Source organism: Actinoplanes sp. NPDC051513, assembly GCF_044454685.1.
In the GTDB taxonomy this organism is placed as follows: domain Bacteria; phylum Actinomycetota; class Actinomycetes; order Mycobacteriales; family Micromonosporaceae; genus Actinoplanes.
The window spans coordinates 1-55,363 of the sequence record NZ_JBITDW010000013.1; the positions used below are offsets into that span (position 1 = coordinate 1).

The 55,363-nt window shown below is 70.2% G+C and carries 57 protein-coding genes and 2 pseudogenes (1 of these 59 cut by a window edge); 30 read left to right on the top strand and 29 right to left on the bottom strand.

The window, feature by feature from the left end; genetic code table 11:
- On the bottom strand, positions 1 to 479 hold a 479-nt coding region (locus ACIA5D_RS32600), incomplete at its 3' end, for a TetR family transcriptional regulator (RefSeq protein WP_396034201.1).
- A gap of 445 nt (positions 480 to 924) precedes the next feature.
- On the opposite strand from ACIA5D_RS32600, the gene ACIA5D_RS32605 reads away from it, so the two are divergent.
- Positions 925 to 1,521, top strand: coding sequence for a DNA polymerase beta superfamily protein (locus ACIA5D_RS32605; RefSeq protein WP_396034202.1), 597 nt, complete (start codon positions 925 to 927; stop codon positions 1,519 to 1,521).
- A gap of 241 nt (positions 1,522 to 1,762) precedes the next feature.
- Here the strand turns inward: ACIA5D_RS32605 and ACIA5D_RS32610 are convergent, their stop codons facing one another.
- Positions 1,763 to 2,479, bottom strand: a complete 717-nt coding sequence (locus ACIA5D_RS32610; protein WP_396034203.1) for a DinB family protein — start codon at positions 2,477 to 2,479, stop codon at positions 1,763 to 1,765.
- Between the two features lie 144 nt (positions 2,480 to 2,623).
- On the bottom strand, positions 2,624 to 3,025 hold the full coding sequence (locus ACIA5D_RS32615; RefSeq protein ID WP_396034204.1) for an Imm10 family immunity protein: 402 nt from the start codon (positions 3,023 to 3,025) through the stop codon (positions 2,624 to 2,626).
- Positions 3,026 to 3,298: 273 nt separating this feature from the next.
- Between ACIA5D_RS32615 and ACIA5D_RS32620 the strand changes: the two genes are divergently transcribed.
- From ACIA5D_RS32620 to ACIA5D_RS32630, 3 genes are all read left to right on the top strand, one after another.
- On the top strand, positions 3,299 to 3,640 hold the full coding sequence (locus ACIA5D_RS32620) for an alpha/beta fold hydrolase (RefSeq protein ID WP_396034205.1): 342 nt from the start codon (positions 3,299 to 3,301) through the stop codon (positions 3,638 to 3,640).
- Between the two features lie 396 nt (positions 3,641 to 4,036).
- Entirely contained in the window at positions 4,037 to 6,235 is a 2,199-nt protein-coding gene (locus tag ACIA5D_RS32625) for an MMPL family transporter (protein WP_396034206.1), read from the top strand.
- 64 nt (positions 6,236 to 6,299) lie between these two features.
- The gene (locus ACIA5D_RS32630; RefSeq protein WP_396034207.1) at positions 6,300 to 6,521 is read left to right on the top strand and encodes a hypothetical protein; all 222 of its coding nucleotides are present in this window, start codon (positions 6,300 to 6,302) and stop codon (positions 6,519 to 6,521) included.
- Positions 6,522 to 6,580: 59 nt separating this feature from the next.
- Here the strand turns inward: ACIA5D_RS32630 and ACIA5D_RS32635 are convergent, their stop codons facing one another.
- Entirely contained in the window at positions 6,581 to 6,934 is a 354-nt protein-coding gene (locus ACIA5D_RS32635) for a DUF2255 family protein (RefSeq protein WP_396034208.1), read from the bottom strand.
- A 238-nt stretch (positions 6,935 to 7,172) separates the two neighbouring features.
- On the opposite strand from ACIA5D_RS32635, the gene ACIA5D_RS32640 reads away from it, so the two are divergent.
- Positions 7,173 to 7,937 carry a DUF899 family protein gene (locus ACIA5D_RS32640; RefSeq protein WP_396034209.1) on the top strand — a complete coding sequence of 255 codons (765 nt, stop codon included), beginning with the start codon at positions 7,173 to 7,175 and terminating at the stop codon, positions 7,935 to 7,937.
- Between the two features lie 178 nt (positions 7,938 to 8,115).
- Here ACIA5D_RS32640 and ACIA5D_RS32645 read toward each other — a convergent pair whose 3' ends face one another.
- Positions 8,116 to 9,177, bottom strand: a complete 1,062-nt coding sequence (locus ACIA5D_RS32645; RefSeq protein ID WP_396034210.1) for a cellulose binding domain-containing protein — start codon at positions 9,175 to 9,177, stop codon at positions 8,116 to 8,118.
- Between the two features lie 252 nt (positions 9,178 to 9,429).
- Positions 9,430 to 10,332: a LysR family transcriptional regulator gene (locus ACIA5D_RS32650; protein ID WP_396034211.1), complete on the bottom strand. Its 903-nt coding sequence runs from the start codon at positions 10,330 to 10,332 to the stop codon at positions 9,430 to 9,432.
- A gap of 154 nt (positions 10,333 to 10,486) precedes the next feature.
- On the opposite strand from ACIA5D_RS32650, the gene ACIA5D_RS32655 reads away from it, so the two are divergent.
- Positions 10,487 to 10,780, top strand: a complete 294-nt coding sequence (locus tag ACIA5D_RS32655; RefSeq protein ID WP_396034212.1) for a DUF1330 domain-containing protein — start codon at positions 10,487 to 10,489, stop codon at positions 10,778 to 10,780.
- 324 nt (positions 10,781 to 11,104) lie between these two features.
- On the opposite strand, the pseudogene ACIA5D_RS32660 reads toward ACIA5D_RS32655, so the two are convergent.
- The 3 genes and pseudogenes from ACIA5D_RS32660 to ACIA5D_RS32670 form a co-directional block, all read right to left on the bottom strand.
- Positions 11,105 to 11,728 (bottom strand): annotated as a pseudogene (locus tag ACIA5D_RS32660) (IS3 family transposase); the annotation flags it as partial.
- A 61-nt stretch (positions 11,729 to 11,789) separates the two neighbouring features.
- Entirely contained in the window at positions 11,790 to 12,044 is a 255-nt protein-coding gene (locus tag ACIA5D_RS32665) for a transposase (protein ID WP_396034213.1), read from the bottom strand.
- Between the two features lie 57 nt (positions 12,045 to 12,101).
- Positions 12,102 to 12,800: an HAD family hydrolase gene (locus tag ACIA5D_RS32670; protein ID WP_396034214.1), complete on the bottom strand. Its 699-nt coding sequence runs from the start codon at positions 12,798 to 12,800 to the stop codon at positions 12,102 to 12,104.
- Positions 12,801 to 12,979: 179 nt separating this feature from the next.
- Here ACIA5D_RS32670 and ACIA5D_RS32675 point away from each other — a divergent pair, with 179 nt between their 5' ends.
- Positions 12,980 to 13,804: an SAM-dependent methyltransferase gene (locus ACIA5D_RS32675; RefSeq protein WP_396034215.1), complete on the top strand. Its 825-nt coding sequence runs from the start codon at positions 12,980 to 12,982 to the stop codon at positions 13,802 to 13,804.
- A 319-nt stretch (positions 13,805 to 14,123) separates the two neighbouring features.
- Here the strand turns inward: ACIA5D_RS32675 and ACIA5D_RS32680 are convergent.
- Positions 14,124 to 14,297: pseudogene (locus tag ACIA5D_RS32680) on the bottom strand (SAM-dependent methyltransferase); the annotation flags it as partial.
- Positions 14,298 to 14,525: 228 nt separating this feature from the next.
- Here ACIA5D_RS32680 and ACIA5D_RS32685 point away from each other — a divergent pair.
- From ACIA5D_RS32685 to ACIA5D_RS32710, 6 genes are all read left to right on the top strand, one after another.
- Complete coding sequence (locus tag ACIA5D_RS32685; protein ID WP_396034216.1) at positions 14,526 to 14,843, top strand: hypothetical protein; 318 nt, start codon at positions 14,526 to 14,528, stop codon at positions 14,841 to 14,843.
- Positions 14,844 to 14,914: 71 nt separating this feature from the next.
- Complete coding sequence (locus ACIA5D_RS32690; protein WP_396034217.1) at positions 14,915 to 15,325, top strand: hypothetical protein; 411 nt, start codon at positions 14,915 to 14,917, stop codon at positions 15,323 to 15,325.
- Positions 15,326 to 15,388: 63 nt separating this feature from the next.
- Positions 15,389 to 15,979, top strand: coding sequence for a dihydrofolate reductase family protein (locus ACIA5D_RS32695; RefSeq protein ID WP_396034218.1), 591 nt, complete (start codon positions 15,389 to 15,391; stop codon positions 15,977 to 15,979).
- A 34-nt stretch (positions 15,980 to 16,013) separates the two neighbouring features.
- Positions 16,014 to 16,136 (top strand): hypothetical protein, encoded by a 123-nt coding sequence (locus tag ACIA5D_RS32700; RefSeq protein WP_396034219.1) that lies wholly within the window; start codon positions 16,014 to 16,016, stop codon positions 16,134 to 16,136.
- A gap of 101 nt (positions 16,137 to 16,237) precedes the next feature.
- Complete coding sequence (locus ACIA5D_RS32705) at positions 16,238 to 17,158, top strand: NAD-dependent epimerase/dehydratase family protein (protein ID WP_396034220.1); 921 nt, start codon at positions 16,238 to 16,240, stop codon at positions 17,156 to 17,158.
- A gap of 10 nt (positions 17,159 to 17,168) precedes the next feature.
- Positions 17,169 to 18,026 (top strand): RNA polymerase sigma-70 factor, encoded by an 858-nt coding sequence (locus ACIA5D_RS32710; protein WP_396034221.1) that lies wholly within the window; start codon positions 17,169 to 17,171, stop codon positions 18,024 to 18,026.
- Positions 18,027 to 18,356: 330 nt separating this feature from the next.
- Here ACIA5D_RS32710 and ACIA5D_RS32715 read toward each other — a convergent pair whose 3' ends face one another.
- The gene (locus tag ACIA5D_RS32715; RefSeq protein WP_396034222.1) at positions 18,357 to 18,545 is read right to left on the bottom strand and encodes a hypothetical protein; all 189 of its coding nucleotides are present in this window, start codon (positions 18,543 to 18,545) and stop codon (positions 18,357 to 18,359) included.
- Here ACIA5D_RS32715 and ACIA5D_RS32720 point away from each other — a divergent pair.
- From ACIA5D_RS32720 to ACIA5D_RS32740, 5 genes are all read left to right on the top strand, one after another.
- Positions 18,544 to 18,765: a hypothetical protein gene (locus ACIA5D_RS32720; RefSeq protein WP_396034223.1), complete on the top strand. Its 222-nt coding sequence runs from the start codon at positions 18,544 to 18,546 to the stop codon at positions 18,763 to 18,765. The two genes, ACIA5D_RS32715 and ACIA5D_RS32720, sit on opposite strands and share 2 nt — an antisense overlap.
- A 165-nt stretch (positions 18,766 to 18,930) precedes the next feature.
- Positions 18,931 to 20,472: a flavin monoamine oxidase family protein gene (locus ACIA5D_RS32725; RefSeq protein ID WP_396034224.1), complete on the top strand. Its 1,542-nt coding sequence runs from the start codon at positions 18,931 to 18,933 to the stop codon at positions 20,470 to 20,472.
- A 188-nt stretch (positions 20,473 to 20,660) separates the two neighbouring features.
- Positions 20,661 to 21,140: a GbsR/MarR family transcriptional regulator gene (locus ACIA5D_RS32730; RefSeq protein WP_396034225.1), complete on the top strand. Its 480-nt coding sequence runs from the start codon at positions 20,661 to 20,663 to the stop codon at positions 21,138 to 21,140.
- Positions 21,137 to 22,510: a phenylacetate--CoA ligase family protein gene (locus tag ACIA5D_RS32735; RefSeq protein ID WP_396034226.1), complete on the top strand. Its 1,374-nt coding sequence runs from the start codon at positions 21,137 to 21,139 to the stop codon at positions 22,508 to 22,510. The genes ACIA5D_RS32730 and ACIA5D_RS32735 overlap by 4 nt, the downstream gene beginning before the upstream one ends.
- Before the next feature lie 239 nt (positions 22,511 to 22,749).
- Positions 22,750 to 23,100, top strand: a complete 351-nt coding sequence (locus ACIA5D_RS32740; RefSeq protein WP_396034227.1) for a DoxX family protein — start codon at positions 22,750 to 22,752, stop codon at positions 23,098 to 23,100.
- Positions 23,101 to 23,596: 496 nt separating this feature from the next.
- Here the strand turns inward: ACIA5D_RS32740 and ACIA5D_RS32745 are convergent, their stop codons facing one another.
- From ACIA5D_RS32745 to ACIA5D_RS32765, 5 genes are all read right to left on the bottom strand, one after another.
- Positions 23,597 to 24,292, bottom strand: a complete 696-nt coding sequence (locus tag ACIA5D_RS32745; protein ID WP_396034228.1) for an alpha/beta fold hydrolase — start codon at positions 24,290 to 24,292, stop codon at positions 23,597 to 23,599.
- Positions 24,293 to 24,480: 188 nt separating this feature from the next.
- On the bottom strand, positions 24,481 to 24,894 hold the full coding sequence (locus ACIA5D_RS32750; protein WP_396034229.1) for a hypothetical protein: 414 nt from the start codon (positions 24,892 to 24,894) through the stop codon (positions 24,481 to 24,483).
- 264 nt (positions 24,895 to 25,158) lie between these two features.
- The gene (locus tag ACIA5D_RS32755) at positions 25,159 to 26,433 is read right to left on the bottom strand and encodes an alpha/beta fold hydrolase (RefSeq protein ID WP_396034230.1); all 1,275 of its coding nucleotides are present in this window, start codon (positions 26,431 to 26,433) and stop codon (positions 25,159 to 25,161) included.
- 396 nt (positions 26,434 to 26,829) lie between these two features.
- Positions 26,830 to 27,099 (bottom strand): SHOCT domain-containing protein, encoded by a 270-nt coding sequence (locus tag ACIA5D_RS32760; RefSeq protein ID WP_396034231.1) that lies wholly within the window; start codon positions 27,097 to 27,099, stop codon positions 26,830 to 26,832.
- Complete coding sequence (locus ACIA5D_RS32765) at positions 27,096 to 27,365, bottom strand: DUF2933 domain-containing protein (RefSeq protein WP_396034232.1); 270 nt, start codon at positions 27,363 to 27,365, stop codon at positions 27,096 to 27,098. Before ACIA5D_RS32765 ends, ACIA5D_RS32760 begins: the two co-directional genes overlap by 4 nt.
- Before the next feature lie 392 nt (positions 27,366 to 27,757).
- On the opposite strand from ACIA5D_RS32765, the gene ACIA5D_RS32770 reads away from it, so the two are divergent.
- The 5 genes from ACIA5D_RS32770 to ACIA5D_RS32790 all read left to right on the top strand — a co-directional run bounded on the left by ACIA5D_RS32770 (position 27,758) and on the right by ACIA5D_RS32790 (position 32,439).
- Complete coding sequence (locus ACIA5D_RS32770; RefSeq protein ID WP_396034233.1) at positions 27,758 to 27,967, top strand: heavy-metal-associated domain-containing protein; 210 nt, start codon at positions 27,758 to 27,760, stop codon at positions 27,965 to 27,967.
- A gap of 2 nt (positions 27,968 to 27,969) precedes the next feature.
- A complete protein-coding gene (locus ACIA5D_RS32775; protein ID WP_396034234.1) occupies positions 27,970 to 28,944 on the top strand; it encodes a hypothetical protein in 975 nt (324 codons plus the stop codon).
- A gap of 11 nt (positions 28,945 to 28,955) precedes the next feature.
- Positions 28,956 to 31,223: a heavy metal translocating P-type ATPase gene (locus ACIA5D_RS32780; RefSeq protein ID WP_396034235.1), complete on the top strand. Its 2,268-nt coding sequence runs from the start codon at positions 28,956 to 28,958 to the stop codon at positions 31,221 to 31,223.
- Positions 31,224 to 31,260: 37 nt separating this feature from the next.
- Complete coding sequence (locus ACIA5D_RS32785; RefSeq protein WP_396034236.1) at positions 31,261 to 31,686, top strand: DUF6153 family protein; 426 nt, start codon at positions 31,261 to 31,263, stop codon at positions 31,684 to 31,686.
- Between the two features lie 108 nt (positions 31,687 to 31,794).
- The gene (locus ACIA5D_RS32790; RefSeq protein ID WP_396034408.1) at positions 31,795 to 32,439 is read left to right on the top strand and encodes a DUF305 domain-containing protein; all 645 of its coding nucleotides are present in this window, start codon (positions 31,795 to 31,797) and stop codon (positions 32,437 to 32,439) included.
- Positions 32,440 to 32,505: 66 nt separating this feature from the next.
- Here the strand turns inward: ACIA5D_RS32790 and ACIA5D_RS32795 are convergent, their stop codons facing one another.
- Together ACIA5D_RS32795 and ACIA5D_RS32800 are read right to left on the bottom strand one after the other, a co-directional pair.
- A complete protein-coding gene (locus ACIA5D_RS32795; protein ID WP_396034237.1) occupies positions 32,506 to 33,054 on the bottom strand; it encodes a DUF4396 domain-containing protein in 549 nt (182 codons plus the stop codon).
- A gap of 134 nt (positions 33,055 to 33,188) precedes the next feature.
- On the bottom strand, positions 33,189 to 33,341 hold the full coding sequence (locus ACIA5D_RS32800) for a hypothetical protein (RefSeq protein WP_396034238.1): 153 nt from the start codon (positions 33,339 to 33,341) through the stop codon (positions 33,189 to 33,191).
- Positions 33,342 to 33,698: 357 nt separating this feature from the next.
- On the opposite strand from ACIA5D_RS32800, the gene ACIA5D_RS32805 reads away from it, so the two are divergent.
- On the top strand, positions 33,699 to 35,042 hold the full coding sequence (locus ACIA5D_RS32805) for an SGNH/GDSL hydrolase family protein (protein WP_396034239.1): 1,344 nt from the start codon (positions 33,699 to 33,701) through the stop codon (positions 35,040 to 35,042).
- Between the two features lie 132 nt (positions 35,043 to 35,174).
- On the opposite strand, the gene ACIA5D_RS32810 is transcribed toward ACIA5D_RS32805, so the two are convergent.
- Positions 35,175 to 35,573, bottom strand: coding sequence for a nuclear transport factor 2 family protein (locus ACIA5D_RS32810; protein WP_396034240.1), 399 nt, complete (start codon positions 35,571 to 35,573; stop codon positions 35,175 to 35,177).
- Between the two features lie 57 nt (positions 35,574 to 35,630).
- Between ACIA5D_RS32810 and ACIA5D_RS32815 the strand changes: the two genes are divergently transcribed.
- Entirely contained in the window at positions 35,631 to 36,182 is a 552-nt protein-coding gene (locus ACIA5D_RS32815) for a TetR/AcrR family transcriptional regulator (protein ID WP_396034241.1), read from the top strand.
- Between the two features lie 133 nt (positions 36,183 to 36,315).
- Here ACIA5D_RS32815 and ACIA5D_RS32820 read toward each other — a convergent pair whose 3' ends face one another.
- Together ACIA5D_RS32820 and ACIA5D_RS32825 are read right to left on the bottom strand one after the other, a co-directional pair.
- Complete coding sequence (locus ACIA5D_RS32820) at positions 36,316 to 37,251, bottom strand: M17 family metallopeptidase (protein WP_396034409.1); 936 nt, start codon at positions 37,249 to 37,251, stop codon at positions 36,316 to 36,318.
- The gene (locus ACIA5D_RS32825; protein ID WP_396034242.1) at positions 37,248 to 37,709 is read right to left on the bottom strand and encodes a hypothetical protein; all 462 of its coding nucleotides are present in this window, start codon (positions 37,707 to 37,709) and stop codon (positions 37,248 to 37,250) included. The genes ACIA5D_RS32820 and ACIA5D_RS32825 overlap by 4 nt, the downstream gene beginning before the upstream one ends.
- A gap of 172 nt (positions 37,710 to 37,881) precedes the next feature.
- Here ACIA5D_RS32825 and ACIA5D_RS32830 point away from each other — a divergent pair, with 172 nt between their 5' ends.
- Together ACIA5D_RS32830 and ACIA5D_RS32835 are read left to right on the top strand one after the other, a co-directional pair.
- Positions 37,882 to 39,927, top strand: coding sequence for a hydantoinase/oxoprolinase family protein (locus tag ACIA5D_RS32830; RefSeq protein ID WP_396034243.1), 2,046 nt, complete (start codon positions 37,882 to 37,884; stop codon positions 39,925 to 39,927).
- Positions 39,924 to 41,600 carry a hydantoinase B/oxoprolinase family protein gene (locus ACIA5D_RS32835; RefSeq protein ID WP_396034244.1) on the top strand — a complete coding sequence of 559 codons (1,677 nt, stop codon included), beginning with the start codon at positions 39,924 to 39,926 and terminating at the stop codon, positions 41,598 to 41,600. The genes ACIA5D_RS32830 and ACIA5D_RS32835 overlap by 4 nt, the downstream gene beginning before the upstream one ends.
- Here ACIA5D_RS32835 and ACIA5D_RS32840 read toward each other — a convergent pair.
- From ACIA5D_RS32840 to ACIA5D_RS32870, 7 genes are read right to left on the bottom strand one after another with little or no spacing between them, the layout of a single operon-like run.
- Positions 41,582 to 43,117, bottom strand: a complete 1,536-nt coding sequence (locus tag ACIA5D_RS32840) for a PucR family transcriptional regulator (RefSeq protein WP_396034245.1) — start codon at positions 43,115 to 43,117, stop codon at positions 41,582 to 41,584. The two genes, ACIA5D_RS32835 and ACIA5D_RS32840, sit on opposite strands and share 19 nt — an antisense overlap.
- Positions 43,114 to 44,223, bottom strand: a complete 1,110-nt coding sequence (locus ACIA5D_RS32845) for a DUF917 domain-containing protein (RefSeq protein WP_396034246.1) — start codon at positions 44,221 to 44,223, stop codon at positions 43,114 to 43,116. Before ACIA5D_RS32845 ends, ACIA5D_RS32840 begins: the two co-directional genes overlap by 4 nt.
- Entirely contained in the window at positions 44,220 to 45,518 is a 1,299-nt protein-coding gene (locus tag ACIA5D_RS32850; protein WP_396034248.1) for a hydantoinase/oxoprolinase N-terminal domain-containing protein, read from the bottom strand. Before ACIA5D_RS32850 ends, ACIA5D_RS32845 begins: the two co-directional genes overlap by 4 nt.
- Before the next feature lie 18 nt (positions 45,519 to 45,536).
- A complete protein-coding gene (locus ACIA5D_RS32855; protein ID WP_396034249.1) occupies positions 45,537 to 46,538 on the bottom strand; it encodes an ABC transporter permease in 1,002 nt (333 codons plus the stop codon).
- Positions 46,535 to 48,055 carry a sugar ABC transporter ATP-binding protein gene (locus tag ACIA5D_RS32860; protein ID WP_396034250.1) on the bottom strand — a complete coding sequence of 507 codons (1,521 nt, stop codon included), beginning with the start codon at positions 48,053 to 48,055 and terminating at the stop codon, positions 46,535 to 46,537. Before ACIA5D_RS32860 ends, ACIA5D_RS32855 begins: the two co-directional genes overlap by 4 nt.
- Before the next feature lie 54 nt (positions 48,056 to 48,109).
- Positions 48,110 to 49,129, bottom strand: a complete 1,020-nt coding sequence (locus ACIA5D_RS32865; protein ID WP_396034251.1) for a sugar ABC transporter substrate-binding protein — start codon at positions 49,127 to 49,129, stop codon at positions 48,110 to 48,112.
- A gap of 26 nt (positions 49,130 to 49,155) precedes the next feature.
- Entirely contained in the window at positions 49,156 to 49,467 is a 312-nt protein-coding gene (locus tag ACIA5D_RS32870; protein WP_396034252.1) for an antibiotic biosynthesis monooxygenase family protein, read from the bottom strand.
- Positions 49,468 to 49,824: 357 nt separating this feature from the next.
- On the opposite strand from ACIA5D_RS32870, the gene ACIA5D_RS32875 reads away from it, so the two are divergent.
- From ACIA5D_RS32875 to ACIA5D_RS32885, 3 genes are read left to right on the top strand one after another with little or no spacing between them, the layout of a single operon-like run.
- On the top strand, positions 49,825 to 51,855 hold the full coding sequence (locus ACIA5D_RS32875; protein ID WP_396034253.1) for a hydantoinase/oxoprolinase family protein: 2,031 nt from the start codon (positions 49,825 to 49,827) through the stop codon (positions 51,853 to 51,855).
- Entirely contained in the window at positions 51,852 to 53,549 is a 1,698-nt protein-coding gene (locus ACIA5D_RS32880) for a hydantoinase B/oxoprolinase family protein (RefSeq protein WP_396034254.1), read from the top strand. Before ACIA5D_RS32875 ends, ACIA5D_RS32880 begins: the two co-directional genes overlap by 4 nt.
- Positions 53,546 to 54,736, top strand: a complete 1,191-nt coding sequence (locus ACIA5D_RS32885) for an amidohydrolase family protein (RefSeq protein WP_396034255.1) — start codon at positions 53,546 to 53,548, stop codon at positions 54,734 to 54,736. The genes ACIA5D_RS32880 and ACIA5D_RS32885 overlap by 4 nt, the downstream gene beginning before the upstream one ends.
- Here ACIA5D_RS32885 and ACIA5D_RS32890 read toward each other — a convergent pair.
- Positions 54,733 to 55,363, bottom strand: the 3' portion of a protein-coding gene (locus ACIA5D_RS32890; RefSeq protein ID WP_396034256.1) for an LLM class flavin-dependent oxidoreductase. Its footprint extends 221 nt past the window's final position; 631 of the gene's 852 nt are visible here — the last part of the coding sequence; its start codon lies beyond the right edge, outside the window — the gene reads right to left on this strand; the stop codon is at positions 54,733 to 54,735. The genes ACIA5D_RS32885 and ACIA5D_RS32890 overlap by 4 nt on opposite strands.

The following is a 55,363-nucleotide window of genomic DNA, read 5'->3' on the forward strand; positions in this document are numbered from 1 at the left end:
TGGTACCGATCCACCGTCCAGTGGCGGTGGCGGACCAGCCGGTCGAACACCGCCGGCTCCATCAGCAGCCAGATGGTGTCCACGGCCTCCGGCAGAGTGAGCTCTTCACGCAGGTCCGCCTTGCCGGCCAAGCCGTCAACGATCCACCCGGCCGTGATCGCCCGCTGCCGGATCATCTGTTCGGTCAGCTCGGCGAGTTCGGCGTCTTTCGACGACCCTTCAAAGACAGCCATGACCAAACCGGCCGAGCGCGCCTGAGCAGCCCCGATCACCCTCGCCACGACCGAGAGGAACTCGTCGGCGCTGGTGGCCGCGATGGCCGCGTTGGTCCAGCTCCGGTCGAGCACCGGCAGCGCCTCGTCGTCACCGGCGATCGCCACGTCAATCGCCGCTTTGAGCAGCCGCGCCTTGGTACCGAACAACAGCTCCACCGTCGGCACGGACACGCCTGCCTCCGCCGCGATCGCACGGATGGTCACGCCCGCGTACCCACCCACAAACGCCGACCCCGCGGCCTCGAGGACTCGTCGCCGGGTGCGCCGCGCTGCCGCCTCCCGACGGCTCGACCGGTACGAGCGGGTCGTCTTTTCTTCGGTGAAGCCCACCCACACCACAATTAACTATGGTCAACCCATAGTCAATACCGCCCAGACACGAGAACTGCCGTTCGGCCTGACCGGCAAGGTTGCACCCGTAGACCCCTGTCCATGGCCGCCAATCCGACGAGACGATGGCACGCGACTACAAACAGGGGGTTCTACGCCGTGAGGTGACGTCCGGATCTGGCCCGCGATCAGGTCGCTACAGGACGTTACGACCCCCGGGTGATGCAGGTGTCCGGGCCGAGGGCGGGTGGCCGGTCCGTTGTCGGCGGCTGGGAAATGGCCGGGTGTGGCCTGTGCGGGTTCGGTAGCGTTGCCGCTCGTGATCGAGTTGGTGCAGGAGCACACGATCCTGGCGGTGGTGGTCGGATCGCGGGCGTACGGGTTGGACAGGCCCGGCTCTGATCATGACCGGCGGGGTGTCTACGCGGCGCCGACGCGCTCGTTCTGGCGCCTGGAGAAGCCGCCCACCCACCTGGATGGGCCGGCCGCCGAGCAGTTCTCGTGGGAGGTCGAGCGGCTCTGCGCTCTCGCCTTGCAGGCCAACCCGACGGTGTTGGAGGTGTTGTGGTCGCCGCTGGTCGAGAAGGTCACCGACGACGGCCGGCAACTGCTGTCGATCCGGCGGGCGTTCCTGTCGCGGCGGGTCGCCGACACCTACGGACGCTACGCCCAGGACCAGCTCGACCGGGTCGCCGCACGGCGGCAGCGGACCGGGCAGACCAACCACAAGCAGGCCATGCACATGATCCGGCTGCTGCACGCCGGGGCACACGTGCTACGCACCGGGGAGGTCCTGGTCGACGTGACGTCCCTGCACGATCGGCTGCTCGCCCCCTGCACGACCTCGTGGTCCGTACCCGCCTGGACTCCACCATCAACCACGCAGCGTAACGGCGCCGGAGAACCGCCTGCATAATGCCGAGATCCGCGCGTTCGGACACTCGCGATTCTCGGTGACGACTATGACTCACGGTGCCAGTGCTAGGTGATCACGGCGGCAGGTGCTCCGCGGTTCGATCGAAATCGCCGCCAGTCGTGACCTACCCGTCACGAGTTCAGTGGTGTCCAGATCGATGCGCAGAACCCGAGGGTATCCACATGACCGCGACTGTCACGAAGTACGGCAGCACAGGCTCAGAGTTCGCTCATGAACCCTGTTAAGAAGCCTGATGCGACAGTTTGTCCAGGTCACGCTTGCAGAACCGGTGGTGAGCCCATTCCTCGTTGAGCACAGTGCCGAGGCATTGCCGCACTGTCCGCCCCTTGGCGTAGGGGGGCCATCTGCCGTCGTCCGGGACCGGCGCCGTCTTCGCGAGCTGATCAGGCGTGACCTCGGCCAGCCATGTCTCGATCTCTGAAGCCTGCCGGACTCGTACGGCGAGCACCTCGTCGAGGCTCGGTTGGGCGGACGGGTCGAGCCCGTCCTCCTGGTCCATGACGAACGGTGGACCCAGTCCCATGGCCGTGAACGGCTCGGTGAGCCCGAGCACGCAGCGTCGGAACCAAGAGTCGTGCACGAAGACAAGGTGGCGCAGGGTTTCGACCATCGACCACTCGCCGTCGACGCCTTGATGTTCGCTGCTCTCGGGCATGGACCGAACTCGCTGGGTAGTCGTCGCCCAATCGTCCCGCAGTTGCCGCCAGGCCTCACGCAGGTCGTCCGGCTGATCTGAGCGGATCAGCAGCCGTACCGGGTGACGACGGTCGAGCTCCGCCTCGACGTACGACATCACCTCGACCCCGTTGACCACAAGATTGGTGACCAGGCCGTCGATCTCGGCGTCCTGCATGACCACGCCGACCATCCGCGCTCTACTCAGGTCGCATTCGCGGAATTCTGCGCCGGTGAGGTCCTCATCGTGGAAGCGTCGCATGCAGACAGGCTAGGTCGCACCGCACACGCCACGCCCGGATCTGGCGCGAAGCGCGCGCTACCCAGAGTCACGGGGTGCCTGTCTCCGCTCGTCCGCCTGTCGACCCAACTGGTGTTTGGGGCGTGCGTCAGTGCCAGGCAGGCGTTACAACCGCAATACCGCCGGCTGCGCGTCGGGCCGGCCATAGGTCAGGATGCGCCCCAGATACTCCCGGAGAATCTCAACGGACTGTGCATCCACCGCTAACTGAACCCGAATCTCGGCATCGTCCAGGCCAAGGTCGGCAAGCGCATCCGAGGCGATAATCACCTGCATACGATCGCCGTCGATAGTGAGTTCACGTACGCACCCGTACGCGGTGGCCTGGTTCTCGGTAACCACGCAGTGGGTGTCCATACCAAGTTCCGCATCCTGCTCGTCCGGAGGTTCATGGCCCGCCTGGAACAGCAGCGTACGTCCGGTGCCGTCGTCGCGCTCCGAGACACCGGCGACCAGGCAGTATTCATCATCGACACCGGCCAGGTGCGCGACAAACTCGATCGGCATGGCGCACTTCATACCACAGCCGGATTCCGCCGGAGCTTGATGTGGCGTTCCATTCGGCGGCCTTACTGTCATGCCGCCGATAGTGCGCGAGCCCCCGCCTGGCTCGCCTGCGCTGTGGCTGAGCCGCTCCAAAGACAAGGGTGGCGACGAACACACCGACGTCATCGAGCAAGGCCCGCCAGATCCGCGACGTGGCCGGGCCGAGATGCCAAGGCGGCCCAGCGGATCTGGACCCGCGCGTCACAATGCGGCGGGCCCGGTCGTCCTGCAGACATGACGCTCGCATTCACCCGCCGCGGCGCCGGGGCGCCGCTGATCCTGCAGCACGGCATCGGGTCCGCTCGCCAGGCGTGGGACCCCGTCCTCGACCGACTCGCCGAGCGATTCGACGTGTTCGCCGTGGACCTGCCCGGCCACGGCGAATCCCCGCCGCTGCCCTCGGACGTCGAACCACGGCCGGACGCCATCGCGGCCGCCATGGCCACCTTCCTCGACTCCCAGGGCGTGGCGACACCGCACGTGGCCGGCAACTCGCTGGGCGGATGGGTCGCCCTCGAACTCGCCGCCGTCCGCCCAGTCCGGTCGCTGACCCTGCTCTCCCCGGCCGGCCTGTAGCACGGCAGAACCCCGCTGTACAACGGGATCAGCCTGCGCACCACCCGATGGCTCGCCAGGCACCTCACCGCACCGGCATGCCGCCTCGTCCGCTACCGCGCCGGGCGGGTCCTCATTCTCGGCCAAACCCACGGGCAGCCGTCCCGGATTTCCGCAGCGTACGCCCGCACCGCCGTCCGGGCGATGGCCGACGCCCCGGTTTCGACGCGACCATGAAGGCCACCGAGCCGCGCTGCTACCCGGGAGCCCCGACCGGTGGCGTCGTCTCGTTGTGGTACCGGCGCAACCGCGGCTACCGCCACCGTCGTACGCGTCTGTGTCTGCCTGGACGACGACTTGCGGCGCGCGTTTCGCGACGGTTGAGCAGTCCCTGTCACCGGCTGCTCGGGAGATCCGATGGCTACCTTCCTGTACCGGCTCGGCCGGCTCAGTTATCGCCGGCGCAAGCTGGTCCTCGCGATCTGGCTCGCGATCCTCGGGTCGTTGGGCGTGGGCGCCGCCACGCTGTCCGGGCCGACCTCCGACGATTTCGCCATTCCCGGCACCGAGGCTCAGCAGGCCCAGGACCTGCTGAGTGAGCGCTTCGGCGAGTCACCGGCGGGTGGCGCGGAGGCCCGGGTGGTGTTCGCCGCGCCGTCCGGCGAGAAGCTCACCGATCCGGCGAACCGGGCCGCGGTCGACCGTACGGTCGCGGCCCTGCGTACCGGGCCGCAGGTGGCCGAGGTGAGCGATCCGCTGCGCGGCGCGATCAACGGCGAGAGCACCATCGGGTACGCCCGCGTGGCGTTCCGGGTGCCGGCCGCCGAGGTGACCGAGGCCGACCGGGAGGCGCTGCTGGCGGCCGCGCAGACCGGCCGCGACGCCGGGGTGACCGTGGAGGCCGGCGGCGATGCCCTGCAGCGGGAGCCGGAGCAGGGTCTCAGCGAGGTCATCGGCTTCGGCGTCGCCGCCGTCGTCCTGACCGTCACCTTCGGCTCGCTCGTCGCGGCCGGGATGCCGCTGCTCACCGCCTTCCTCGGGGTGGCCGCCACGATGGCCGGCATCCAGGTGGCGTCCGGTTTCTTCGACCTGAGCAGCAGCACGTCGACCCTTGCGCTGATGCTGGGCATCGCGGTCAGCATCGACTACGCGCTGTTCATCGTGTCCCGTTACCGGCACGAGTTGGCCGTGGGCCGGTCCGGCGCGGAGGCGGCCGGGCGCGCGGTCGGCACCGCCGGGTCGGCGGTCACCTTCGCCGGACTCACCGTCCTCGTCGCTCTGACCGCGTTGTCGGTGGTGAACATCCCGGTGCTCACCGAGATGGGCCTGGCCGCGGCCGGCGCGGTCGCGGTGGCTGTGCTCATCGCGCTGACCCTGCTGCCCGCGCTGGTCGGGTTCGCCGGCCGGCGGATCACCGGACGCGGCGGGCAGACCCGCGACATCGAGGCGGACGGCGGGCGGCCGGCACTGAGCCTGCGGTGGGCCCGGATGATCACCCGGCGTCCGTTGCTGACCGTGGTGACCGTGGTCGCCGCGCTGGGGGTGATCGCCGTGCCGGCGCTCGATCTGCGGCTGGGGCTGCCCGGCGACAACATGGCCGCGCCGGACACCACCGAGCGCAAGGCGTACGACCTGGTGACCGCCGGATTCGGCGCCGGGTACAACGGGCCGCTGCTGGTCGTCGTGGACGCGGCCGGCAGCTCGGACCCCCGGGCGGCGGCGGCCGCGGCGGCCGGCGCGATCGCCGCATTGCCCGGTGTGGTGTCGGTCAGCCCGCCCACCTTCAACCAGGCCGGCGACACCGCGATGCTGCAGGTCGTGCCGGCCACCGCGCCGGACAGCGCCGAGACCACCGACCTGGTGCACGCGATCCGCGACGCCGACGCGGGCCTGCGCGCGCGCACCGGCGCCGACCTGTCGGTGACCGGCACGACGGCGGTCACCATCGACATCGCCGCGAAGATGGGCGGTGCGCTGCTGCCGTACGTCTCAGTGATCGTTGTTTTGGCATTTCTGCTGCTCACCGTGCTGTTCCGATCGGTGCTGGTGCCGCTGAAGGCGATCACCGGGTTCCTGTTGTCGGTGGTGGCGACGTTCGGTGCGGTGGTGGCGGTCTTCCAATGGGGCTGGCTGGGCGGCCTGTTCGGGGTCGACCAGACCGGCCCGATCGTCAGCCTGCTACCGGTGATCCTGATCGGCATCGTGTTCGGCCTGGCGATGGACTACGAGGTCTTCCTGGTCAGCCGGATGCGTGAGGAGCACGTGCACGGCGCGCCGCCGGTCCGGGCGGTGATCGTCGGCTACGCGCACGGCGCCCGCGTGGTGACTGCCGCGGCGATCATCATGATCAGTGTCTTCGCCGGGTTCGTCCTGACCCCCGATCCGTTGATCAAGTCGATCGGTTTCGCGCTGGCCGCGGCGATCCTGCTCGACGCGTTCCTGGTGCGGATGACGATCGTGCCGGCGGTGATGGCGCTGCTGGGCCGGCGCGCGTGGGCGCTCCCCCGCTGGCTGGACCGACTGCTGCCCAATGTCGACGTGGAGGGCGAGCGGCTGCGCGATGCCGTGCCGGACGAACCACCGGCGATGCCGGAGCCGGTCGGGGCGAGCCGTTAGCCGCACGGGACGGGATTTCGGCGCCGGTCGGGGTAGGAATACCACGGCCGGCACCGGCTCGGCGATGCTCGGCTTCGTGCAATGGCCGGCCGCCGGGACGATCGCGGGGCTCGGTGGCGAGCACACCGCCGTACCGATGGCTCTGCTGATGATCACCGGAGCCGCGCTGTCCATGGCGGGCCTGCTCGTTCTGGCCCGGTCCACGCGGCAGATCCCCGCCGGCACCGCGACGGTCAACCAGGCGTGGGAGCGGGTGCTCGTCATCGACATCGAGACAGTGCGCTGACCCCGCGGTGCGGACGGTTGAGCAAGTTGCCCGCCTACGGCGACGCCCGGTAGGACGGCTCAAGCCGGATCGAGGCGCAGGGTGGTGCCGGTGGCCGGTGGCCGGATCATCGCCTCGGTGTAGGAGGAGCGGCCGTACTTGGCCTGGTAGGCCGCGTCGATGCCGGGCTCGTCGGCGGCGGTGAACCGGACCTGGTGTTCGTGGCCGCCGGCGATGATGCTCCCGGTGCCGTACCGGCGGGCGCGGCGGTACCAGAGGCCGTCCTCGCCCTTCCAGGAACGCACATAGAGGTTGCCGTCGACGGCGACGATCCAGATCGGCGTACGCACGTCGGGCCGGCCCGGTGCCGGGACGACGACGTCGATCTCGTTCGCGTCGGCCAACTCGCGGATGGTGGCGGGTGCCCAGGTCACGATGGATGCTCCTCGGTGGTCGGTGCGGTGGCGGCCCAGCCGGCCAGCCTGCGGAGTGCGTCCCCGGCCGGGGTGCCCGCCTGGGCGCTGGAGGCGGTCGGGGTGTCGCCGAACGACGGCAGTCCGGCCTGTTCGTGGGTGACCTTCGCACGTCAGCGAGGGCGTCGGTTTTCTTCCCGTCATGATGTCGAATCTGGGACGGCAGCTTCGACATATCGAGGACAGAAGGGAGTCAGTCATGACCACGAACGAGCTTTCCGGGCGGCCGCCGATCGTCGACCTGGACACCTGGCAGGCAGCCCGGGACGAGTTGCTGATCCGGGAGAAGGCGCACACCCGCGAGGGCGATGCGATCGCCGCGGCGCGTCGCCGGCTGCCCATGGTGGAGATCGACGGTGGCGTCGAGGTCGTCGGCCCGGACGGCCCGGTGCCGTTCCGGGAGCTGTTCCAGGGCCGCGATGAACTGCTGGTCTACCAGCACATGTGGTACGACGGCGCGCCGCACCAGGGGCAGTGCGAGGGCTGCACGGTGTCGGCCTGGCATCTGCGGGACGCGACCTACCTCAACGCGCGCGGGGTTTCATTCGCCGTGCTCACCCCTGGCCGGTGGGATGAGGTGGCCTCGTTCGTCGAGTTCATGGGCTACACCCAGCCGTGGTATTCGGTGCGCGACGCGCCGGAGCCGGTCGGCGGCGACATGGGCTATTTCAGTTGCTTCCTGCGCGACGGCGAGCGGGTGTTCCTCACCTACCGCACGACCGGCCGGGGCACCGAGCCGGCCAGCGGGTCGTTCGCCCTGCTCGACATGACGCCGTACGGGCGAGGCGAGGCTTGGCAGGTCAGCCCGCAGGGGTGGCCCAAGGGCGGGGAGCCATGCTGGTATTGGCGTGCGGACGCGAACGGCACGGCCACGTGGGGTCCGACGAGCCGCCCGGTGCCCCAGTGGACCCGTCCAGGAGCAACGCCGCAGACAACCCTCGGCCGAACCGGTGCACACCACTGACCCGGACAGATCCACCGCGTTCGACATCGACCCGGACGGCGGACTGGCCCACCGGCGGGTATTCGCCGAAGGGCCTCCGACCCGACGGCATCTGCCTCGACGCCGAAAGGCGCGGCTCCTCCGCTCCCGGTTGCGGTGCCGGGTCACGGCCGGCCGTGACCCGGTGGCGGGATCGTGGTCAGGCGGTGACGGTGACGGTGATCGACCACCGGATCTGGGGAGACGGGCACGGCGTGGGCTCGTGGTTGCATGCGGCGTCGGTCACCGTGGACACGCCGACCGTCCCGGGCGCGGCGGCGACGAAGCGGGCCACGAGGGGCTGGCCGGTCGGATAGCCGCCGGTGGTGTCGCGCTGCACGAGTATGCCCGCGACGGAAAGCTTCGCCGGCACGTAGTTGTCGGCCAGACTCACCACCAGGGTGTCGCCGACGCGGAGGCGTACCGTGCTCTGGTTGTCGGCAGTGGAAACGGTGACGGTACGGCCGGTGGCGGCGACGACGGTGACGTGCACGGTCCAGAGCCTGATCGGTACGGCGCACGGCGGCGTGGCGTGCAGGCAGGCGTAGTCCGACCGGGTGGTCACGTCGGTGGTTCCGGGCGCCGTCGCGCGGTAGAGCGCGGTGAGGGGTTGCCCGGTTGGATAACCGCCGCTTGCGGAAAGTTGTGTGAGGGCGGTGCCGCCAGCCGTCGGCGGCAGGTACTCGGCGCCGAGAGACACGCCCAGCGTCTGCCCGACGACCAGGGTGACGGCGCCCTGGCTGCTGGACTCGTCGACGGTGACATCCGGACCGCCCGGCGACGTCGAGGACGGCGGCGGCGAGGCGCCGTTGTCACAACTCATCGCGGGCGCCGGCCAGGTGCCGGAGAGCTGCATCCCGAACGTGGCCGACGCGCCCGGCGCGAGCACGCCGTTGTACGGGGCGTTGACCGCGGTTGCCGTGCCGCCCGAGGTGGTCACGGTGGCATTCCAGCCGGAGACCACCCGTTGCCCGGAGGCGAGTGCCCAGGCCACGGTCCACTTCGTGGTTGTGGCCGGGGAGGTGTTGGTGACCGTGACCGCGGCGATCTGACCGCCGGTCGCCCCGCTGCCCCACTGCGTCTCGATGCGCGCGGTCGCGTCGCACCCGCCGGGCGAGGCAATCGCGGGCGCGCCGACCGATGACGTCGCCAGAGCGGTGAGGACCACCGTGCCGCCGAGACCGGCTACCAGCGCCAGGATCGACTGTCGCCGACTCGCCATGACATCGCACCCCTTCCGGGTCCAGGACGGACCCCGGCACGCGTCGGCATCGACGGCGAGCGGTGATGCGAAGGGCCCGCCCGACTCAGGCGAACGTAGAACAGGCATGGACGTACGTCAATGAGTTGCGGATTTCCGCGATCGTGCGGATCCGGAGGGCGTGCTCGGGGGAGCCGCATCCGCGAAGTCCGCCGGGCGCAAGGTCTTCGGCCTCGCCACCGCAGGCGTCCGTATCGCTTGACCTCTTGCGCGTCAGTCCGGCAGCCAGTGCAGCTCGTGCGCCAGGGTTTTGGCGACGGCACGGATGCGGCGGTGTAGTGGCGACTGCTCGCGTGGGAGGACCAGGTGGATCGTCAGGCTGGGCGCGCCTCGCAGTGGTCGCCAGGTGAGACCGGCCGGTTGTGCCGTGGCCGCGGCTTCTCCGGCCGGGGCGAGGGTGACCCCGTCGTGCAGGTCGCGCTGAGACATGTCGAAAGAGACTGCAGGCGTGTGGAATCGGGGGTGTGGTCGGGTGTCTCGGAACAGTGCGGACAGCTGATCGTGAATCACGGGGTTGGCCGCACGGTCCGGGAGTCGCAGCGGATACGCGGCCGCGTCGGCGATCTCGATCTCCGATTGTTCGGCCAGCGGATGGTGCTGCGCCAGCTGGACCCCGATGCGCGCACGCCGCAGCAGGAACCGGCGCACGCCACGGCCCGGCTGTTCACCGCGCGTGATCCCGGCATCGATGCGGCCGTCGGCGACCGCGGGGCAGATCTCCGGTGTCGCCATCGGGACCGCGCCGACCTCGAGTCCGCTGTTGCCGCGAATCAGCCTGTCCACCAGGGCTGGTGCCGTCTCGGCCCCGGTGCTGAGGCTGTATCCGATGCGCAGCGTGCCCAGTTCACCGGCCGCCGCACTCCGGGCGGTGTCCCATGCCCGGTCCAGCGCCGCCAGCGCGGGCGGCGCGGACTCCGCCAAAGCCGCACCGGCCGTGGTCAATACGACGCTACGCGTGTTGCGGACCAGCAGGGCCGTACCGAGTTCCGCCTCCAATCGGCGCATCCGGGCGCTGAGTGCGGGCTGTGCGATACCGATCCGTGCGGCCGCGCGGGTGAAGTTCAACTCCTGCGCCAGCACCAGGAAGTACCGCAGGCTCACCGTATCCGGCGCCACGTGCCCTCCCTGCCGATTGATAACGATCCGTTCTGAGTCTATCCCGTACCGGTCTTTCCCTCGACCGCACATCAAGCCCTAACCTGCGCATGCCGGGATCGATCTGAGTGTCAAGTCGAAGTCGGCCGTGTCCGGCCGAACACAGGAGGTTTCCATGGCTAAGGGCTACTGGGTCAGTGTCTACCCCGCCATTTCCGACCCTCAGGGACTGACTGCCTACAACAAGCTGGCCCGTCTGGCTGTCCAGGCTGGGGACGGGCGCGTCCTGTCCCGTGGCGGTCGAGTCGTCGCCCACGAGGCCGGAATCACGCAAAAGGTGGTTCTGATCGAGTTCGACAGCTTTGAACAGGCCGCCGCGGCATACGAGAGCGAGGCATACCAGAAGGCGCTGGTGGCCTTCCCCGACGGCGTCGAACGCGACTTCCGCATCATCGAAGGCATCGACTGACCGGCGAGCCCAGCCATCGCTGAGCATCCGTCACCTGATACGCACACGGTGCTGAACGACGACTCACGAGACGAGTTCGAAGCCATGCCCCGCGTCCCAGTTCGTCGTCGACGTCCTCGACGACCTGATCCCTGTGGGTGCGGCTCAGACTCGGTGACCAGCGGGGAGTGTGCTTGGTGGCGTCGGGTCTACACCCGCCGCAAGTCCCCGACCGTCCCGTTCCCGTTCAGGGTTCGGTCGGTAGCCTCACCAAGTCGACCGACCGCCGGACTTCCGAGCGACTCGATCATGGCGCCCGATCCCTGGTGCATCAGCGCGTTTCCATCATGGCGTTGTCGTAGCAGTCACCGACCATGCCCATGGATCCGAGCAGACCCGATTTGCGGAGCCGCTGCCCGAAATCCCAGGACGTGTATTGCCGTGGTCGGAATGCAGAACAGTCTCCTGCCGGGTCGGCGGGCGGCGGGTGACGGCCATCGACAACGCGTCCAGGACCAGTTCGGTGCGGAGATGGTCGGCCATGCTGTAGCCGATGATCCGCCGGCTGTAGGCGTCCATGACCGCGGCGCAGTACAGCTTGCCCTCCTCGGTGGGGTGTTCGGTGATGTCGGTCAGCCACAACAGGTTCGGCGCGTCGACGTCGAACTGGCGGTTGACCAGGTCCGCGCACGGTTCCGCGTCCGGGTCCCGGACGGTGGTCCAGGACCGGCGCCGGTAGTACAGGCCCTGGATGCCGGCCTCGCGCATCAGCCGGGCCACGCGTTTCTCATTTACCTGCAGACCCATGCCGAGGGTCAGTTCGGCGTGCACCCGCGGGGATCCGTACGATTTCATCTTCGGGTCGGCATGAATTTTCTCGATCAGCCGCAGCAGCAGTTCGTTTTCCTGATCCCGCGCCGATACAGGCTGGTCCCGCCATTCGTAGTATCCGGACCTGGACACGCCTAATACCCGGCAGGAGACGTAACGTCGATGCCGTCCTCAGCAAGTTCTGAGACCAGCCGGAACGCTACTTTGGGAGGACGTTCTTCCGGGCGAAATACGCGGCCGCCCGTTTGAGGATCTCGTTCTCCACCTCGAGCTGGCGGTTACGGCGGCGCAGCTCGGCCAGCTCCTTCTTCTCGGCGCTGATCAGCCGGCCCGGACCGCCACCGGCGTCGTCGGTATCGGCCTGGGCCAGCCAGTTCCGCAGGCAGGACTCGCTGATCCCGAGATCCTTCGCCAGCACACCGACCGGTTTGTCCCCGGTCCGGGCCAACTGCACCGTGAGCTCGGCACGCGGTCAGGCCCGATGCGAGTGCATACCAGTTCCGACACCGGCTTAGCTAAATTCAGCAAGAACCTTCGCCACCACCCGCTGAAGTCCAACGGTCGTACCAGCCGCCGATTCCGTGCGGACCAGAAAGGCTGGGATGCCTACGGCCTCGGCACCCCGTATGTCGGCGACAGGATTGCCGCCAACCATCCACATGCGTGCCGGCCGGGCCATCGCTTGCATAGCGTGCTGAAAGATTCTTGGGTTCGGCTTCTCCCAACCAACCACGGCCGACGTGAAGATCGCGTGGACATGCTCACCGAGGTCGAGCTGATTCACGAGTCGGTCCAACTCAGGCACATGATTGCTCAACATGGCGTTGCGCCAGCCCGCATCAGCCACCGTCCGCAGGGCTGCCTGAGCTTCAGGGAAAACCGCCCACTTCTCGGCAGAGATGTAGCGGTGCCGAAACAGCCGAGAAGCTTGCCGAGCCCGCACCGAAGCCACGCCCGCGCCGCAGAGGGCTCTTATAAAGACGACCTGCAGCTCGGCCCACCACGCGTCTGCGTCGGTCAGATGTTCGTGACCCCGGTCATGCTGGTGCCAGGGAAGTCCTGGCCGGAGGAAGGGCAGTATGTCATCACGCCCAATATCCAGCCTTTGACCACCCGTTTCGATCAGGCACTCAAGCAGACAAGCACTCCACGTTCCAGAGCGCTGGGCCAAGGTGCCGTCGAAATCCCAGAAAACGACCGGCGTTGACACATGATGATCGTTACTACTCGACGACTGATTTGCAAGATCCAATCAATCCCAAAGCGCCGTACGTCACGTGCTCTCATGCCAGGCGAAGCTGAGGCCAGCGCGACGAGTCCCGCGTACTGAGGCGCTGACGCCCCGCTTGCGGGCTGCAAGGCCGGTCCGAAATGGACTAAAGTCGCGCCATGACGCAGCATTCGCGGTCTAGGGAAGAACTTCTCGCCGAGCTGGACACCACCGCGCCGCATTCGGCGCGGGTCTGGAACTACTGGCTTGGCGGCAAGGACAACTTTGCCGTGGACCGGCAGGTCGGCGAGCAGGTTATGCAGATGCTTCCCAGCATCGTCGAGCAGGCCCGTGCCGACCGGGCCTTCCTTGGCCGGGCCGTCACTCATCTCGCGGGAGAGCGGGGGATTCGGCAGTTCCTTGATATCGGAACCGGCCTGCCGTCCGCCGACAACACGCACGAGGTCGCTCAACGGGTGGCCCCGTCATCGCGGATCGCCTACGTCGACAACGACCCGCTGGTTCTGGTTCACGCCCGCGCGCTGCTGACCAGCGCCCCGGAGGGCATAACCGACTATATTCAGGCCGACCTGGAGGATCCGGAGACGATTCTGCGCGAGGCGGCCCGCACGCTGGACTTCAGTCAGCCGGTCGCGCTGATGCTGATGGGCGTGCTACATCATGTCGCCGACACCGGTGAGGCGTACGTGATGGTCGATCGGTTGAAAGGCGCCCTGGCGCCGGGCAGCTACCTGGTGATCAACCACGCCACGAACGCGGTCTACGGCGAGGCCAGCGATGAAGGTGTACGCCACTGGAACCAGTTCGGCAAGCCGAAGATCACACTACGATCACCGGACGAGATTGCCCGTTTCTTCGCCGGCTGGACGGTACTCGAGCCCGGCGTGGTGTCCTGCTCGCGGTGGCGGCCGGGCGCAGTCGACGAGACCAGCTCGGAGGTCGACGAATTCGGTGGCGTGGCCGTGCTGGGTGATTCCCGGTGACCGTTGCTCCAGCTCCCGGAGGCAACGGTGCAAAACCGTCGTCACGGTGGCAACCTCAGGGTAGTGCGAGGTCCTTGCGCTGGGGTGGGATGGGGACGGGTCCGGCTTGATCGCTGCGGACGTGCACTCGGTTTATCCCCGGAAAACCACCGTTCGCGACCAAAATCAGTGACAGTGGCGATCACCGCATGGCGACGACCACATCAACCCGAGTCGGGCCGTCGCAGGCGGTCGGATCTCGCTCTGCGCGCGTAGCGAAATAGGTATAGACAACTTGCAGGCATTGCATCGGGTCGAGGTTCTTTCTCACTCGGATGGTCTACTCATTTGCCGCATTGCGGGCGTCGCCGGAAAGCATGCGTTGCGGGGCGTCGAGGTGGTGGAGTACGGCGACCATCAGCAGCCCGACCGGCCGGTCGAAGTCGATCAGAGCACGCAGATCGCGGTTGTTCAGCACCTCGTCGGGTTCGCAGAAATCGGCTGTGATCACCGTGGTGTTCCTCCCGTCCGTACGTGGGGGACTACCAGCCTGATGTGCCGGTGAGCCAGCTGCTGCTCCTGCGCTTCCCCCGCTCCCTGCTGCCGCGGCGGTTCGGCTCGATGCTGCTGCTGGTTCTGACGTCCATCCTGGTCACCGCAGCATTCGCTGCGCTGACGCTGCCCGTCGCGGCAGAGCAGGTGTATGGGGCGCCGGCCCCCGCGTGGAGATGCCAGGGCGGCCGTGACCATCGACCCGGCCAAGCCGACCGCGGTGATCGTGCTCGGCCCGCAGGGCACCAACATCGCCGACTCCCTCCCGCCCTTTGAGGTGCTGGCAGCCACCGGCCGGTTCAACGTGCTGCTCGCCGCCACCACGCCCGGCCCGGCGCCACTGGCTGGCGGCGTCGACGTCGTTCCCCACACCACGTTCGAGCAGCTGGCCACTCTGGTCACGGGCGGACCTGACGTGGTGATCGTCCCGCAGCTCAAGGGTGACCGGGCGCGAATGAAGCCCGTGCTGGACTGGCTCCGCAAGGTGCACGCCGGCGGCCACCGCTGATGGTGTCCGTCTCCGCGGCCCTGCGTCCCTACACTAAGCTCTCCTACCTGGACCACAGCACCACGGTCACCATGGACGGGCATCCAATCCGGACCGCGCACGGACTCGCCCTCGTCCCGCACGGCAGCGTCACCGCCCCCGAACGGCACTTGGACCGGCTACTGGTCCCGGGTCACACCGCCGAGCAGGTAAACGCGATGCCGCTGCCGGCCGGGCTGGACACCACCGTTCTGCAACCCGACCGGGAAGCCTTCGCCTTCGACGGCTCCCTGCAGGACATCGCCCGCACCACCGACGTCGCCACCGCCCGATGGGTGGCCAAGTCGATGCAGTACTCGACCGGCGGTCTGGCCCTCGATGGCACTGCCTGGCCGTGGGGCCTGACCGCCCGGGCCGCAGCCATCGCCATCACGCCCATCCTCATCCTCATCGCCGGCCGACGCCTGTGGGCACGCCGCAAACTGCGACAACCCGTTGAATAGAAACCAAGCGTCAAGCGGGACCAGCCCTAACCACCAACCGACCCACCGCCCGAAGGAGCACGCATGTCCACCTCCACCTCCACCTCCACCTCCGTCCTCTACATGTCGGTTTCCCTGGACGGCTACGTCTCCACCCCCGACGACTACCTGGGCGGCGAGGACGGTGAACGACTGCACAAGTGGTTCGAACGGACCGATTACGCCGGAAAGCAGGCCGCGGCGGTCAAGGCCCTGGTCGCCGAGCTGGACGCCATCGGCGCGGTGCTGACCGGGCGGCGGACCGCCGAGCTGATGGACCACTGGGGCGGCGACCTGCACGGTGCCCCGATCTTCGTGCCCAGCCACCGCCCGCCCGGCCCCGCGGCCCGCTACGGGTACCCCAAGGTGACGTACGTGACCGACGGCATCGAGGCCGCCATGGCCCAGGCGAAGGCCGCAGCCGGCGACAAGAACGTCTACGTCCAAGGCGGGTACACCGGGCAGCAGGCACTGGCGGCCGGTGTCCTCGACCAAATCCAGGTGCACCTCGTCCCGGTGCTGCTCGGGGGCGGTCACCGGCTGTTCGACGTGCTGCCGCTCGAGATCGAGCTCAAGGTGGTCCGCGTCATCGACACCCCCGATGCCACCCACATCCGCTACCAGGTCACCCGGTGACCACCCAGCACGCCCGCCAACCCAGGAGCACCCCATGGACTACACCGGGCTCGTCAAGAAACTGCATCTGCCGCCCGGGTTCACCCCACCTCGTCATCTGGCCCACGACAACATCCGCGCCGAGGCGATCACCCGAGCACGAGTGCGAATTCCGTGAGGCCTCCTCGTTCACTTATGGGCGAGCCGACACTGCGGGATGACAGCAAGTGACCGGAGTCACATACAGGGATGTCACGTAACGGGAGGCTGCCTTGTTCCATGGCCATGACGGAGATGAAGAACCAGACCGTGATCGTGGCCGGGGCCAGTGGCGTTTTCGGCCGGCACATCCGGGAGGCACTGACCGGCGCCGGGCACACCGTGCTGGGCGTGGGCCGAGGCGAGGGCAACGAGATCCGCGCCGACCTGCTCGACCGGGACGGACTGCTGCGGGCGTTCGAGGGGATCAAGGCCGACGTCGTGGTGCACTCCGCGACCGCGTTGCGTAAGCCGCCGATGACACACAAGGGTATGTTCGGCACCGACGACCTGCGGGTCGCCGGTACCGCGAACCTGATCGAGGCGGCCGAGCTCGCGGGCGTACGGCGCTTCATCGGCGAGAACATCGCCATCGGCTACGGCTACCGTGACTTCGGTGACCGCGTCCTGACCGAGGCCGACGAGTTCGCGGCGCCGGTGACCGACCCGAACGTCAACCGGCACCTGGAGGGCATGCGGGAGAAGGAGCGCCTGGCCCAGGAGTCGGGCCTGGAGGCGATCTCACTGCGGTTCGGCCTCTTCTACGGTCCGGGAGGCACCGACACGTTGGTGCACATGCTGCGGAAGCGCCAGCTGCCGGCGTTCAACGACCACGGTCGCCTCTCGCCGTGGACGCACCTGGCGGACGCGGCCGCCGCCGTCGTCGCGGCCATCGATCGCGGCCGGCCCGGTGAGGCGTACAACGTCGTCGACGACCACCTGGGCTTCGGGCAGATGATCCGGGCGATCGCCGAGACCTTCGGCACGCCCAAGCCCTTCACCGTGCCCACATGGATGATGGGGTTCGCGTCTTACATGCACCTGATGCTGGGCGTCTCCATGCGGGTCTCGAGCGAGAAGGCCCGCCGTGAGCTCGGGTGGCAACCCGCGTACCCGACGGTGCTGGACGGGCTGCGCGCACAGGCCCGCGCCCACGTCTAGCCTGGTTTCCATGATCGATACCCAGGTCTTCGCTCAGCATCGGCGGCTGCTGTTCGACGTCGCGTACCGGATGACGGGCAGCGTCGCCGATGCCGAGGACATCCTGCAGGAGGCCTGGCTGCGGTGCCGCGACGTCGACGGCGACCAGATCGCCAACCCCCGGGCGTACCTGGTCAAGACCGTCACCAACCTCTCGCTCAACCAGCTCACCTCGGCCCGCGCCCGCCGCGAGGCCTATGTCGGGCCATGGCTGCCCGAGCCGGTGCTCACCTCGGCCGACGCTGGTCAGGAGGCCGAGATGGCCGAGTCGATCTCGATGGCAATGCTCGTCGTCCTGGAGACGCTCACCCCGGCCGAACGCGCGATCTTCCTGCTCCACGACGTTTTCGGCTACAACCACGCGGAGATCGCCACCATTCTGGACAAGTCCGAGGTCGCGGTGCGGCAGACCGCCGCCCGCGCGCGGGCGCATGTCGCGGCCCGCCGGCCTCGCTTCGACGTCGACCAAGGGGTACGCCGGGAAGCGGTGGACCGGTTCCGCCAAGCCTGTGCCGGGGGCGACCTCAACGCGATGATGGAACTCCTGGCGCCCGAGGTGATCTGCTGGTCCGACGGCGGCGGCAAGGTGACCGCGGCCCGCCGGCCGCTGGAAGGCGCCGGCAACGTCGCCCGCTGGCTGCTCGGGGTCTTCGCCAAGCCGGCGACACAGGGCACGCACCTCGTGATCACCGACATCAACGGCGGACCGGGCATCCTCGGCCTGGTCGACGGTCAACCAGCCGGGGCGATCTGCTTCGACTTCGACGGCGAGCGGATCACCGGCGTACGCATGCAGGGCAACCCGGACAAGCTCCGCGGCCTCATGTAGGGGAACGGCCAGGCCGCACAGCCGCGGCTTGGCTCATCCGCTTCAGTCCTGAGGCCGGGGCAAGTCGATCGACGAGAGTTGGGGCCGGGTCGGTCACCGACTCCATCTCGACGATCCGACCGTCGACCACCGTGCACGCCATGACCGAGCGCAGCCTGCCGTCGGGAGTCCATGACGCAACCCCGAGTGTTCCGTTCACCTGCACCCGGCGCGCCGTGCCACGCGCTCGGCCGGCCCGCTGGACCCGGGCCGCCACATCCGTGGACCCGCTCCGGACCACCAGTCCGCGGGCCGTATGGACCCGCCATGTCACGTCGGGGTCGAGCACGGTCAGATGGCGTCATGCTCGAGGACGCGTTGCATGCGGGTGATCGCGTCGCGCACGATCTGCCGCTCCTCCCTGGTCAGCTCGGCGCGGCGGTACTCCACGATCCAGGCGATCCTCGGTAGATCGTGGATCAACCACGGTGTGAGCCGCTCGTCATGTCCGGGCGACGAACGCTCTTGCTGGCTCGTCATGCATCTGAGTGTGGTCCGCATCGTGGCCGCGGTCCAGACGCGGCTGCGCTCGGAACGACATCGTCCGGGGTCGGCTCTACAGGAGCTGTCGCCCGAGATCGTGGTCGACCTGCGCGCGACCGGCATGCGGGTACGCCTCGACTCGGACGAGCACGCCGCGGCGGTGTCGTACTGCGAGGACGTGCCGTACCCAGGAGTCGTATACGCCTGCCGGCTGTGACGACTCGCTCATCGTCATTCCTCCGACTCGTCGTCCACTTCGAGGTAGCGAACCACTGAAACACCGGAGCAACACGAAGGGTCGCGTTCCGTAATGCATTGATCACAAGATGACGTGGTGACCGAGATCAATATGACCAGGCGTCGATTCCTTCAATCGGTCGGTGTGAGCGGGGGCGCAGGCGCGTTGTTCGCCACGATGGGGGCGCTCGGCCTCGCCCCGGCCTCGGCCGCACCGGCTCCGGCGTACCAGGCGCCGCGCCGGTCCGACCTCACCCTCACCGGCCGCGGAGCCGGGAAGGTGGTCGTCCTGGGCGGCGGCATCGCCGGCCTGGCCTCGGCGTACGAGCTGGGCAAGGCCGGCTATGACTGCACGATCCTGGAGGCGCGCCCGGTCACCGGCGGGCGCAACTTCACGGTACGGGGCGGCACCACCGCGACCGACCTCGACGGCAACACCCAGCGGGCCGCGTTCTCACCGGGCATCTACCTCAACGCCGGCCCGGCCCGTATCGCACAGTGGATGGTCACCCTCGACTACTGCCGCGAGCTCGGTGTGCCCGTCGAGGTCTTCACCAACCAGAACGCCGACGCGTACATCTACAACGAGTCGGCCGGGATCGCGCCCGTCCGGTACCGGACGGCGAAAGCCGACGTGTACGGCTACGTCGCCGAGTTGCTCGCCAAGGCGACCGACCAGGGCGCGCTCGACGCCCGGCTCACCACCGACGACAAGGAGCGCCTGCTGTCGTTCCTGCAGAGCTTCGGCGCGATCGGCGGGCGCACCGACGGCTGGGCATACCACGGCACCACTCGGCGCGGCTTCGCGAGCTATCCGGGCGCGGGCAACGACGCCGGCGCACCCCTGGACGGGCCGCCGTCCCTGGCGGACGTGTTCGCCAGCAACGTGGGCCGGTACTTCAGCTTCGAGTTCGGCTACGACCAAGCGATGCTCATGTTCCAGCCGGTCGGCGGCATGGACCGGATCCCGGCCGCGCTGACCCGGGCGATCGGGCCCGGGCGGGTGCGCCTGGGGGCCGAGGTCACGTCGGTCACCGATCGACCCGACGGCGTCGAGGTCGGCTACCGGCAGGGCGGCCGCGCCCGTACGGTGAAAGCGGACTTCTGCATCGCGGCGCTGCCGCCGCACCTCATGGCCCGCGTCCCGCACAACCTCGGCGCCGACGTCACGACCGCGCTCGCCGGCTTCCCGGTCACCGCCTCGGGCAAGATCGGCTTGGAGTACCGCCGCCGCTGGTGGGAGACGGATCTGCGCATCTACGGCGGCATCACCGAGACCGACCTGGACCTGGCGCACATCTGGTACCCGTCCTACGGCTTCCACCAGCCGCGCGGCCTCATCGTCGGCTACTACAACACCGGCGCCAACGCCCGGGCGTACGGCGCGCTGACCCCGCCGGAGCGTACCGAGCGCGCTATCGCCCAGGGCGTCAAGATCCACGGCGATGTCTACCGTACGGAGTTCGCGACCGCCTACTCACAGGCGTGGCACCGGGAGCCGTACCTCGAGGGCGCGTGGACGAGCCCGCCGTGGGGGACCGCCGGGTACAACCTGCTGTTGCAGCCGGCCGGCCATGTCTACTTCGCCGGCGACTGGCTGTCCCATGAGGTCGCCTGGCAGCACGGTGCGTTCGTCTCGGCCCGCTCGGTGGTGACCGCCCTGCACCGCCGCGTCCTCACCAGCTGACCGGCCACGGCCCGACCCTGTACCGCTCGAAAGCGGCAGCGGCATAGCCTGCAGCACCTCGGCCAGGAGGGTCTGTCGGCAGCGGGCCACGAGGTCGGATGGGTTGTCCCAGCTCCGGTGGCCTTCCGGCGCCCGCCCACGACCACCGACGCTTGACTCAAATTTTAGCCGCGACTAAAATATCGATCGTGACGGTGGATGAAGAACGGCTTCAGGGGTGGATCGCGGACATCACCAGTCATTTCGTGCGTCGCGGCTGGCCGCCGATCACGGCGCGGACGTTGGCTTGGCTCACCGTGTGCGATCCACCCGAGCAGTCGCCTGCCCAGATCTCCGAGGCCGTGCAGGCCAGCCGAGGATCGCTTACCAGCACGCTTCGGGTGCTGTCGACAGCGGGTCTGGTCCGATCCGTCACGCGGCCCGGCGACCGCTCCACCTACTACCGCGTGGCCGAGGACGCCTGGGCCAACTCCTGGCACGAACAGCTCGCCGGTTTGAAAGCCTTCGCCGACCTCGCCGGCGAAGGCGTGGAGATCCTCGGGGCCAGGTCCGCACGGGCGGCCCGTGTGCGCAACGCCTACGAGCTCTACCGCTTCCTCATCGAGGAGTCCGAACCCCTCTGGCGACGCTGGGAGGAGCGAACCAAAGCCCGAAAGGGACGACCATGAGCTTTCTGAGCCTCTGGAACGACGCCCGCAAGGCCGTTCGGCAAGGGCGTCCCGGCATCAAACGCCGGCAGCGACAGCGCCTGGCCGCAGCGGTCACCCAGGCGCGAACACATTCCCGCTTCTACCGCGAACTCTACGAAGGTCTGCCCGACCAGGTGAGTGAGCCTCACCTGCTGCCGATCACCGACAAACGGCAGCTCATGGCCCATTTCGACGACTGGGTGAGCGATCCGCGCGTCACGCTCGAGCAGGCCCGCGCGTTCGCCGACAACCCCAGCCTCGTGGGCGCCCCGTTCCTCGACACCTATCTGCTCACCACGACCTCCGGCACCAGCGGAGATGTCGCGATCTTCCTCCACGACCGGCACACGCTCGCGGTGGCCGCGGCGCTTTCGGTCCGCGCGGTCCTGAGCGGTGGCGGCATCACCCCGCGCATCCTGCTCAAGGCGCTCACCAAAGGCGGCCGCTCGGCCAAGATCGTCGGTACTGGCGGGCACTTCGCCGCGGTGGCCGCCGAGATGTCCCAGCAACGGACGCACCCGCGGCGGGAGAAGAAGGTCCGGCTGTTCTCGGTGCAGACACCCCTACCTCAGCTCGTCGCCCAGCTCAACGAGTTCCGACCGGCGCTGTTGGAGTGCTACGCCTCCACCGGGCTTCTGCTCGCCGCCGAGCGAGAGGCCCGTCGGCTGCACATCGACCCGACCCTGATCTCGCTGGGCGGCGAAGGGCTGCCGGAGGCCGAGTACGGCCGGATCTCCACCGCCTTCGGCGGCGCCAGGATCTTCAACCTGTACGCCTGCAACGAAGCCGTCGCCCTGTCCTTCGCCTGCCGAGAGGGCTGGCTGCACATCCACGAGGACTGGATCGTCTTCGAGCCGGTGAACGCCGACTACACCCCGACCCTCCCCGGGCAACTGTCCCACACGGTGCTTCTCAGCACCCTGTACAAGAGGGAGCAGCCGATCCTGCGCTACGACCTCGGCGACAGCGTCCTGCGCCGGCCCGATCCCTGCCCCTGCGGCAGCCCATTCATGGCCGTACGCCTGCAAGGCCGCTCCGCCGAGGCCCTGACCTTTACCACCGAAAAAGCGGAACGAGTGTCGATCGTTCCGCTGGCCTTGGCGACCACAGTGGAACGCACCACCGGCGTCGAGCTGTTCCAGCTCGTGCAGTCCACCCCGGACACCCTGCAGGTACGGCTGCGCGCCGCGGAAGGCGCCGATCCCCTGCGCGTCCGCGAAGCCGTCCACACCGACCTCGCCGAGCTCCTGTCCGAGCATCAACTGGCCCACGTCACCATCGAAGCCACCAATGAGCCACCCGCCCAAACCTCTGGCGGTAAATACCCTCAGATCATCCCCTACACCTGAATAAGCCAGGGGTGCAGGAAACTGAACCAGGCTCCGCGGTTGGGCGCCCGACGATGGCGGAACACGACTCGGCCGAGTCGAGCAGACGTGGTCGTGAACGACGGGCGACCGGCAATCGCGGCCCGTCGAAGTGGCCGCCGCCCTGGTCTTCCGCGTCACCGGCGGCCGCATCGTCCACGTCGACCTCATCGCGGGCCCCCGGCACCTCGCCCTACTGCATATCGAGGAGTTGACGCGAGATGTTCACGGTCTACGCCGCCGTCACCATCGCCACGATTCTGGCCAATTTCGCGGTCGTCGTCGCCGACCTCGCGAGAGCCGGGTTCGTCCTCGCCAACATGGCCGAAGTGGGGGTCCCGGCATCGGCCCTGCCGATGCTGGCCGTGCTCAAAGCCGCTGGTGCCGCCGGACTCCTCCTCGGCCTGCTCGGTATCGATGTCATCGGGATTGCCGCGGCGTCCGGACTTGTGGTCTTCTTCGTCGGCGCGGTCGTCGTCCACCTACGAGCCGGCGTCCTTCACAACATCGCGATTCCAGGCACCTTCCTCGTCTTGGCTCTCGCATCGTTGACACTGGGAATCACGCATTGACCTCTTCGGTCCTGAATGCCCTTATGGGACTGCATTCGTGGGCGTGCTGAGCGTAGATCCTGCGCGTCGTTGGAGGTTTGACGGTGGTTCAAGATCACATCGCCTAAAACATCCTAGGATCCTCGGCTGTCGCCGTTGATGTGCAGCCGCCACGCCATACATCTGGCGGCTGCGGAAAGGAGAGTCCCAGCGGTGAGGCGCCGGAACCGCCGCCTCGAACGCCTGCAAGAGAACCTCGGCGCCGCCGACGTGTCGCTGACCAGCGAAGACCTCGCCGAGATCGACACCGCACATCGAACAGAACGCACAACTCGACTTCGAGATCTCGGCGGCCGGCATGAAGACCCTCGACGCCATGCGCGACACCGACAAGCACGAGGACGCGATGGAATTCCGCTGGTCGTAAAAGCTCGAGGCGGCGCGCACCTGCGGCCTTGCATCAGTCGGTCATGACCGAACGCAGCCAGGCTGGTGTCCGGATGATCGCGACGTCTGTTCATAGCAGGCTGGTGAGGTCGCGGACGAAGCGGTCGGTGTCGGCCAGGTGAGCGAACCGGCCGGGTACGTGGTAGACCGCGAGCCGACCGTCATCGGGCTCTGCGCTGGGCGGCGGCTGGCTGTGGATGGCGAGGCGGGCGTGCTTGAAGGCCGCCGGTGGGGGCGCCGTTCGTACGGTGATGCACTGACTGTAGGCGCGCAAAAGATCCGGGTTGTCGGCGGCGTGGACCAGGTCACGGTAGTGAGCGGGCACGGTGGCGAGGCACATGCCGTGCACGTAGCTGTGGTGCTCGGACGGGATGTCGGTGTCGGCGTCGACCGTGACAACGGCGTGTACGGCGTACTGACTGGCGAACAGGGCGGCCAGTCCCGCGGTCGTGCCGTGGCCCACGACGATCGGCGCTTGCGGGACACCCACGTCGGCGATCAGGGCGGCGAGGTCGTCGACCAGCTCGTACGGGTCGTAGCGCAGGCGGGCGTCGGAACCGCCGTGGCCGGGCAGGTCTACGGCGATCACGGTGGCGTGCGGTCGCAGATCGGCGGCGACCGGCCACCAGCTGACCCGATCGAACAGCACCGCCGGTAGCAGCAGCACGGGACGGCCATGCCGTCCCCAGGTGTCGTAGGACCACACGCCGCCGGGCGCGGGCCACTCGTTGGTCGAGCGCAGCGGGGGCAGAGTGTGCCCGGTCACGACTGCAGCCCAATGAGAGAGACGAGAGTGCAACCGCCTGCGGGCAGGCAAGCATCGGTATTCATGGCAGGTCGTCTTTCGAACGCAGCAACAACAGGGGGCGAGGCTGCGCGTCGGCGCCGGCCGCCGGGGCGGTCGGGCGACACGTGCGAAGGCCCACCGCAGAACGCGGTGATGCCACGCCGTTGCTACGTTCGGCTGACGCCGATGGCGCTCAGCGTGAGCCCGGCGGGCTCCGGCTGCGTGGGACGGGGCGGAGCCTGAGGGCTGATCCGCCCGTGCGCGCGGACCACCGGAGGCGCCGAGACGCCGGTCGGGCTGGCGGCGACCGAGTGTGAACTCTCGACGTGACAGTCACCTGCCGCCGAGCTCGATGACCGGTGTCCGTCCGGCACCCGGTCGACGTTGTGTCGGCCGGTCACGGCCTGACCCACCGGGTCGAAGTTGTCGTCAGGCGCGATCGCCGCAGCGGCGTGCGTCGCCGTGTGGTGATCGGCGCAGTGACCGCCGGACCAGATGCCCAGGGCGGCCAGCGCCACCACGAGCAGCAGCCACGGCATCAACCGCCGACGCGCGGCGATGACAGGCTGCTGAGGGCGCACGCGGCCAGGCTACGTCACCACGCCGACCGGCAACACGACCGCCCCTCAGTTTGGGCGCCACCTCGGCCGCCCTGCTCCACGCGGGATGTTCGTGAGAACGAGCGCCACTTGTGGACGACGGCCGAAACGCTGATGAGGTCAGCGTCGATCACGAGACCACTCTCCGTGGGTGCGCGCCACGGAGGTGAGGGGCCTGATCAAAACGCGCTCCTGCCGATGTACGGATGGATAGTCCGCGGGACCTGCCGAACGCTCCGGCCTGTACTACGGGGCCAGCGGCGTCGCGTTCCGGATCGCTGCGACCACGTCGAGGATCGCCTGACTGGTCGCGGTCGAGTCCTTCTCGTCTGCGAGGAGCTCTTGATGGCTGGCGCCGTTGATGACTCGGTGCGCGCTATTGGTCGACATGGTGGCGAGGCGGACATGGCTGGCGATCAGGTCGGCGTCGCTTCCGGTTCCGGCGGTGAGCACCACCAACGGCTTGGCGCCGAAGTCGGTGAATGCTCCTGCTTCGACCGCGGAGGCGTTGGCTTGGGCGAACTCGTCGACGAAGCTGCGCAGGTTACTGCCGGTGGCAAGGTTGGCACGTGCTTCGGCCTCTGACTGCGGCGGCAGAGTACCGGCCTCGGTCGGCGCGTACAGGCGGGTCAGGCCAAGGCGAGCCGAGGTGGAAACCAGGGTGGCGACCCGTCCCATGGCGTAGTAGCGGTTCGGGTCGGCAGACCCCGGGGCAGGCGGTGTCTCGCGCGGTGCGGTGGTGTCCACGAGGACCATCCCGGCGACCTCATCCGGGTAGCGGGCGGCGTAGGTGAGCACGTACAGCCCACCGAATGAATGGCCCGCCAGCACGTACGGGCCCGGGACGTTCCCGCGTCGCAGCAGGGTATGGAGCTCGCCGGCGATCTGAGAGGCGTCCTCGGGCGTGCTGACTGCTTCGCTCTCCCCGCGACCCGGGCGGTCGTAGACGCAGACGCGAGTGTCGGCGGCGACCCTGGGCGCGATCCAGCCCATGTCCGAGGACATCGCGCCACCCCCGGGCTGCAGCACGACCGTGGGGCTGCCCGAGCCGGTGCAGTGAAGGTGGAGGGAGTGTCCACCAACGTCGATCGACTGGCCGGGCATGGCGGGCGGGGCATCGGTGGCTGCGCTGACCGTCTCGTACCCGCCGCCCACCGCGGCCACAGTCAGCATCCCGATCACCGGGTAGAGCAACCAGCCTCGGCTCCGGCTCCGCAGGTGCCGGCGTGCCTGCACCACCATCCACACGACGAGCGCCAATAAGGCGGGCGGCCATACCCAGCTCAGCACCGGGTCCACCGACGAGCCGAACACCAGCAGGAGCAAACCGCCGAGCCCCATGAACGCGGCCGGAACCGCGGCCCAAGCCTGAGGCTGGTCGGTCATCCGCGCCGACAGCACGGCCAACATCGCCCATCCCAGCCCGAACCCGCACAGGACGGCACCGGTGACGGCAGCCTCCTCAGCCGGAACGAACGGGGCCGCGACCAGGAGCAGCGCAGCGACGAGGCCGGTCGTCAACGAACCGAACACGACCCATCCGATGTGCCGCCGTGGCTCCGAGGCCGAGGGTGACGGGGTGCCTGACCCGTCCTCTGGAGTAACACTGGGCACGGGGATCGGGATGGTAGCCATCATGGACTCGATTCGCTGCACTGGCGTCGCGCGAGTACAGCCATCTGCACTTGTGGCACGTGCCGTCGTCTCGACAGTAGCCCCACTGCCTCGTCATTGGACCCGCGAAGTGGGCCCGAGATTCCTGGTGCGTCGGGCGTCCGTCAGGACCCGTCCGGGCGACGACGTAGGGCCTCATCGGCGACACCGCCGGCACGAGTCCTGTGCCTCGACGAGGGTCGCACCCACGAATACGGCCCGCGGCGGTCATCGACCGTCGCGGGCGGTTGTCACGGCCACGCCTTACCGTGGCGCCGGCGAGGGCGGGCCGTCGTCGAGAACCCTCAACCGGCGCATGTACTCCTCGTCGTCGATGTCGCCGCGGGCGTACCGGACGGCCAGCACCTGTTGGGGCGTCGGAGGGGTACCAGCCAGTTGGCCGGTGCGCTCGGGCCGATCGGGTCGGCGCACCAGCAGCACGACACCGGCGATCAGCAAGCCCCAGAACAACAGGTTGCCCAAACCCATGAAGGTCATCGCCCAGCCGCTCATGCCGCTGCCCCAAATCATCATCGCGGACCGCCTTCATCGCGCGGCCTGCCGCCGTCCGGAACGGACATCGTCGGGCGTGCGTGATCGGCACGCTGCCCGTCGCCGCCCACACCGTGTCCAGCGTGGTGTGTAGATCCGTGGCCGCCGTGCATGAACAGCATCATCAGCGGGCAGGCCAGTACGGCAGCACCGAACAGAAACGTCTGCGCCGGTACGCCGAACGCGACCAAGCCGACCACCAGAATCGCGAGGGCGATCGCATACAAAGCCCAAGGTTGGCGTTTCATCACTTCCCCCTCTTGCTCGGGTAGTCCATTCCACGATCGGCCGTGGACGGCAGGCTCGGTACGGCAGGACGACCCGACCTGCACAGGCCAAACGTCACTACCCCACCGGTATAGGCGGGCATCAGGGGAACAGTGCCGCGGAACCCATCACACGGTTCGATCCCCTATCGGGCCGCGCCGTTGCTCGGCTGGTGTCGCTGGCTGGGCGTGGCCCACGGCGTCCGGCCGCCGATCACCCCGGTCCCGGCCCTGGTCGACGTCTCTGACGAATCACTGACCATGACCCATGCCACAGGATGAGTCGGGCCCCATGCTAGGTACCCCTAGGGGGTATAGGTATAGTCAGCAGCGGACGGCACAGCCGCTTCTGTGCCCCGGGAAGGGAGATCGCCATGGCGACGACGAAGACCTACACCGTGACCGGCATGACCTGCTCGCACTGCGTCAGCTCCGTAACCTCGGAGATCAGCCAGATTTCCGGCGTCGCTGACGTACAGGTCGACTTGGCCGGCGGCGCCGTCACCGTCACCAGCGAGCAGCCCGTCGACGACGCGGCGGTGGCCGCGGCGGTCGACGAGGCCGGCTACGAACTCGTGAGGTAGTCATGCGTACACCCGTGAAGCTGGGTGGCTACGCGCTCGCGCTGGCGGCCGTGTTCACGGCCGCCCTCGGGCTCGGCCACGCAACCGGCAGTCCGCCAGCCGCGAAACCCACTGCGGCCGACAGCCACAACCAGCACAGCACCCCTACCGCGGAAGGTTCCACCACCGGCGCCGCCTCACCGGCGGGCTTGCAGATCACTCAGGACGGCTACCGGCTGAGCCCGATAACCGCCGACTTGACCGTCGGCGACCACGCGCAGCCCTTCCAATTCCGGCTCACCGGGCCCGACGGAGCGCCGGTCACCCACTACACCACCAGCCACGACAAGGATCTGCACCTGATCGTGGTGCGCCGCGACCTGTCCGGGTTCCAGCACCTGCACCCCAGCATGGCCGCCGACGGGACATGGTCGGTTCCGCTCGCCGTCGCCGCCGCCGGCCAGTACCGGGTCTTCGCCGACTTCCAGCCCGCCGGACGCGATCAATCGCTGACCTTGGGCGTGGACATGCCGGCGCCCGGCGACTACCGGCCCGTGCCGCTGCCCTCAGCAGCACGGACAGCCAACGTCGACGGCTACCGGGTTGGCCTGCACGGCGATCTGCTCGCCGGCGGGTCGTCACAGCTGACGCTGTCGATCAGCAAGGACGGGACGCCGGTCACGGATCTGCAGCCGTACCTCGGTGCCTACGGTCATCTGGTGGCGCTGCGCGACGGCGACCTCGCGTATCTGCACGTACACCCCGACGGGACACCCGGCGACGGCCGCACCCGACCCGGTCCCGAGATCGTCTTCCATGCCGACGTGCCCACCGCGGGCTCGTACCGGCTCTATCTGGACTTCCAGCACGGCGGGCGCGTTCACACCGCCGAGTTCACCGCCACCGCCGGCCCGGCGGCATCGGTACCTACCCCGCCGTCGCCGACGCAGCCGTCGCCGAGTCCGTCATCCGGGCACGGCGAGCACACCCACGGGTAAGGAGAGCAGTCATGGCACCCGTCGCCCGATCGTTGCCGACGGCTCCCAACCAGATCGAGCTGTCGATCGGCGGTATGACCTGCGCCTTCTGCGCCGCACGGATCGAGAAGAAACTCAACCGCATGCCGGGCGTCACCGCCACCGTCAACTACGCCACGGAGAGGGCCACCGTCACGTACCACAGCGACGTGACCGCGCAGGATCTGATCGCCACGGTCGAGAACACGGGCTACACCGCGGCTGTGCCCGTGCCGCCGACGCAGGACCATCCGGCGCAGCAGGTCGACGAGTTGGGTGAGCTGCGCGCCCGGCTGTGGACCTCGCTGGTGCTCAGCGTTCCGGTCGTGTTGCTGGCGATGGTGCCGGCCTGGCAGTTCACCTACTGGCAGTGGCTGTCGCTGACTCTGGCCGCGCCGGTCGTCGTTTACGGCGGGCTGCCGTTCCACAAGGCGGCGTGGACGAACCTGCGGCACGCCGCTGCGACCATGGACACGCTCATCTCCATGGGCACCCTCGCGGCCTTCGGCTGGTCGCTGTGGGCATTGTTCTTCGGCTCCGCCGGCATGCCCGGCATGACGCACCCGTTCAGTCTCGACATCGGCCGCACCGACGGCGCCGGCGCCATCTACCTCGAGGCGGCCGCGGGCGTCACCACATTCATCCTCGCCGGCCGCTACTTCGAAGCCCGGTCCAAGCGCCGGGCCGGCGCGGCGCTGCGTGCCTTGCTGGAGCTGGGCGCCAAGGACGTCGCCGTGGTACGCGACGGCATCGAACGACGCATTCCCGTGAGCGGGCTCGCCGTTGGTGACCGGTTCGTCGTGCGTCCCGGCGAGAAGATCGCCACCGACGGGGTCATCGAGGACGGTACGTCCGCGGTCGACACCAGCATGCTCACCGGCGAATCCGTGCCGTTCGAGGTCGGCGTCGGCGACGAGGTCGCCGGGGCCACGGTCAACGCCGGCGGCCGGCTGATCGTGCGGGCGACTCGCATCGGCGCGGACACTCAGCTGGCGCAGATGGGCAAGCTGGTGGAGCAGGCGCAGACCGGCAAGGCGGCCGTGCAGCGGCTCGCCGACCGGATCTCCGCAGTATTCGTCCCCATCGTGATCGCCCTGGCCGTCGCCACCCTGGGCTGGTGGGTGGGCACCGGATCCGGCTGGACCGCGGCTTTCACCGCCGCCGTGGCCGTCCTGATCATCGCTTGCCCGTGCGCCCTCGGGCTGGCCACCCCGACCGCGTTGCTCGTCGGCACCGGCCGCGGCGCTCAACTGGGCATTCTCATCAAGGGCCCGCAGGTCCTGGAATCCACCCGCCGGGTCGACACGGTGGTGCTCGACAAGACCGGCACGGTCACCACCGGCCGCATGACCCTGGTCGACACCGTGCCCGCCGACGGGCAGGATCCCGCCGAGTTGTTGCGCCTTGGCGGTGCGGTCGAGGCAGCATCCGAGCACCCGATCGCCCAGGCTGTCGCCAGCGCCGCCGAGGCGGCCGGGACGCTGCCGGCGGTCGACGGGTTCGCCAACGTCGAAGGACTCGGCGTGCGCGGCTCGGTGGACGGCCGCGAGATCGTCGTCGGCCGCCTGCAGCTGCTGCAACGCGAGAACTTCACCCTGCCCGCCGCCATCCAGCAGGCACACGAGAACGCGCACGCGGCAGGCCGTACCGCCGTCGCCGTGGGCTGGGACGGTCACGTCCGCGGGCTGTTCGCGGTCGCGGACGTCGTCAAACCGACCAGCCGGCACGCAATCACCGAGCTACGCCGGCTCGGTCTGACCCCGATCCTGCTCACCGGCGACAACACGACGGTGGCCCAGGCAGTCGCCGTGCAGGTCGGCATCGATGAGGTGATCGCCGAGGTGCTGCCCGCCGACAAACTCGACGTCGTCAAACAGCTCCAGGACGACGGCAAGGTAGTCGCCATGGTGGGCGACGGCGTCAACGACGCCGCTGCGCTCGCCCAGGCCGATCTCGGGTTGGCGATGGGCACCGGCACCGACGTCGCCATCGAGGCCTCCGACCTCACCCTCGTCCGCGGAGACCTGACCGCAGCGGTCGACGCCATCCGACTGTCCCGCCGCACGCTACGGATCATCAAGACCAACCTGTTCTGGGCGTTCGCGTACAACGTCGCCGCACTGCCACTGGCGGCCGTTGGCCTGCTCAACCCGATGATCGCCGGCGCCGCGATGGCGTTCTCCTCGGTGTTCGTCGTCGCCAACAGCCTGCGGCTGCGCCGCTTCACCAGCACCGCCATCCCGCGAGAAGGCCGCCCATAGCGCGGCGGCAGCCGGGCCGGTCGGTACCGTGGTCGCCATGACAGGCGAGCCGGCAGCGGTCGCCGGGCGGGCAGCCCGGTGGCTGCTGCTGGCCTGCACGCTGTTCGGCCTGGCGGCTATGCACACGCTCGGGCACTCCGGGATGCACATGGACGACCACGCCGGTCACCAGCCGACCGGGCCGGTCATGGCGGCCGCCGCAGCGATGAACATCTCGAGCGATGCCGTCGCGATCACCGTGACTGCCGGCTGCCCCGGCTGCGGCGGGATGGCCGAGTGGAATGTGTGCCTGGCCGTGCTCACCGGCCTGGCGGTGCTGGTACTGCTAGCCGCGCTGCTGCTGGCGCGCCGCCGGCCCGGCGGCGCGCCCGCCCGCTCGGCGAGGACAAGGCCGCGGGTACCGCGCGGCCCGCCGCGTCCAGCTGGTTTAGCCGTTACCGCGATATCGGTGCTGCGCATATAGAACCCCGTGCTGCGCACGGCCTGCCTCAACGGCAGGCCGTGCCGCCGAAGTTCGTCGCGCACATTCAACCGATACCGAAAGGCTTTTGTTGTGTTGACACGTCCTGGTGTGCTGCGCCGTGCCCTGCTGGCCGGCGCTGCGGTGATCGCCGCGCTGGTCCTCTCGGCCTGTGGCGGCAACGACTCATCCTCCTCGTCGGGCTCCGGCATGGGTCACGGCTCGGGCATGGCCACAAGTACGCCCGCCGCGTCTGCCAGCGCGGGCGCGGTGTTCAACGACGCCGACGTGATGTTCGCCCAAATGATGATCGCGCACCATCGGCAGGCCATCGAGATGGCGTCGCTGGCCGACACCCGCGCGGCCAGCAGTGCGGTCAAGGCCCTCGCCGCGAAGATCAAGCAGGCGCAGCAGCCCGAGATCGACACCATGAACGAGTGGCTGACCGCCTGGGGCAAGCCGGCCCCGATGCCGAGCATGAGCGGCGGCGGCATGGACATGGGCGACATGGGTCACGGCCCGATGCCCGGCGCCATGTCCGACGCGGACATGAACAAGTTGGCCGCCGCGAAGGGCGCCGCGTTCGACAAGCAGTTCCTGACCATGATGATCAGCCATCACGAGGGCGCGATCACCATGGCGAAGCTGGAGACCGCCCAGGGCAGCAACCCGGACGCCAAGGCCCTGGCGGAGAAGATCATCACTGATCAGCAGGCCGAGATCACCGAGATGCAAGGCCTGCTGAAGAAGGTGTAAACCGCAGGCGGCGGCCGCGACCCGAGCGCTGGTTTGCGGCCGCCGCGCCCGCCTGCTTCCGCGCCCTCAGTGGGCGTGGTGGTACTGATGTACCACGGCGTGGCCCATGCCCCGGCTGATCATCCACCGGTTGACCGGCGTGGTCAGCAGGAACGCCACGACGAGCGAACCCGCGAGGGACGCCCAGAACAACACACTGCTCAGGCCTGCGTTCATCGCCCCAGGCACGGCCAAAACGAACGCGTTGTCCAGCAGTTCCATCAGCGCAATGGAGACGGTGTCCGCTGCCAGGGCGACTTTCAGGGCAGTACGGAAGCCGACGCCGGCGCGAAGCACCCCGCGCATCGTGAGGCCGTAGCCGAATACGAAGGCCAGCACAATCGAGAGCCCGACCGTGGCGGCATTGTGCAGCCCGACGGCGGTGCCGATGACCATGCCAAGAACCTCGCCGATAGCGCAGCCGGTCAGGCAGTGCAACGTCGCCGACGCGGCGGTCGCCCAGCTCGCTGCGGCGCCGGCTGGCGCAACCGCGTCGTGGTGGTGCTCGTCGTGACCGGCATCGTCACCGGCCGCCGGTGTGGTCGCCGGCGCCGAGCGGTGTACGTCGTGGTCCATGCCTGCGACTCCTTTTCTTGTTCGCGGTGGCAGCTGGTTAGCCAAGCGTGGCGAGAAGCTGCTGGCAGGCCTGCTCACAGGTCCGGCACGCCCGCGCGCAGATGCGGCAGTGCTCGTGCATGTCGGCGTGCCGCTCACACTCGTCGCCGCAGATCCTGCACGCCGCCGCGCACGCGGTAAGGACGGCCCGGGTGAGGTCCGCGTTCGGCCAGCGCCTTCTTGTCGACGCCTCCCAGATCGGCCGGATAGGTCTCGAGCGTGGTTGCGGCGGTGTCTCTGTTCGTCATGATCTCTCCTACGATGGTCTACCTCCTACCGTCGCCCGCATACCCGAACAGCCGTCCAGCCAACACGATCAGTGCGCTGGCTCCCCGATGAGCCCGGCCGACCCGGCCGCAAGCCCGGCAAGAATGCAGCCCCACGCGTACCCGGTTGATCCGCAGCGAGGGCCACATGCCGCTGGGCAGGGGGTAGCCGACGAGCTGGACCTCACCTTTTCACGGGGCGCGAAGACCAGTCGCCGACGTTGAGTCGTGACCGGCTCACATGGTAACGATGGCCATCAATAGATAGCTCGACATTCACAAGGGAGTGACATGCGAGTTACACGTCCGAGCAAAGCTGTCCTCGCTGCCCTCGTGTGGGTGGCTCTCACGCCGGTCGCCGCTGTGGCGGCGGACACCAACGGCTCGGCGACCGGCTGGGCCGGCGCGTGGACCGGGTCGGCACAAGGCGTCTACCCGGTCGGATACTCGGTCGCCCAGCCCGGACCGACCGGCCCGGCCGGCCCGGGGAACACGGCGCCCCTTTTGACCGCCGCGTTCCCGGACAACCAGGCGCGGAACCAGACGCTGCGCATGATCGTGCACCCGAGCGTGGCGGGCGCGAGCTGGCGGGTCCGGCTGACCAACGAGTTCGGCACCAGGCCGGTGACCTTCGGGCGGTCGTACGTGGGCCTGCAGTCCAGCGGGGCCAACGTCGCGCCCGGCAGCAATCGCGCGCTCACCTTCGGCGGCCGACGGTCAGTCACCGTCCCGGCGGGCCGGACGACACTGAGCGACCCGGTGTCCGTCAAGGTCACCGACGCGTGGTCGCAGCGCCTCGCGGTGAGCCTGCACGTCGCCGGCGAGAGCGGACCGATGACCTGGCACGCGGCGGCCTTCACCACCTCGTACCTGTCGGATCCGAACGCCGGCGACCACACCGCAGACCCCACCGACACGGCTTTCCCGCACTCCACCACCTCGTGGTTCTTCGTTTCCGAGGTCCAGGCCCAGCGCCAGGACGCCACCACGGTCGTCGCGTTCGGCGACTCCATCACCGACGGCTTCTTCTCGACGATGAACGGCAACGACCGGTGGCCCGACGTCCTCCAACGCCGGCTGGACGAGCGCCGTTCGGCGCATCGCCCCATCTCCGTCATCACCGAGGCGATCGGCGGCAACATGGTCACCCGGATCGGGCGAACTCCGGGTGGCTGCACACCGTGCGACGGGCCGCCCGCGCTCGACCGGTTGGACCGCGACGTCCTCGACCGGCCTGGCGTCCGGGTCGTCATCCTCCTCGAGGGCATCAACGACCTGGGCGGCGGCAACGCCAGCGCGGACCAGGTGATAGCCGGTTACCGGGAGATCATCCGGCGGGTGCATGCCCAGGGCATCAAAATCATCGGCGCGACGTTGACGCCGTCTGGCGGCACCGAGTTCGGCCTGTACGGCACCCCGGAGACGGACGCGAAGCGCCGAGCGATCAACGACTTCATCCGTACCAGTGGGATGTTCGACGGGGTTGCCGACTTCTCCGCGGTGACCGAGGACCCGGCAAACCCGGGACACCTCCGCCCGGCGTACGACACCAACAGCACCGTCGGCGGCGCGGGTGACCACCTGCACCCGAACCGCGCCGGCTTCCTGGCGATGGGCGCCGCCATCGACGTGGCGCAGGTGGAGCGCTTCGTGCGACAGCCAGCCGTCAAGCGAGCCGCCTGACCGGAAACCGCCCCGGGGGCCGCCGTCACCACGCGGCGGCCCCGCGGTTCAAGCGGCGAGGTAACACGGTGGGACGGCTGACGCCGCGCACTTGCCGGCGGCACAAGCGGTCAGCTGATCAGGCGGGCATAGTCATGGTTGCAGGGGGGCGCGGCGTGGCCGGACGACTCGGTGGGTGATCCTCCAGCCGTTGTCGCCGAGCCTGAGGGTGTCCTCGTAGGTTCCGCTCGCGACGGACCCGTCCGTCATGACGCCGAGGTACTTGGACAGGGCCCGGACCGTTCCGTCCGGCGCTTCGTCGAGGACGATGTTCGTGACGTGGTGGGCCAATGGGTTCGCCTCGCCAAGTTCGAGTGCGGCATCGCGCGCGCCGGCCAGGCCGGCGAGCACGCCACCGCCGAGCGCGCTGACGTCATAGGTGACGTCCTCGGTGAACAGGTTGGGCATGTTGGCGAATTCGCCGCGGTCGGTCAGGTGCCCGTGCAGGTTGATGACGTCTTCGATGGCAAACCGGTCCTCGGTGCTCAGCATTGCATACCTTCACTTAAGTGGGGCCGTCCCCGTTTCTTTGCCGTACCATATTCGGGGATGTCCCCGGATAGCAAGCGCCGGCCTCGATCCGACGCACAACGCAACAGAGAACGCCTGATCATTGCCGCTCGGGAACTCGTGGCAGAGGTCGGCAACGAGGTCGCCCTCGACGACGTCGCCCGGCGCGCGGGCGTCGGCAACGCGACGCTGTACCGGCATTTCCCGACCCGCGCCGAGCTGCTCGCCGCCCTGTACACCGACGAGGTGACGGCGCTGTGCGACTACGGCGACCGGCTCCTCGCCGCCTCCGCACCGATCGAAGCGCTCTTCACCTGGCTCGACGCGTTCGTCGTCCACGTGGCGTCCAAACGCCCGCTCGCCTTGGCGGCCACCGATGTCCCGGACGGACGCCGCACACCGATGTTCGAGGAATGGCACGCCGCTATCACCACCACCGCCAGCGCCCTCGTACGACATGCTCAACCGGCGCTCCGGCAGGACATCACGGCCACCGACGTGCTGGCCCTCGCCAGCGGTACGGCACTCACCACCGACGCCCAGAACGCACGCCGCCTGGTCGCGGTGCTCCGTACCGGTCTGACCGCTTAGCACAACGACGACGGCGACCACAGGTGCGTGGCACACCGGCCGGCGCCACGCTTGATGCGACGGATCCGCATCCGCACGTCGGCAGGTAGAGACCAGATTGGCGCTCCGTCGGCGGGGCTTCCGGCGAGTTCTGCTACCTGTCCTGGGTTGCCCCTCGCCGCATGAGCAGCTCGAGTAACGTGCGCGCGCCGAAGCCGGTGGCGCCGTCGACTGAGGCGTCGCCTGCCCAAGCCGGGCCGGTCATGTCGCAATGCACCCAGGGCACCCCTCGTGGCACGAATTCGCCGAGGAACAGCGCTGCCGTGATCGCCCGGCCTGAGTCGTGCAGCGGGTGGTTGCGGACGCCGCTGGTGGTGCGTACCTGGTCGAGATAGCGCTCGTCGTACGGCAGCCGCCACATCGGTTCACCTGCCCGTGCCGCAGCCGCCAGGAACTCGGTGGCGGCGGGCTCGTCCCGGCCGAAGACCGCAGCGATCTGCGGGCCCAGCGCGATCTCCGCCTGGTAGGTCAGCGTGGCGAGATCGACCAGCAGGCGTGGCGTGGACGCGGCGGCCAGCGCCAGCGCGTCGGCCAGCATCACACGGCCCTCGAAATCAGTGTCGATGATCTGAATCTCCGTGCCGTTCCAGGCGGTGACCACGTCGCCGGGGCGGGTCGCGCCCGGGCCGGGCAGGTTCTCGGCGAACGGCAGCACGGCCCGGACCGGCACGGGGCAACCGCCGCGGGACAAGCCGGCCATGACCGCCAGGACAGTGGCGGCTCCGCCGACGTCCATGCGCATCGCCTGCATGGCGGCCGGCGACTTGAGCGACAGTCCTCCGCTGTCGAACGTGACGCCCTTGCCGACCAGGGCGACCTCGGGGCTCCCCGCGTCCGGCAGGTAGTCGAGCTGTACCAGGTAAGGCCCGTCGGCCGAGCCGCCACCGACCGCAGCGAGCGCGCCGAAGCCTCGGGCGGCGACCTCGTCCGGTCCGAGCACGGTGCTGGTCAGACCGGCCCGGCTCGCGATCGTCTCGGCCCAGTGAGCTGCTGCCTGCGGGGTGACGACGTTGGCCGGCGCGCTGATCAGCCGGCGGCGAGCCGGGCGACATCAGCGGCGAGCCGTCCCTGCTCCGCGTCCGCGAGATCCGGCTCGGGCAGACGCAAGGTGACTGATTCTGCGCCGGGGTAGCCGGTGACCAGGCCGTCGATCAGCGGTGCAAGCAGATCCGGGCGACCGGGCGGTGCCTCCACACCGATGTCGCCACCGCGCAGCAGCGCGCCCGCGGCCAGGCCGGCGCGCCGGGCGTGCTCGATCGCGGCAGCGCCGAGCCCGACCAGCAATGTGTCGCCGTCCACGGCGGTCTCCCCCACCGCCGCACCGAAAGGCAGCCAGCCGTCGATCGGCGGCGTGTCCGTGACGAAGCGGATGCGCCGGGCCGCGCTGCCGTTGGCGAGGACGACGGGTCCGGCGCCGGTTACCACGGCGTCGATGGCCGCGTCGATCTCGGCCGCCCGGTCCCGGGCCGGGGTCCTTACGACAGGCATCGTTTCTCCTTCGTCTGTGGCCGGGGACAGACGCAGTCTCAACCGGCGGCCGACAGCCGGATCGTGCGCGCGGCACGCACGGCGATCTCACGGCTATGCCCGGCGCACAGTGCGGACGGCATGCCCACACCTAGCTTGCGAGGACCGAGACGACCGACCGCGAGGAGATCAGATGGGGCGGTATCGAGTCGCGATGGACATCGGTGGCACCTTCACCGACGTCGTGACGTACGACCAGCAAAGCGAGACGTTTGCCGCCACCAAGGCGTCGACCACGCCGGGAAACCTGAGCGAGGGTGTGCTCTCCGGCCTGGATGCCGTGGTGGACGAGCCGTCCGGCATCGATTTCCTGGTGCACGGGACGACGCAGGGCCTCAACGCGTTCCTGGAGCGGCGCGGCGTGCCGGTGCTGCTCCTGGGCACCGCGGGAGTGGAGGACACGTACCACATCGCCCGGGGACCGCGAACCCGGCTCTACGACCTGCACTACCGCAAGCCGACACCGCTGGTGCCGCGGCGGGACGTGCTGGGCATCGGCGGGCGTATCGCCGCGGACGGCACCGAGCTGACGCCGCTCGACGAGGACGCAGTGCGCGAGGCGGCCCGCCGGGCACGGGCGGGTGGTCACGGGGCGATCGCGGTGGCGTTCCTGTTCAGCTACCGGAACCCGGCGCACGAGCTGCGGGCCCGCGAGATCCTGCAGGAGGAGCTGGGCGAGGACGTCACCGTCTCGATCTCGCACGAGGCGGCCAAGGAGTGGCGGGAGTACGAGCGCACCTCCTCGGCGGTCGTCGAGGCGTACACCGGCCCGATCGTACGGCGTTACCTGCTCGACCTCGAGAACCGGCTGGCCGGCCGAGGGCTGCGGGTGCCGCTGCACGTCATGCAATCCTCCGGCGGCATCCTGACCGCTGAGTCGGCGCGCCGCCGTCCGCTGCAGACGCTGCTGTCCGGCCCGGTCGGCGGCGCCATCGCGGGCGCCGAGCTGTCCCGGCAGACCGGCCGGCCGAACCTCATCGGCATCGACATGGGCGGGACCTCGTTCGATGTCTCGCTGATCGTCGACGGCGAGCCGGACGTGTCCGCCGAGGCCCAGCTCGAGGGCCTGCCGATGCTGATGAGCGTGGTCAACATCCACACGGTCGGCGCCGGCGGCGGCTCGGTGGCCTGGGCGGAGGCCGGCGGCCTGCGGGTGGGTCCGCGCTCGGCGGGGGCACGGCCCGGGCCTGCGTGCTACGGGCGGGGCGGCGCCGAGCCGACCGTCACCGACGCGAACCTGGTGCTCGGCCGGATCGACCCGGAGGGTTTCGCCGGCGGGCAGATGACGCTCGACACCGGGCTCGCCACGACCGCGGTCGACGGGCTGGCCGAGATGTTCGGCATGACGACCACGGCGATGGCCGAGGGCATCTGCGACGTGGCGAACTCGAAGATGGCGCAGGCGATCCGCACCATCACGGTGTCCCGCGGCATCGAGCCGCGCGACTCGGCACTGGTCGCGTTCGGCGGGGCCGGCCCGATGCACGCCGTGTTCCTGGCCCGCGAGCTGGGCATCGCCGAGACGGTGGTGCCGCGCTTCCCCGGCGCGTTCTCGGCGTGGGGCATGTTGCAGACCCAGATCCGGCAGGACTGGACCGAGCCGTACTTCTTCCTGGACCAGGATCTCGACGTTGCCGACATGGCCGCCCAGCTGGCCCGGATGGAACGCGACGGCCTGGCGGCGCTGGAGCACGAGGGCGTGTCCGGCAACCGGCGCAGCGCGAGCCACGCCGTCGACATCCGGTATGCGGCGCAGGAGTACACCCTCACCGTGCCGTTGACCGGCGCCGACGAGCCGAACGATGCGGGTTTCCTCGCCAACGTCGCGCAGCGCTTCGCCGAGCTGCACAGGAACCGGTACGGTCACGCCAACCTCGGCGCCCCGATCGAGTTCGTCACGCTGCGCACGGCCGCGTTCGGCGACCTCGGCCGACCCGAGCCGCAGAAGTGGCCGGCCGCGACAAAAGCCGATTTCCCGTACGAGACCCGCACTGTGGTCTTCGACGGCGCCGGCCGGGACACCATCGTGGCCCGCCGCGACGACCTCTTCGTCGGGCACACGTTCGACGGGCCCGCGGTGGTGATCGAGGACACCGCCACCACCGTCGTCCCGCCGGGCTACGCGGTGAGCGTCGACGACATCGGCTCCCTGGTCATCCGTCGGAAGGACAACCTGTGACCACCTCCACCGCCATCGACCCGGTCACCGTCGAGATCATCCGGAACGCGCTGAACTCGGCCGCCGACGACATGAACGCCACGCTCATCCGGTCGGCGTACACCCCGATCATCTACGAGTGCGGCGACTGCGTGGTCGCCCTGCTCGACGCCGACCATCAGGTGCTCGGCCAATCTGCGGGTCTGCCGATCTTCCTGGGCAATCTGGAGACCTGCACGCTCGCCACCGAGCAGCGGTTCGGCCGCGAGGTGTGGCAGCCGGGCGACGTGTGGATCCTCAACGACAGCTACCTCGGCGGCACGCACCTCAACGACGTCACCATCTTCGGCCCGGTGTTCGTCGACGAGACCCTGGTCGGCTTCACCGCGAGCCGCGCGCACTGGATCGACGTGGGCTCCAAGGATCCCGGCGGCTCGATGGACTCGATCTCGATCTTCCAGGAGGGCTTACGGCTCGGGCCGCAGAAGCTGATCTCCGGCGGCGTGGAGGAGCGCGCGGTCATCGACACGATCGCCACGAACGTGCGTTTCCCCTACCCGACCACCGGCGACATGCACGCGATGATGGCGTGCATCCAGATGGGCGAGCGGCGGTTGCAGGAGATCGTCCGCCGGTTCGGCCTCGGGACGCTCGAGCAGGCCCGCGACGAGATCTTCCGCCAGACCGAGCTGCTGGAACGTGCGGTCATCGCGAAGATCCCGGACGGGGTCTACTCCGCCGAGGGGGTGCTCGACAACGACGGCATCGACCTGGACACCCCGATCCCGATCCGGCTGCGGATCACGGTGGCCGGCGAGGACATCGACTTCGACGTGACCGAGTCGGCCGACCAGACCGTCGGCCCGGTCAACTGCGGCGTGTCCCAGGCGGTCTCCGCCCTGCGGGTCGGCTACAAGCTGCTGGTGAGCCCGGATCTGCCGGGCAACGGCGGCTCGTTCCGGTCGATGACCACGCAGGTACGCGAGGGCTCGGTGCTCGGCGCCCGCTCCCCCGCCGCGTGTCAGTGGTACTTCTCGCATCTCGGCCTGCTGATCGACATGGTGGCCCGGGCGCTGGCGCCGGCGCTGTCCGATCGGGTCGCGGGCGCGAGCCACGGCGACTCCATGATCATTCTGAGTGCGGGCGCCGACCCGCGGGTCGGCCGGGAGTTCGTCAGCCTGGAGGCCACGGTCGGCGGCTGGGGCGCCTGGAACGGCGCGGACGGCGAGAGCGCGCTGATCAACAACGTGAACGGCTCGCTCAAGGACATCCCGATCGAAGTGCACGAGACCCGCTACCCCTGGCGGATCACGCAGTACCGGATCCGGCCCGACTCGGGCGGCTCGGGCCGGTGGCGCGGCGGGAACGGCGTCGTCCGCGAGTACGAGGCGCAGACCGATATGTCGGTGTCGCTGTGGTTCGAGCGCTCCCGGCAGCCGGCCTGGGGCCTGTTCGGTGGCGAGGACGCGGTCGGGCCGGAGGTGGTGATCAACCCGGGCCGCCCGGACGAGCGGCGCATTCTCAAGATCAACGGGATGGCCGTGCGGAAGGGTGACGTGGTGCGCTGCGCGACCGGCGGCGGGGGCGGCTACGGGGATCCGACCGAGCGTTCCGCCGACGACGTCCGGGCCGACGTGCTCGACCACAACATCACCGCGGAGGCGGCGCGTGCCCGCTACGGCATCGGTGACTGAGCGGTTCCGTTCTCGTTCCACAGCGCGGTGAGCGCGTAGCAGAGCACGTGCAGGGCCAGCCGCTGGCCCGGCTCGTCGTAGGTCAGGCCGAGTTGCCGGGCCCGCGCGAGCCGGGCCAGCACCGTGTTGCGGTGCACGCCGAGCTGCCGCGACGCCTGGCTCAGTGACCCGCCGGCGTCGAGCACCGCGAGGACGGTCTGTACCAGCACGGCCCGGTCCTTGGCGGTCATCAGCTCGGTCAGCGTCAGATCGGCGACCTGGGCGATCTCGGTGGCCGGCAGCCAGGCCAGGGCGGCGGCCGGGCCGACCTGGTCGAACCACTGCACGACGCCGGGCCCGGCCTCCCGGGCCACGTGCGCGGCGAGCCGGGCCTCGGCCGCCGAGCGCATCAGCCCGGCCACGCCCTGGTGCGCCCGGCCGACGCCGATCACCAGCCGGTGCGCGGCCGCCGAGTCCCGGAACGCGCCCAGCGCCCGGCGCAGCGCCACGGCGTCCTCCGGGTCCGCGCCGCTGTGCCAGGAGACCCAGCCGTCGCCCTCGGCGATCAGCGGCCAGGTGGCGTGCCCGCGCTGCCAGGACGCGCGGATCAGATAGGTGACGTCGTCGGACGGCTCACCGGCCGGGTGGACCGGCGCCAGCCAGACCGCGCGGTTGAACTGCCCGACCTGCCAGCCGAGCTCGCCGGTCCAGCTGGGCACCTCGAGCACGGCCGGATCGGTGAGCGCCGCCCGCGGCTCGCCGGCCAGCCGCCGCAGCAGACCGAAGGCGGCCTGCTCGTGCGCCGCCCGGGCGGCCGCGTCCAGCCGGCCGCGTGCCCATGCCGCCTGCAGGGCGGGGCGGGCGAGCCGCAGCACGGAGCTCACCTGGTCGAGCCCGGCCGGGCCGGGCACCGGCACCGCGGCGACCAGCCGCCCGGCCGACCGTTCGGCCGCCGTGTGCACGTCGACCTCGATCCGCTCGGTCTGCGGCCGGTCCTGCAGCGCGGCGGCCTGCCCGGCGATCACCACGTCGCCGACCGTCAGGGCCACCGGCACGCCCGGCAGCTCCCGGTTGAGAACGCCGAGCACGCCGCGGATGCCGGTCTGCTCGGCGAGCAGCTCGGCCAGGCGGGCCTGGCGCTGCGCCCGGGCGGCGGCCGGGGCGCTGACCTGCCCGGCCAGCTGCAGCGCGACCTCGACCGGGTCGTCGTCGATGACGATCAGCGACATGGCGAGCCGCTCGGCGAGGGCCGCGCTGGACGAGCCGGCCACCGCCCGGGACACCACCACGGCGGAGACGTTGCGTTCCCAGGCCAGGTGCAGGGCGGCGGCCAGCGACCAGCCGCCGGTGGCCGCCTCGTCGTGCAGCACGACCAGGACGTGCGGCGTGCAGTGCCGCAGCCGGTCGAACGTCTCGGCCAGCACGACCTGCTGGACGCCGCGCGCCGGATCGGCCAGGTGCAGCTCTGCCTCGGCCAGCGGGGCGATGCGGGCCAGCTCGCCGAGCGTGATCGGCAGCGTGGAGGAGCGCGTCCTCATCGGCGTCTCGGGTGGGCGAGCGGGATGCCGTGCGAGGCCAGCCCGACCATCTCCATGCCCTCCGGCGAGTACCAGACCGCGTCGGCCGGTGTCACCAGCACGTCGACCAGGTCGCCCGGCTCGAGGCTGTCCAGGGTCGCGAGCACGCCGCGGGACACGTCCAGCAGGCACATCAGGTCGGGTGCGCCGGCGATCAGCGCGCCGTCGGCGAAGACCGCGACGATCTCGCTGCGCAGCTCGATGCGAAGCTGCCGGGCCAGGCCGCCGATCTCCTCGGCCACGAGGCTGGACGGGTGGGCCGGGATGGTGACGTCGCTCGGCCGGCTCAGATGCTCGAGCTCGATGATCCGCCCGCGGGCCAGCCGCCGGCAGCCGGTGATCGCGCCGAGCCGGGTCACGAGGACATCCGGGTCGGGGCGGTCGAGCAGCAGCCGGCCGACGTTCGCGATCCGGGAGACGGTGCCGGGCAGGGCGGCGCGGCGCAGGGTGCCGGCATCCGTCGGGTACGCCGCGAGGGCCGCCCACCCGCCGACGGTGTCGACGTTGCCGCGCAGTAGCCGGTCGGCGCGCGGCCCGGACGGCACCTCCACCAGCACGCTCTCGCCGGTGGGCCCGACCGCCACCAGCGGCGTCGGTGACACCCCGGCCAGGTGCATGGCGGTGTGGTGGATCAGTGCGAAGGTGCGGCCCATCCCGTCCGCGTCCAGCAGCGGCACGCGCAGCTGGGCGGCGGTCACCACCGCGACCAGCGCGCTGACCGTCGCCGCGGCCAGCGGATAGATCGCGCCGAACCGTACCCGCTGGAGGCGCTCGATCTGCCGTACCGCCGCGACGAATTCGTCGCCGGCCGGCGGCAGGTCGGCCATCGCCGAGCCGGAACCCAGCACGCAGACCGACACGCACGGCGTCTCCGGCGCGACCGACTCGACCCGCAGCAGCGGCACCGGGCCGTTGCGTTCCAGCAGGCCGGCCAGCCATGAGCTCACCGACGACCGGCCGGCGTCGCCGACCGCGGGCGAGTAGAACTTGGCGCCCTCGTAGAGCGCGGGCACGTCGTCGGCCGTGATCGAGGTGGTGGCGCCGACGTAGCCGGGCGGGGCGGTCATCCGCCGGCCAGCCGTACGTCGGGCGCTCCGGACACCCGCACCCGCACCCGGATGGTCCCGGACGGGCTGTACGGCACCGCGACCGTGGAGATCTCGGCGATGTGCGTGGTGCCCGGCGCCGCGCCGTTGGCCATCACCATCGCGGTGGCCCGCTCCTCGGCGTCGCGGCGCACCCGGTCGAGCTCGGCCGCCGACTCGATGAACGCCACCTCGTCGAGCCAGGAGGCGGGCCGGCTGATCGCCGCGCCGACGCAGGCGAGCAGACTCCGGTCCTGGCCGGGGCGGATCGCCGGCACGTCGGCGGCCCGCGGCGGCAGCCCGCCCGGGCGCTCCTCCGGCTCCGGCGTCAGCACGGCGGTCGGCACCACCAGCTCGGTGCCGAGGCCCACCGGCTCGGCCGGGCGCACGACAGCCAGGCGATGGCGCACCTCGCCGGCCACGCGCCGCCGCTCGCGCGGGAGCAGCACCCGGCAGTCCGCCAGGCCGGCCAGATGCGCGGCGCCGCACAGCTCCAGCGCGTCGGTGGCGCCGAACGCCACGACCGGGGTGACCCGGATCCGGGACGGGGTGCTGTAGCCGCCGTCGCCACGAGCGACCCGCAGCACCACGTCGCCGGGCAGCCGGGCCAGCGTGCGCTCGCAGCGGTCCAGCACCCGCTCGGTCAGCGGGGTCAGGGCGCAGTCGAGCACCACCGTCGCCTCCCGGGCGACCAGGCCCTGGCCTCCGTAGTCGCTGGCCACGGAGATGCGCGCGCCCGGCACCGCGGCGAGGATCGCGTCGGCCACCTCGTGCTCGTGCGCGGGCCGGGCCTGCGAGCCGGCCGCCACGATCGCGAAGTGCCGGAGGCCGGCGCCGGGCAGTTCGGCGCAGAGCGACGCCAGCGCGGCCCGGTCGAGCGGGCACAGTTCGTTGCCGAGCAGGTCGTGCCCGCCCGCGACGGTGAAGCGGCGGGCGATGGTGCGCTCCACGACCTCGGCCGGGGACCGGGCGAGCTCCGGATCGGTGGCGGCGCGCGGCACGATCCGCACCACCGCCACCGGCGGGAGGTCGCCGTCGGGGCGCAGCAGGGTGTCGAGCAGCAGCGGGGCGATGTCGACGGTGACGGCGTCGGCGCCGCCGGGCGCGGCCCGCATGGCGACGGCGACCGCCGCCGCGATCACGCCGTCCGCGTCGGCGCGGGCCGGCGCCACCGGCTCGACCGGGACGACCGCGTCGCCGTGCACCACCGCCGCGTACGCCCGGCCCGGCCGCAGAGTCACTCCGATGTGCGCGACATCCTCGGCTTGAGCAGGCATTTGATCAGCCTAGCGCCGTCATCGGGAGCGGCGTCGCAGCCAGCGGTCCATGGTGACGGCGAACAGGATGAGGCAGCCCTGCAGCACCTGCTGATAGATCGTGTCCCAGCCGAGCAGGTTGAAGCCGTTGCCGATCAGGGTCAGCAGCAGTGCGCCGACGATCCCGCGCCACACCGCGCCCTCGCCGCCGAGAATGCTCGTCCCGCCCACGACCGCCGCGGCGATCGCGGTCAGCTCCATGCCGGTCGCCATCGTCGACTGCGCCGACCCGGCCCGGGAGGCCAGGATCAGGCCGGCCAGCGCCGAGCAGATGCCGCTGATGACGAACGCCGAGACGTGGATCGAGCCGACCCGGATTCCGGAGAGCCGGGCCGCCTCGGCGTTGCCGCCGACCGCGTACAGGCGGCGGCCGAACGTCGTGCGGGCCACCAGGACGCCGATCACCGCCACCACCACGGCGAAGACGATGGTCGCCGAGGTCAGCCCGAACAGCGACGGCCAGGTCAGCATCCCGAAGTCCTCGGCCAGTCCGGGCGGCGGGTAGATGATCGCGGCGCCGGTCACCATGACCGCCAGGCCCCGGTAGACCAGGCTGGTGGCGAGCGTGCCGACGAACGAGTTGACGCCGCTTCGGGTCACCACCATGCCGGTCACGAAGCCGAGCGCGGCGCCGGCCGCGACGGCGCCCGCGAAACCGACGTACACGTTGGTGACCTGGACGATCTTCACTCCGACGATCGCCGAGAGGGCGAGCGTGGCGCTCGCGGTCAGGTCGAAGACGCCGCTGACGATGCAGACCGTGGCGCCGACCGCGAGCAGGCCGAGCACCGCCGTCTGATCCAGCAGGTTGACCAGATTTCCGCTGGTCAGGAACGTGTCGGTGCTGACCGACAGCGCGATGACGATGACCGCGAACGCGGCCACGATGCCGTAGTCGCGCAGCCGGAAGGCGAGGCGCGACACGTTGGCCGAGGCCGGCGCGGACGCCGCGGCCGCCTGCGGGGTTACGTCGACACTCAACTGCTTGCTCCTTTGTCGTCGTCGCCGAAGGCGGCGGCGATCACGACCTCCGGGGTGGTGCCGCGCGGGTACTCGCCGACCGGCTCGCCGTGCCGCAGCACGAGCACCCGGTGGGAGAGCGCGAGCAGCTCCTCGATCTCCGAGGACACGCACACCACGGCCAGGCCGTCGGCGGCCAGACCGGTGATGAGGTGGTGGATCTGGGTCTTGGCGGCGACGTCCACGCCGCGGGTGGGCTCGTCGATGAGCAGCACCCGGGGCGAGCGCAGCAGCCACTTGGCGAACAGCGCCTTCTGCTGGTTGCCGCCGGAGAGGGTCTCGATGGCGGCGGCCGGGTTCGCCGCCCGGATGTCCACCGAGGTGGCGATCCGGCCGACCGCGGCACGCTCGCCCGGCCGGTTCACGAACGGTCCGACCCGCCGGCCGGGCAGCGACGACAACGCCACGTTCTCGGCGACCGAGCGGACCATCACCAGGCCCTGCTCCTTGCGGGACTCGGGGACCATCGCCACCCCGGCCGCCATGGCCTGCCGCGGCGTGTGCCGGCGCAGCGTGACGCCGCCGACCTCGACCACACCCTCGGCGGCCCGGTCCGCGCCGAACAGCAGCCGCAGGGTCTCGGTACGCCCGCTGCCCACCAGCCCGGCGATGCCGAGGATCTCCCCGGCGCGTACCTCCAGGTCGACGCCGCGCACCAGCCCGCGGCGCAGCCCCCGGGCGCGGAGCACGACCGGCGCCTCGGCCGGCACCGGGCTGGGGTCGGGATAGAGCACGTCGATCTCCCGGCCGACCATGTGGCCGACCAGCTCGCGCGGCGAGGTCCCGGCGGCCGGCCCGGTGCGCACCAGCGCGCCGTCGCGCAGGACGGTGATCCGGTCGGCCACGGCGAGCACTTCGTCGAGGAAGTGCGAGACCAGGATGACCGTGGTGCCGCCGGCGGCCAGCCGGCGGATGAGCCCGAGCAGGTTCTCCTTCTCGTGCTCGCCGAGCACCGCGGTCGGCTCGTCCATGGCCAGCACGCGGGCGCCGCGGGCCAGCGAACGCAGGATCTCCACCTGTTGCTGGACGCCGATCGGGAGCCGGTCGACCCGCTCGTCCGGGTCGACCGCGAAGCCGGTCAGCTCCTTGAGGTCGTCCAGTCGCCGGCGGTCGGCCCGGGCCCGGATCAGGCTGCCGCGGTGCGACCAGCGGGCCAGGAAGACGTTGTCGAGCACGGAGAGCGCCGGCACGAGGGCGCCCTCCTGCGAGATCAGGCTGACGCCGTGTGCGATGGCGTCGCGGGGCCGGCCGATGCTGACCTGCTCGCCGTCGAAGCTGATGGCGCCCTGGTCGGCCCGGATCGCGCCGCCGAGGATCTTCAGCAGGGTGCTCTTGCCGGCGCCGTTCTCCCCGACCAGGCCGTGCACCTCGCCCGGCGCGATGTCCAGGTCGATGTCGCGGAGGACGGGCACGCCGCTGTAGCTCTTGCCGATGCCGCGCACCGAGATGGCCGGCGCCTGGCTGACGTACGTGCTCATGAAGGCTCCTCACGGGCGGCTCCGGGGTAGCGACCCCCGGAGCCGTCCACGCCGTCAGTCCGAGTAGTCCGCGGTCTGCCCTTGCAGGGAGGTCTTGGTGCCCAGGCAGTTGAACGTGGTCAGGGTCGTGCACACCACGGTCGAGTCGGGCACGCTCTGCCCGCGCGCCTTGGCCAGGCCGAGCTCGGCTGCCTTGGCGCCCGACTTCTTCTCCGGCACCGAGTACACGCCGTACCAGGTGCCGTCGTTGACGAAGCCGTACGCCTGGGTGGAGCCGCCGTTGCCGACGAAGGTGATCTTCTTGCCGGAGGCGAGCGGGGTGGCGCCCTCCAGCGCCTGCGACGATCCGATCACGACGTTGACGTCGGGGTGGGCCTGCAGCAGGTTCTGCATCGCTCCCCGGCCGGCGTCCGGGGTGTAGCCGCCGACGAAGTTCGAGATGACCTCGGCGGCGCCGCCGGCCTTCAGCGCGTCCACCGCGGCCTTGGTGCGGGCGGTGTCCAGCGGATAGTTCGCGAAGCCCTGCAGGTACGCCACCTTGCAGCCGGTCGCCGCGCCGGCCGACTTGCAGGCCTCGATGCCGAGCTTGGCCAGGCCGTCGCCGTTGACCGTCGGCGGGTCGATGATGTTGACAGTGCCGGCAACCTGCGGGTCGGCGGTGTCGTACTTGCCGCCGACCGGGGTGAACTCGACGACCACGGTGATGCCGGCGGCGACCGCCTGCTTGACCGGGTTGACCATCGCGGTGCCGTCGTTCGCCTGCACGATCACCACGTCGTACCGCTTGGAGGTCACCGCGTCCTGAAGCTGGTTGACCTGGGTGGGGCCGTCGAAGTTCGAGTCGAGGAAGGTGGCCTCGGCGTTGTTGGCGTTCGCGTACTCCTGGATGCCGGCCCAGGTGGCCTGGGCGAAGGAGTTCGCCTTCGCGAAGCCGAAGAAGCCGATGCTGAGCTTCTTGTCCGCGGGCGCGGCGCTGGCGGCGGAACCGGCGGTGGAGGTATCGGGTTTGCTGCAGCCGGCGACGGCCACCGCGGCGGCCGCGCCGATCGCTATGAGTCGAGCAACTCGTTTCACTGGTGCTCCTCGCGTACGAAAGAGATTTAGGGCTCGACGAGCTCGTAGACTCCGCCAACGAGCGGCTCGTCGTCGTGGATGTCCAGCAATGCGGTGAGCCGCCCGGACAAGGCGGCCCGCCACGGGTCGTCGACCCATCGGCGGTAGTCCGCGGCCGTCTCCCAGTCGGCGGTGACCAGGTGGCTGGCGGTGCTGTCGTCAACGGATCGCAACAGTTCGGCGGCTCGGCACCCGGGGGACTGCCGGGCCCGTTCGAGAACCCGGTTGTCCGCGTAGAAAGCTTCCAGATCGGCGGCCCGGCCGGCTGCCGCCCGGAGGGTGAGGACGCTGCGGAACATGGGACCTCCTGTGCCTCGGGTGGAGGAGTGGGCAAATGCTGACGGCGACCGCCGCGCCACGGATGTGCGCTCAGCACATCGGCGCGTCCCGCCGCTGTGCAGCGCCCGTTCCCGCCGGTCCCGGCGGCTTCACCAGCACCGGAGGCAACGATTGACACCTTCGAACGGCCTGTGACAGGTTCGCCTTCTCGCCGCGCCAACCGGCGACGATCCTCCGGCTGACCCGTCCCGGCCGGGCGCCCGCCGCGCCCGCCGGACACCGGGACCCAGGCAGCCAACGCACCCGCATGCCACGCCGGCGCCTTCGTGCGCGCCGCGCGCCGCCGCATGCGTGTACCCCGGCGAAAGGCGAACACGATGACCAGCATCAGCCGCGTGGCGATCGACGTCGGAGGCACGTTCACCGACGTCGTGGAGCTGTCACCGGCGACCGGCGAGATCCGGTTCGGCAAGGTGCCCACCACCCCGGCCCAGCCGACCGCGGGCGTCCTGGACGCCTTCGGCACCACCCGGGCGCCGATGGCGCAGGTGGGCATGTTCACCCACGGCACCACGCTGGGGCTCAACGCTCTGCTCACCCGCACCGGCGCGCGGACCGCGGTGGTCGGAACGGCCGGGTTCCGCGACGTCTACCTGCTCGGCCGCACCGACCGGCGGACCAACTACGACATCACGTACCGGCCGCCGCCGGCCCTGCTCGAGCGGTACGACACGTTCGAGGTGCCCGAGCGGAGCCTGTTCGACGGCTCGGTGCACCGGCCGCTGGACGAGGCGGCCGCCCGTGAGGTGGCCGCGACCATCGCCGGACGGGGTTACGACTCGGTGGCGGTGGCCTTCCTGCACTCGTACGCCAACCCGGCGCACGAGCTCCGCATGCGGGAGATCCTCGCCGAGGTCGCGCCGCAGGTGGCGGTGACCGTCTCGCACGAGCTCTCCCGGGAGTACCGGGAGTACGAGCGCACCAGCACCGCGGTGCTGGACGCGTACGTCAAGCCGATCGTGCGCCGCTACCTCGAACGGCTGGAGGGGGATTTGGCCGCCGGTGGCTTCGCCGGCCGTTTCCTGATGACCCGCTCCGGCGGCGGCGCGATGACCGCCAGTTCGGCGCGGGAACAACCGGTCAGCCTGATCCTGTCCGGCCCGGCCGGCGGCGTCATCGGCGCCGGCGCGTTCGGCGCGCTGATCGACCGGCCCAATCTGATCACCATCGACATGGGCGGCACCAGCCTGGACGCGTCGCTGGTCATCGACGGCGAGCCGGTGCTGCACCAGGGCGCCGAGTTCGAGCAGCTGCCGATCAACACGCCGTCGCTCTACATCCACACCATCGGCGCGGGCGGCGGATCGATCGCGTGGCTCGACGGCGCGGGCGCGCTGCAGGTCGGACCGCAGAGCGCCGGCGCCGACCCGGGCCCGGCGTCCTACGGCAAGGGCGGCACACAGCCGACGTTCACCGACGCGGCGCTCGCGGTCGGTTACATGGGCACCGCCGCCGCCCTGGGCGGCCGGCTGACGCTGGACGACCGGCTCGCCATCGGCGCGCTGGAGCCACTCGCGGACAAGCTCGGCCTCACCCCGCTGGAGCTGACCCGCGGGATCATCCGGATCTCCACCACCAAGATCATGGGCGCGGTCCGGGCGATCACGGTCGAGGTGGGCCGGGATCCGAAGGACTTCGTGTTGCTGTCCTTCGGCGGCGGTGGCGGCCTCGTCGCGGTCGACGTCGCGCACGAGCTGAACATCCCGACCGTCATCGTGCCGCCGGGCCAGGGCGCGTTCTCCGCGTTCGGCATGCTCTTCGCCGACGTGCAGCACGACTTCGCGCGTACGGCGGTGATGCCGCTCGCCGAGCTGGACTCGCCGGCGGTCGCCGCGAGCTATGCCGAGATGGCGGCCGAGGCCGCGACGGCGCTCGGCGCGGAGGGCTTCGGCCTCTCGCAGCGCGTGCTGACCCGCAGCGTCGATGTGCGCTACGCCGGCCAGGAGCACACGGTCACGGTGCCGCTGTCGGACGATGCGGCCGGCGTCGAACGCGAGTTCACCGAGCTGCACGAGCGGCAGTACGGCCACACCATGGACGACCCGATCGAGATCACCACGCTGCGGCTTCGGGCCACCGGGCAGGTCGGCAAGCCGGCGCTGCCGCGGCTGGCCCACCGGGAGTCCGGCGTGGCCGAGCCCGAGGGCAGCCGCGACGTGTACGTGTCCGCGGAGCAGCCCGCCGTGCCGTACGCCCTCTACACCCGCGAGGCACTGCTGGCCGGCGACGAGATCGCCGGGCCCGCGGTCATCCACGAGCACACGGCCACCACCGTCATCCACGCCGGCGACCGGCTGCGGGTCGGGGATCACGGCGAAATGACCATCACGGTTAGGGCGGACTCATGAGCAGCACCATCGACTCGATCACCACCGAGGTCATCCGGCACGGTCTGCTGGCCGGCGCCGAGGAGATGGCCCGCAACCTGTGCCGGACCGCCTACAACACGGTGGTCTACGAGATCCACGACTACGGCATCGGGATCCACGACGCGAACGGCGACGTGGTGGCCGACGCGCCCGGCATCGCGGTGTTCACCCGGGGCAACGACCACGGCATCAAGCGGGCGGTCGACTTCCTCGGCGCCGGCAAGATGCTGCCCGGCGACGTGTTCGTGCTGAACTACCCGTACTGGTCGTCGGCGCACACGCTCGACCCGCTGGTCTTCGCCCCGATCCACGCCGACGGCGCGCTGATCGGGTTCGCCTCGTGCCGCATCCACGTGCTCGACCTCAAGCAGAAGGACCCGGGCTACGTCCTCGACTCCACCGACATGTATCAGGAGGGCATCTTCTTCGCGGCCGCCAAGCTGTACCGCGAGGGCGTCGCCAACGAGGACGTGTTCAACGTCGTGCGGTTCAACAGCCGGATGCCCGAGCGCACGATCGGCGACCTGCAGGCCCAGGTGTCGGCCTGTTTCACCGGCGTGCGGCGCACACAGGAGATCGCCGCGAAGTACGGCGCCGGCACGCTCACCGAGGCGATGGCGGCGATCAACGACCACGGCGAGCGGCTGGCCCGCCTGGCGCTGGCCAAGCTGCCCAAGGGCACCTGGACGGCGTACGACTTCGTCGACACCGACGGCGTCGACCTGGACCGGATGATCAAGATGAACGTCACGGTCACGGTCACCGACGACGAGATGGTGGTCGACTGGACCGGCAGCGACCGGGACGTGCGCGGGCCGATCAACCTTCCGGTCGGCCAGACCGAGGCGTTCTGCAGCCTGATCTTCAAGTCGCTCACCACCCCGGACACCCCGGTGGTGGCCGGCAACTTCCGGCCGTTGCGGGTCGTGACCGAGCCCGGCTCGGTGATGCACGCGGTGCCGCCGATGCCCACCTTCACCCTCTGGACCGGCCTGCTCGGCGGCGAGGTGGTACTCAAGGCGCTCGCCCAGGGCATGCCCGATCTGGTGCCGGCCTGCTCGGGCGGCGACGTGTGCTCGATGATGGGCCTGGGCGTGAACCCGCGCACCGGCGAGGCCTGGCTGGAGGCGACCAACGAGGCGGTCGGCTTCGGCGGGCACGCGGGCGGCGACGGCGCGGACGGCATCATGCACCTGTCCGAGCCGGGCTGCCGCAACAACCCGGTCGAGGTGCTCGAGACGAAGTCGCCGATGTTCATCGAGTCGTACGGCTACCGCACGGACACCGGCGGCGCGGGCCAGCACCGCGGCGGTGTGGGCGTGGGCCGGTCGTACCGGTTCACCGCGCCGTCCACCGGCATCTGCATCGTCTACAAGACGAAGACGAAGCCATGGCCGATCGAGGGTGGCCGCGAGGGCGACAACAACCACATCGTGCTCAACCCCGGCACCGACCGCGAGACGGTGACCGGAGGCAGCTACAACCTGCTCGAGACGGGTGATGTGCTGGTGAACAACACGGGTGGCGGGGGCGGCTACGGCGACCCGTACGAACGGGATCCGGGCCGGGTGGCGGCCGACGTGCGCAACGGCTTCGTCTCGGTCGAGGCGGCGCTGCGCGACTACGGAGTGGTAGTCGATCCCGCGACGTACGCCGCGCGGCGGTCGTCGTGAGCCTCTCGATCGTCAACGCCGCGGTCTTCGACGGGGTTTCCGACGGCCTGGTCGACGGGCCGGTGCACGTGCAAGACGGGCGGGTCGTCGCGGTCGGCGGCCCGGCCCGTCCCGCCGACCGGGTGCTCGACGCGCGCGGCCGCACCGTGCTGCCCGGGCTGATCGACGCGCACTGCCACGCGTACGGGATCGATCTGGACATGCTCGCGCTGGAGTCGCGCCCGCTCAGCTATGTGGCGCTGATGGCCGCGAAACGGCTGGCCGCGGCCCTGGCCCGCGGCTTCACGACGGTGCGCGATCCGGCCGGCGGCGACGCCGGCCTGGCCCGGGCCATCGCCGAGCGGGTGATCGCGGCGCCGCGCTACCTGTGGACCGGGGCGGCGCTGAGCCAGACCGGTGGCCACGGCGACGTGCGGGCCGCGGACTCCGACGTGTGCGGCTGCGGCGCGCACACCGTGGAGATCGTGGACGGTGTCGACCCGCTGCGCGTCGCGGTGCGCGACCGGCTCCGCCGGGGCGCCCACGCCATCAAGATCATGGCGTCCGGTGGGGTGGTCTCGCTGACCGACCCGATCCGCATCCCGCAGTACTCGGCCGAGGAGATCCGGGCGGTCACCGAGGAGGCGGCGCGGCGCGGCAGTTACGTCGCGGCGCACGCGTACTCCCCCGAGGCGATCCGGCACGCGGTGGACAACGGCGTGCGCACCGTCGAGCACGGCAACCTGCTCGACGCCGAGACGGCCGCGGCGATGGCCGCCGCCGGCGCGTTCCTCGTGCCGACCCTGGCCGCCTACGACGCGATGGAGCGGCGCGGCGCCGAGCTGGGCATGCCGGAGGTGTCGCGGCGCAAGAACCGCGAGGTGCTCGAGGCGGGGCGCAAGGCCGTCGAACTCGCACGATCTGCGGGTGTCCGCGTCGGCTTCGGCACCGACCTCATGGGCGCGCTGGAGGACGAGCAGCTGCACGGCTTGCGGCTGCAGGTCGAGGTCGACGGCCCGGTGGCGGCGCTGCGGTCGGCAACCGCCGTCAACGCCGACCTGATCGGCCGCGGCGACCTGGGCCGGGTCGCCGAGGGCTGCGTCGCCGACCTGCTCATCGTCGACGGCGATCCGCTGGCGGATCCGTCGGTGCTGTGGGCCGGCCCGCACAACCGCACGGTGGTCCAGGCCGGCGAGGTCGTCGGTTAGAGGCCGTGCGCGGCCAGCACGAACCCCATGGCCCCGGACGGCACACCGCGGCCGTCCGGGCGGGGCCAGTGCACGCTCACCTCGTCGAACCCCAGCTCGGCGAGGCGTCCCACGGTATCGGCGTAGCGGTCCGCGCTCTCGAACGGCCATCGCACCTCGACCCCGAACTGGGCGATCCGGCGTGACGTCCCGCCCGCCTCGCTCAGCCGGCGCGACTGCTTCTCCAGCGCGGGGAACCACTCGTCCGGGCCGACCTCCGGACCGTACGGGCCGTAGGTGACCCAGGCCTGGCCGTACCGGGCGGCAAGCGCCAGCGATCGCGGTCCCGTGCCGGCGACCGTGAACGGCACGCGCGGCGTCTGCACGCACCCGGGCAGCTGATGGGCATCGACGGCGGTGTACCGCTCGCCGTGCACGGTGGTGATCGGCTCGCGCAGGAGCGTGTCGAGCAGACCGAGCCACTCGGCGAACCGGTCCATCCGCTCCCGCGGCGTGCGGGGCCGATCGCCGAGCACGGCAGCGTCCGGGCCCTCGGTGCCCGCGCCCAGGCCGACTTCGATCCGGCCGCCGCTGAGCTGATCGAGCGTCATGAGCTCCTTGGCGAACGGCACGGGGTGCCGGTAGTTC

Excerpts from the sequence above, each read along its gene's own strand:
- ACIA5D_RS32700 (WP_396034219.1), top strand. The coding sequence starts at position 16,014 with ATGGACTACACCGGGCTCGTCAAGAAACTGCATCTGCCGCCCGGGTTC.
- ACIA5D_RS32800 (WP_396034238.1), bottom strand. The coding sequence starts at position 33,341 with ATGACGAACAGAGACACCGCCGCAACCACGCTCGAGACCTATCCGGCC.
- ACIA5D_RS32710 (WP_396034221.1), top strand. The coding sequence starts at position 17,169 with ATGATCGATACCCAGGTCTTCGCTCAGCATCGGCGGCTGCTGTTCGAC.
- ACIA5D_RS32640 (WP_396034209.1), top strand. The coding sequence starts at position 7,173 with ATGACCACGAACGAGCTTTCCGGGCGGCCGCCGATCGTCGACCTGGAC.
- ACIA5D_RS32810 (WP_396034240.1), bottom strand. The coding sequence starts at position 35,573 with ATGCTGAGCACCGAGGACCGGTTTGCCATCGAAGACGTCATCAACCTG.
- ACIA5D_RS32620 (WP_396034205.1), top strand. The coding sequence starts at position 3,299 with ATGACGCTCGCATTCACCCGCCGCGGCGCCGGGGCGCCGCTGATCCTG.
- ACIA5D_RS32675 (WP_396034215.1), top strand. The coding sequence starts at position 12,980 with ATGACGCAGCATTCGCGGTCTAGGGAAGAACTTCTCGCCGAGCTGGAC.
- ACIA5D_RS32615 (WP_396034204.1), bottom strand. The coding sequence starts at position 3,025 with ATGCCGATCGAGTTTGTCGCGCACCTGGCCGGTGTCGATGATGAATAC.
- ACIA5D_RS32690 (WP_396034217.1), top strand. The coding sequence starts at position 14,915 with ATGGACGGGCATCCAATCCGGACCGCGCACGGACTCGCCCTCGTCCCG.
- ACIA5D_RS32770 (WP_396034233.1), top strand. The coding sequence starts at position 27,758 with ATGGCGACGACGAAGACCTACACCGTGACCGGCATGACCTGCTCGCAC.
- ACIA5D_RS32630 (WP_396034207.1), top strand. The coding sequence starts at position 6,300 with ATGCTCGGCTTCGTGCAATGGCCGGCCGCCGGGACGATCGCGGGGCTC.
- ACIA5D_RS32735 (WP_396034226.1), top strand. The coding sequence starts at position 21,137 with ATGAGCTTTCTGAGCCTCTGGAACGACGCCCGCAAGGCCGTTCGGCAA.
- ACIA5D_RS32780 (WP_396034235.1), top strand. The coding sequence starts at position 28,956 with ATGGCACCCGTCGCCCGATCGTTGCCGACGGCTCCCAACCAGATCGAG.
- ACIA5D_RS32795 (WP_396034237.1), bottom strand. The coding sequence starts at position 33,054 with ATGGACCACGACGTACACCGCTCGGCGCCGGCGACCACACCGGCGGCC.
- ACIA5D_RS32695 (WP_396034218.1), top strand. The coding sequence starts at position 15,389 with ATGTCCACCTCCACCTCCACCTCCACCTCCGTCCTCTACATGTCGGTT.
- ACIA5D_RS32720 (WP_396034223.1), top strand. The coding sequence starts at position 18,544 with ATGCATCTGAGTGTGGTCCGCATCGTGGCCGCGGTCCAGACGCGGCTG.
- ACIA5D_RS32655 (WP_396034212.1), top strand. The coding sequence starts at position 10,487 with ATGGCTAAGGGCTACTGGGTCAGTGTCTACCCCGCCATTTCCGACCCT.
- ACIA5D_RS32825 (WP_396034242.1), bottom strand. The coding sequence starts at position 37,709 with ATGCCTGTCGTAAGGACCCCGGCCCGGGACCGGGCGGCCGAGATCGAC.
- ACIA5D_RS32765 (WP_396034232.1), bottom strand. The coding sequence starts at position 27,365 with ATGAAACGCCAACCTTGGGCTTTGTATGCGATCGCCCTCGCGATTCTG.
- ACIA5D_RS32740 (WP_396034227.1), top strand. The coding sequence starts at position 22,750 with ATGTTCACGGTCTACGCCGCCGTCACCATCGCCACGATTCTGGCCAAT.
- ACIA5D_RS32860 (WP_396034250.1), bottom strand. The coding sequence starts at position 48,055 with ATGAGCACGTACGTCAGCCAGGCGCCGGCCATCTCGGTGCGCGGCATC.
- ACIA5D_RS32610 (WP_396034203.1), bottom strand. The coding sequence starts at position 2,479 with ATGCGACGCTTCCACGATGAGGACCTCACCGGCGCAGAATTCCGCGAA.
- ACIA5D_RS32875 (WP_396034253.1), top strand. The coding sequence starts at position 49,825 with ATGACCAGCATCAGCCGCGTGGCGATCGACGTCGGAGGCACGTTCACC.
- ACIA5D_RS32880 (WP_396034254.1), top strand. The coding sequence starts at position 51,852 with ATGAGCAGCACCATCGACTCGATCACCACCGAGGTCATCCGGCACGGT.
- ACIA5D_RS32830 (WP_396034243.1), top strand. The coding sequence starts at position 37,882 with ATGGGGCGGTATCGAGTCGCGATGGACATCGGTGGCACCTTCACCGAC.
- ACIA5D_RS32870 (WP_396034252.1), bottom strand. The coding sequence starts at position 49,467 with ATGTTCCGCAGCGTCCTCACCCTCCGGGCGGCAGCCGGCCGGGCCGCC.
- ACIA5D_RS32705 (WP_396034220.1), top strand. The coding sequence starts at position 16,238 with ATGGCCATGACGGAGATGAAGAACCAGACCGTGATCGTGGCCGGGGCC.
- ACIA5D_RS32785 (WP_396034236.1), top strand. The coding sequence starts at position 31,261 with ATGACAGGCGAGCCGGCAGCGGTCGCCGGGCGGGCAGCCCGGTGGCTG.
- ACIA5D_RS32815 (WP_396034241.1), top strand. The coding sequence starts at position 35,631 with ATGTCCCCGGATAGCAAGCGCCGGCCTCGATCCGACGCACAACGCAAC.
- ACIA5D_RS32645 (WP_396034210.1), bottom strand. The coding sequence starts at position 9,177 with ATGGCGAGTCGGCGACAGTCGATCCTGGCGCTGGTAGCCGGTCTCGGC.
- ACIA5D_RS32775 (WP_396034234.1), top strand. The coding sequence starts at position 27,970 with ATGCGTACACCCGTGAAGCTGGGTGGCTACGCGCTCGCGCTGGCGGCC.
- ACIA5D_RS32715 (WP_396034222.1), bottom strand. The coding sequence starts at position 18,545 with ATGACGAGCCAGCAAGAGCGTTCGTCGCCCGGACATGACGAGCGGCTC.
- ACIA5D_RS32625 (WP_396034206.1), top strand. The coding sequence starts at position 4,037 with ATGGCTACCTTCCTGTACCGGCTCGGCCGGCTCAGTTATCGCCGGCGC.
- ACIA5D_RS32760 (WP_396034231.1), bottom strand. The coding sequence starts at position 27,099 with ATGATGATTTGGGGCAGCGGCATGAGCGGCTGGGCGATGACCTTCATG.
- ACIA5D_RS32850 (WP_396034248.1), bottom strand. The coding sequence starts at position 45,518 with ATGCCTGCTCAAGCCGAGGATGTCGCGCACATCGGAGTGACTCTGCGG.
- ACIA5D_RS32845 (WP_396034246.1), bottom strand. The coding sequence starts at position 44,223 with ATGACCGCCCCGCCCGGCTACGTCGGCGCCACCACCTCGATCACGGCC.
- ACIA5D_RS32840 (WP_396034245.1), bottom strand. The coding sequence starts at position 43,117 with ATGAGGACGCGCTCCTCCACGCTGCCGATCACGCTCGGCGAGCTGGCC.